Below are 56,242 nucleotides of genomic sequence, written 5' to 3' on the forward strand. Positions count from 1 at the left end.
GGTCCGCCCGTCGGCAGCCGGGAGGCCGGTGGGGCGGGCCACCCCGGCGGGTACGCCACCCGGCCGACCCGCCTGGTCGTCGCCCGGCTCCGGATCCGACCGGGTGCTCAGGTACGAGATCAACACCACCAGGCAGGCGACTCCCGCGACTCCCTGCACCGCCCACCGTCGGCGCTGCCGGACACGGGCGACGCGGTCCAGCAGACCCCGGGTCGGCCCGCCGGTGCTGGCGCGCGGGCGATGCTTCGGCGGCACGTCGCCAGCCCTCGAACCAGCCCGCGTGCGGTCTTCGTCCGCCACCGACCCCTCCAAGTCCACCGCCCGGCCGTCACTGACCGCCGCGGACCGCAACGTCCACTGTGGGCCGTTTCACGCGTGCACGGGCGTGGACGACACGCTAGATCCGGACTGCCGGACGTGTCCAGCCCGCAGCCGGACCCGGTGGCCCGAAGCGGGCCGCCCGAACCGGCGCTTCGGCAGGCCACGAGCGCCGCTCGGATCAGCCGATCCGGAAGCCGAGCAGCTGAGCGATGACCACGGCCTGCTCGACGTCGATGATGGCGCCGGCCCGCTCGACGACCGTCGGGTCGAGCGCGGTGAGATCACTGCCGCGCAGGTCGGCGCCGCCGAGCCGGACGTTGCTCAACTGCGCGCCGGAGAGGTCCACGTTGGTGACGGTGGCACCGGTCAGGTTGGCTCTGGTCAGCTCCACCTCGCGCATCCGCACCCCGGTCAGCCGGGCACCCCGCAGGTCGGCGCCGGGCAGTGCGACGAAGGACCAGTCGCCGCCGTCCACCGTCAACGGGCGCAGCTCGCACTCGGTGAAGGTGCTGCCGACCAGTTTGCAGCCGGTGAACTCGGCCTCGAAGAAGTTGCACCGCCGAAAGACACAGCGGGTGAAGGCGGAGTCGACGTGCCGGGAGGCGTTGAACGCCACGTTGCCGAACGTGCACCCGGTGAAGACCGCGCCTCGGCTCACCGCCTCGGTCAGATCGACGTCGAAGAACTCGCAACCCACGAAGTGCCGGTCGGTCAGCTCCTCGCCGTACCAGTCCTCGTTGCGGAAGGTCACGTCCTCGGTCAGCTCCGGCATCCGGTCAGGCTAGCCAGTCGGCACGGCCAAGCGAGCAGCGCCGGTCCGGGCCCCCTTCCGGGGTCGGCGTACCGGCGAGTAGTTTCGGCGAGGTGAGTGTGGCGCGGAGCAAGGACCCGGACCAGATCGGTTTCGACAGGGCACGGCTGGCACGGATCGACGAGCACTTCGGCCGCTACGTCGACGACGGTCGGTTGGCCGGCTGGCAGGTGGTGGTCACCCGGCGCGGCGAGGTGGCGCACTCGGCGACGTACGGGCTGCGGGACCGGGAGTCGGGCGCACCGGTCGAGGCCGACACCCTCTGGCGGATCTACTCGATGACCAAGCCGGTCACCTCGGTCGCGGCGATGATGCTGTGGGAGGAGGGCCGGTTCGAGCTGACCGACGAGATCAGTCGCTGGCTGCCGGACTTCGCCGACCTGCGGGTCTACTCCAAGGGATCGACGCTCAAGCCGTACACCGTGCCCGCTACCGAGCCGATCCGGGTCTGGCACCTGCTCACCCACACCGCCGGCCTGACGTACGGCTTCATGCAGACCTCGGTGGTCGACGGGCTCTACCGGGCCGCCGGCTACGACCTGTACCCGCCGGCGGGCGTCGACCTGGCCGGCGCCTGCGCGGCCTTCGCCGAGTTGCCGCTGCTGTTCCAGCCCGGCTCCGCCTGGGGCTACTCGGTCGCCACCGACGTGCTCGGCCGACTCGTCGAGGTGGTCTCCGGGCAGAGCCTCGACGCGTTCTTCGCCGACCGGATCTTCGGCCCGTTGGGCATGACCGACACCCGCTGGTGGGTGGAGGGCGACGAGGCCGACCGGTTGGCCGCGCTCTACGTGCCGGAACCACGCAGCGGCCGGGCCGTCCGCCACGACAGCCTCGGCGCGCTCGCGTACCGCAGGCCCAGCCTGCTCTCCGGCGGCGGTGGCCTGATCTCCAGCGCCGCCGACTACCACCGCTTCACCCAGCTGCTGTTGCGCGGTGGCGAGGTGGACGGGGTGCGTCTGCTCGGGCCGCGCACGGTGCGCTTCATGACCCGCAACCACCTGCCCGGCGGGCAGGACCTGGGCACCCTGTCGACAGGCGGTTTCGCCGAGACCACCCTGGACGGGGTCGGTTTCGGCCTCGGGTTCGCGGTGATCGACGACCCGGTCCCCAGCCGGGTGCCGAGCAGCGTCGGGGAGTTCTACTGGGGCGGGGTGGCCAGCACCGCGTTCTGGGTGGACCCGGCCGAGGAGATCACCGCGCTGCTGTTCACCCAGCTGATGCCGTCGAGCAGCTACCCGCTCCGGTCCCAGCTGCGCCAACTCGTCTACGCCGCGCTTACCGACTGACGGGTGCGCGCCCCCGTGCTTCCGTCGCCGACGGTCAGTCGGCGAGGCGGGCGGGGAAGCCGCCGGTGGCGATCGGGCCCCAGGCGTCGATGGTGACCCGGATCAGGGACTTGCCCTGGCGCACCATCGCCGCCCGGTAGTCGTCCCAGTCCGGGTGCTCGCCGGAGATGCTGCGGAAGTACTCGACAAGCGGCTCCAGCGCGTCGGGCAGGTCCAGCACCTCGGCGGTCCCGTCGAGCTGCACCCAGGGGCCGTTCCAGTCGTCGCTCAGCACGCACGCCGACACCCGGGGGTCGCGGCGGATGTTTGTCACCTTGGCGCGCTCGGGGTAGGTGGAGACGACCAGCCGCCCCTGCCCGTCGATCCCGGCCGAGACCGGGGACGACTGCGGGCGCCCGTCGGCGCGGGTGGTCAGCAACACCACCCGGTGTCGCGGCCGGAGGAAGTCGAGCAGGTCATCCCGGTCGACCCGGGTGTTCCGTGCGATGCTGCGCGCCATTGTTCGTTCCTACCAGGGCGGCCGGGCGGCGAGGGCGGCGGGTCAGTGCGGCGGCCGGGCCGCGGCGCGGTGCGTCGCCTGGGTGGGCACCCGGGGGCGGCCGGACGGACGCCAGGCCCGACCGTTGGCGTAGATCACCCGGAAACCGAGGTACGACGCCAGTGGCGCCCAGTGAGCGGAGCCCATCCGCAGCTCGGCGGCATTGTGCCGCTGGCCGTTGGTCAGCACGTCGAGCAGGACGGTTTCGAAGGCGGCTGACTCGACCCAGTCCACGTCCCGGGTGAAACCGCAGATCAGCGCAGCGCCGGTGACCTCCAGGAACTCGCGCAGCACCGCGTCCGAGGCCCGCAGCACCGAGCAGCTGCCGAAATAGAGTCGCCGGCCCTCGGCGCGGCCGGCCATCAGGTCGGCCACCTCGGTCAACTCCACCGACTGCCAGTCGGTCAGGCAGAGCCGGCTCGGCTCGCCGTGCATGGCGAAGAAGCCGACCCGATGGTCGGCGTACTGCTTGAGCAGCCAGCGGTCCAGAAAGTAGAACAGCTCGTCGCGGGTGGCCGCGTCCTTGTGGATGAAGCGGATCTTGCCCAGCCGTTCCAGCAATTCCAGCGTTGGTAACACCGACCCCCGCTCGTTGAGGTCGCGGTGCCACTGACCCTCGACGCAGAAGACGCCACCCCGTGCCACGCGCACCTCCGCCAGTCCGCCGCCAGGGCTGACGTTACCGCCTGTCAACGGCCAGGGAACATCACCCTTGGTGTGGTTGATTGCGTCGTTCGGTGTGGTTGCCCGCAGGAGGGCGGATCGGTGACAAATGGCTGTTTCGCAAATCAGCCTAATTCCCAGCCAATACCCAGAGACCGCAGATTGTGAGGACGATTCTCGTTAATCCCCTCCGACAGCGCCGACGAGTGCGAGGGTGGAAATCACGGGACTTCTCGGTCGATGTCCCGGAGCCACCCCATTCGCTCTCGTATCGGGAGGACTTCTGTGCGCGTAAACACCTTGAAGCGGGTCGCCGTCGCATTCGCCCTGGCACTGCCCGGGGCGGCGATCGCGGCGGTGGTCGCCGCACCGGCGGCGCACGCGGACGGCTGTTACACCTGGAACCGCACCCTGACCCAGGGACGTTCCGGCGACGACGTCCGCCAGTTGCAGATCCGCATCGCCGGCTGGGCCGGTCACCGCGACATCGTGAAGAACGACGGCCGCTACGGGCCGAAGACCGCCGCCGCGGTCAAGCGGTTCCAGCAGGCGTACGGGCTGCGCGCCGACGGCATCGCCGGTCCGCAGACCTACACGAAGCTGTACCAGCTCCAGGACAACGACTGCACGCCCGCGCACTTCAGCTACAGCGAACTGGACAACGGGTGCGGCGGCAGCGGGTGGAGCGGTGGCCCGCTGTCGGCGTCCCAGACCAAGCAGAACGCGCTGCGCACCATGTGGAAGCTGGAGGCGCTGCGCAAGAGCCTCGGCGACAAGCCGCTCTACGTGTCCAGCGGCTTCCGCAGCCGGGCCTGCAACAACCAGGTCGGCGGCGCCTCCGACAGCCAACACCTGTACGGCAACGCGGCCGACGTCACCTCGCGGACGTCCTCGCTGTGCCAGGTCGCCCGGGACGCCCGCGACAACGGCTTCAGCGGGATCTACGGACCGGGCTACCCCGACCACGACGACCACGTGCACGTCGACTCGCGTCGGGAGAACAACAGCGACAGCAGCTCGAACACGACGAGCTGGTCCGCGCCGGACTGCGGGATCGGGGCCGGCAACGACTGATCGGACCGGAGCGACGTCGACCCGACGCGGAGGGGGAACTTCGCGTCGGGCCGACGTCGTGTCGCCCCGGATCGGGCTGGCGGAGGGGTGCTGCGCTCAGCTCGCCCGGGGCCAGCGCGGCGCGGTGACGGGGCGAGTCACCGGCCGGCCAGCAGCGGTGGGTCGGGCCCCCGGGGGGACGGCCCGCGCGGCCTGCTGCCGCGACGGCCCGGTGGCGGTGAAGGGGAAGGGGACGTGCACGAACGGGTTGCCATGCCTGATCAACGCCTCGATCTGGCGCTCGTTGAGCCCGTGTGTCTCCAGGACGCGTCGTCCCCACCGGTGCAGTCGACACGGGTAGGTGGCGCCGTCGTTGCGGCACAGCGGCCCCGAGGGCCACTCCTCGGCGGTGTGCACGACCACCGCCCGGACCGCGAGTCGGACATCCTCCGGGGTCAGTGGTGCCGGCAGTGGCACCTCACCCAGCACCTGGTCGATGGGATCCGTCGACTGCTCACCAACTCGCACGGCAGGCCTCCCGCAGTTCGGCAGCGGTACGGCGGACTCACCGTACCGACATCCTCGGCCATTGGTACGGCGCACACCTGACGAAAGTTCAATCCCGATAGCCGTTAAGCAGATCCTCCGGCGACAGCACGCGCACCCCCTCGACCGCGGTCCCGCTAGGCGAGACGGCACCGGCCGGCACCGACTCGCCGGCGACCGGCAGCCGGGACCGGCAAAGCACCAGTCAGACCAGGCCGGCGTCGTGCACGAGCAGCGCGACCTGGACCCGGTTGTTCAGCTCCAGCCGGGTCAGCAACCGGGAGACGTACGCCTTCACCGTCGCCACACTCATGAACAACTCCCCCGCGATCTCGGCGTTGGTGTGCCCCCGCCCCAACGCCACCGCCACCTGCCGCTCCCGCTCACTGAGCCCGGTGAGCTGCCGCAGGGCCCGCTCCTGGCGCGGGTCGGGGCCGACCGGGCCGGGGGCGGCACCGGTCACGTGGGCGATCAGCGTCCGGGTCACCGTCGGGGAGAGCGTCGCCTCACCCGCCGCGACCCGGCGCACCGCGTGCACGATCTCCGCCGGCGGGGTGTCCTTCAACAGAAAGCCAGCCGCCCCGGCGCGGAGCGCCCGCAACACCTGCTCGTCCGCGTCGAAGGTGGTCAGCACCAGCACCTCCGGCGGTTGCGGCTGAGCACGCAGCGCCTCGGTGGCGGTCAGCCCGTCGACCCGGGGCATCCGGATGTCCATCAGCACCACGTCCGGGGCGTACGCGGCGACGGCGGCCGGCACCTCACCGCCATCGGCGGCCTCGCCGACCACGACCAGGTCCGGTAGGCCGCCGAGGATCATCGACAGCCCGGCCCGGACCAGTGCGTCGTCGTCCACGATCAGCACGCGTACCGGCGGCGCGACCGGCTCCGGCCCCGTCGTGCCGGACCGGCCGATCACGTCGGCCACGGCAACCAGGCCGCCAGCCGGAAGTCGCCGGTGTCGTCCCGACCGTAGGCGAGTCGCCCACCGGCCAGGGTGACCCGTTCGCTGATGCCGACCAGGCCGGTGCCCGCGCCCGGCAGGGTGCCACCGGCCGGCGCACCGACCGGCCACCGGTTGCCGATCGCCACGGTCAGCCCGGTGCCGGGCCCACCCCCGACGTCCACCGTGACCGCCGCGCCGGCCGCGTGCTTCCGGGCGTTGGTCAGCCCCTCCTGCACGATCCGGTACGCGGCCCGGCCCAGCGCCGCCGGCACCTCCTCCGGCCGGGCGACGCTGTCGGTGACGTTCACCCGCACCCCGGCGGTCCGCGACTCGTCGATCAGGGCCGGCAGGTCGGCGAGGGTCGGCTGGGGCGGCTCCGGGGCGTCGCCGGCACCCTCCTCGGCCCGGAGCACCCCGATCACCTCGCGCAGGTCCTGGAGAGCGGCGTGCGCGCTGCCCCGGATCACCCCGGCGGCGCGGGCCACCTCCTCGGCCGGCGCGTCCGGGCGGAACTCCAGCGCACCCGCGTGCAGGCTGAGCAGCGAGATCCGGTGGGCCAGCACGTCGTGCATCTCCCGGGCGATCCGGGTGCGTTCGAGGTGGCGGGCCTGGGCGACGCGCAGCTGCTGCTCCGCCTCGGCCCGCTCGGCCCGCTCCCGCAGCGACACGATCAACTGTCGCCGGGCCCGGACGAACATCCCCCAGGCCAGCACGGCGAGGCTGAACACCACGCCCCAGGTGACGGTGGCCCAGTACGGCATCACCGGATCCGGGCGGGCCCAACTGAAGACCAGGTTGGTGAGCAGGCCGACACCGGTGACCGCGATCGCGACGGCGGTGCGCCGGTGCACCACCACTGTGAAGTACAGGATCAGCAGCGGGACGGCGGCGGCCATCGAGAACATCGTCAGCGGCAGGGTCGCCACCACCAGCCCGAGTGGCCACCGACGGCGCAGCCAGAGCAGCCCGCAGCAGGCCAGCCCGAGCACCGTGTCGACGCCGACCATCCAGTCGTGCGGCAGCGGTGTGGCCGCCTCGGGCGTCGGTGACAGGCCGTCGACGGTGGCGAACAGCACCCACAGCAGCCCGATCAGGAAGGCGAGGCTGTCCACCACCCAGTCGCGGGTGGTGCGGCGCGGACGAGTCCGCCCCCGGTCAGCCGGCACGACCAGCTCCCCGGGCAACAGCCAGGGGTGTTCCGGGACGGCGAGGCTGGTCACGCGCCCATGCTAGGCAGCCGACCGGGGCCACGACCAGCTACCAAAGTCGAGACCCGCGCACCGACCAAGGTCGACGCGGCGCCGACCGCTGGCCGCAGCGGATGGCCGGGCGGCGCGGGCAGGCTCGACGGCATGATCACCGTGGAGAACCTCACCAAGCGGTACGGGCCGCACCCAGCCGTGGACGACGTGTCGTTCCAGTGCGATCCGGGCACCGTCACCGGCTTCCTCGGCCCCAACGGCGCCGGCAAGTCGACCACCATGCGCATGATCTGCGGGCTCACCGCACCGACCGCCGGCCGCGCCACCGTCTCCGGACGCCCCTACCGGGAGCTGCCCAACCCGGGACGGGAGGTCGGGGTCCTGCTGGACGCCTCCGCCCAGCACGCCGGGCGCACCGGCCGCGAGGCGTTGACGCTCTCCGCGTACACCATGGGGTTGGACCGGCGCGAGGTCGCCGCGAAGCTCGACCTGGTCGGGTTGAACGCGGTGGCGGCGAAGCGTCGGGTACGGGCGTACTCGTTGGGCATGCGCCAGCGGCTCGGCCTGGCGCAGGCGATGCTCGGTGACCCCCGGGTGTTGATCCTCGACGAGCCGGCCAACGGCCTGGACCCGGAGGGCATCTTCTGGATGCGCGGCCTGCTGCGCGACTTCGCCGACCGGGGCGGCACCGTGCTGCTCTCCTCCCACCTGCTGCGCGAGGTGGAGGCGGTCGCGGACCGGCTGGTGGTGATCGGGGGCGGCCGGATCGTGGCCCAGGGCGACAAGAACGAGCTGCTGGCCGGCGGTGGGACGGTGGTCCGGGCCCGCGACGACGCGGCGCTGCGCCAGGCGCTCAAGGTGGCGGGTCTGACCGCCGCCGACAGCGCCGACGCCTGCTGGTGCAGGCCGACGCCGAGGCAGTCGGCCAGGCGGCGGCCGATGCCGGCGTCGCGCTCGCCGAGCTGCGTCCGGCTGGCGGCGGCGGCCTCGAACAGCTCTTCCTCACCCTGACCGCCGGCGAATCCACCAAGGAGGCCGTCCGATGACCACCACCGCGCCCGCCGCCAGCGCCGTCGCGCCCCGGCACCAGTCCCCGGTACGCCGACCGTCGCTGCTCCGACTCACCGCCGTAGAACTGCGCAAGCTCGTCGACACCCGGGCCGGCCGCTGGCTGCTGATCACCATCGGCCTGGTCGTCGTCGCGGTCGTCACCCTCCTGCTGATCTACGCCGAGGACGCCGAACAGACCTTCTTCACCTTCTTCGTCACCTCGCTGCTGCCGGTGAACGTGCTGCTGCCGGTGCTGGGCATCCTGTCGATCACCAGCGAGTGGTCCCAGCGCACCGCCCTCAGCACGTACGCGCTGGTGCCCCGGCGGGAGCGGGTGGTGACCGCGAAGCTGCTCGCCGTGGTGCTGGCCGCGCTCGCCTCCGTGCTGGTCACGCTGGCCGTCGCCGCCGTCGGGACGCTCGTGGCGTCCGCCACGGGTGGCGCGGGCACCTGGCAGGTCGACGCGACGCTGATCGTCAACGGGGCGATCGTCCAGGTGGCCGGCGTGCTGATGGGCGCCGCCTTCGGTCTGCTGCTGCTCAACCCGCCGTTGGCCATCGTCGGCTACCTGCTGCTGCCGACCCTCTGGTCGGTGCTCGGCGAACTGGTCCGGCCGCTGCGCGGCCCGGCCGCTTGGCTGGACACCAGCCGGACCATGGAGCCGTTGTTCACCAGCCACGTCACCGCCGGGCAGTGGGGGCGGCTGGCGGTGTCCCTGCTGGTCTGGATGGTCCTCCCGCTGGCCGCCGGCCTGGTCCGGACGCTGCGCCGCGAGGTGTCCTGAGATGGAGATGGCCGGCTACCGCCCGCGCACAGTGGTCAGCGGCGGCCCGCTGGAGCTGGCGGTCATGTGGGTGGGCTTCCCGCTGCTCGGCGCGGGCGCCGGATGGCTCCTCGCGGCGACGACGGGGTGGCTGGCCCGGTTGCCCTGGGTGCCGTTCAGCGACCTGATCGAGTGGCTGGACCGGTTGCCCGAGCCACCGGCCACCGTCGGCGCGATCGCCGTGGGTGTTCTGGCCGGCCTGGTCATCGCCGGGATCGGCACCGCCGAACGGCTGATCGTCACCGTCGACGGGGCGCAGGCCCAGCTGCGCCGCGCCGAGGAGAACCGAACCGTGGCGCGGGTCGACACCCGGGTGGTCTTCCTCGCCGACAAGCACCTGGTGCTGCTCGACGGCGACGGCGCGGAGCTGGTCCGGGAGTCGACGGACCTGCCGGCGACCCGACTGGCGGCGGCGTTCCGCTCGCACGGTTGGGGGTGGGCGGACGACGACCCGCACCGGTCGGCGTACCGGCTCTGGGTGCCCGACCTGCCCGGCCTGCCGACCGGCGCGGACGCACTGCTGCGCGCCCGCGAACGGGCGGTCCAACGGGACCGCAATGACGACGCCCGGGAGTTGCGCCGGGAGTTGGGTCTGCTCGGGGTGGTGCTGCGCGACGAGGGCAAGCGGCAGTACTGGCGGTTGACCACCCGGGCCGTCGCCCACGGACCGGAGCGGCCGACTTCGGCCGAGCGGGAGCCGGACGGGCGGTAGCGTCGATCCCAGCAGACAGTGGGAGCGCACGATGACAGAACAGCAGCCGTACCGGGTGGTGTCTCGACACCCCGGCTTCGAGCTGCGTCGGTACCCGGCCCACCTGGTGGCCGAGATGCGGGTCCAGGCGTCGTTCACCCGGGCCCCGATCGAGGCGTTCCGGCCGCTGGCGGGTTACCTCGCGGGTGCCAACCGGGCCCGCCACCCGGTCGGCTCGGCCGCGTCGGCGACGACGACGGCCAGCGGCTCGACGAAGATCGCCATGACCGCACCGGTGGTGCAGATCGAGGGCGAGCGGCCGGGCGCGTACCTGATCCAGTTCGTCCTGCCGGCCGCCGTCACCACCGACACCGCACCGGAGCCGGTGGACGCCCGGGTGCGGATCCGCGAGGTGGCGGCGCAACTGGCGGCGGCGATGCGGTTCTCCGGGCGGTGGACGGAGCCGGCGTTCAGCCAGCGGGCCACCATGCTCGGTCGGTCGGTGACCGCCGCCGGGCTGCAACCCACCGGCGCCATCAGGTACGCCCGCTTCGACCCGCCGTGGAAGCCGTGGTTCCTCCGCCGCAACGAGGTGGTGCTGCCGGTCGTCGAGTGAGCTGACGGCGGTCCGGCCCGGTGGGCCACGCCAGCAGCACTGCCATCCCGAGCCCGGCGACCAACCCGGCCAGCGAGACCAGCAGGTCGGAATCGGCCGCGTTGATCGGGCTGTTTCCGGCCAGCGCGGTGAACTGCGCGCCGATCGGCACCATCACCATCATGCTCACGGCCGTGACCAGCAGGAAGGCGAACGGGCCCAGCGACGCGGCGAGGGCGGCCAGCGCGTGGTGCCGCCAGACCGGCCGACCGCCGGGCCAGTCCCAGGCCAGCACTGTGACCCCGGTGAGCAGCACCGCCCCGAGGACGACCTCCGCCAGGACGCGTTCGCCGGGCGGCAGGGCCCGCACCAGCCCGACGCCGAGCAGGCACACCACGGCGAGGCCGGCCGCCAACCCGACGCGGGCCCGGGTGCGTGCCGGAGCCGCCGCCAGCGCGGCGCCGACGGTCAGCACCACCAGCAGCGCTCCGGTGGCCAGCGCGCCCTGGTTCAGCTCCGGCTCCCGATCGGTCGGCGACTCGATGCCGGCCGCCACCAGCGTCAGCACCCCGGCCACGCACGCCGCGCCGGTCAGCACCGTCCGCTCGACGGCCGGCGGCGCGCCGTGCTCCCGCCAGCACAGCACCGCCGCGAGCACGCCGAGCACCGCGCAACCGCCGACGGCGAGCAGCACCGTCGCCGGCACGCCGATCGGGTCGGCCCGGTCGATCGCCACGTCGGCGGCGACCCAGCCACCACCGAGCAGCACCGCCGGGACGCTCCACCGCCGCTGCCCCCGGCCGGCCAGCACCAGCCCGACCACCACCGCCATGATCGCCAAGAACCGCAGGTCCCGCGCCCAGTAGGCGTTGTTGCCCGGCAGGCGCTCCGACCACGGGCCGAGCGGCTCGGTCAGCGGTTGGAGCACTGTCACACCGAACGCCCAGAGGACGACAGCGGCGGTGCAGAGGAGCAGCCCGACCGGGCGCGCGGATCGCATCCATCGACGGTAAGCGGTCCGAGCGCCGGTCGGGGGGCGCGGTCATCCGACGATGCCGATCGGGGACCGGGCGGGACGGTGCCGCAGTGCCCGCCACGTCGGCAGCACGCTGGCGAGCACGGCCAGCAGCAGGCACAGCCCCACCACCCCGCCGACCACCGGCCACGGCACCACCAGGTCGACCGGGGCGCCGACCTGCTCGGCGAGGCCGGCCCGGATGCTGAGCAGGCCGACGAGCGCGACAGTCCCACCGAGCAGCGCACCGATCAGCACCACCACTGCGGATTCCGCCGTGACCAGCCAGACGACCTGCCGCCGGGTCGCCCCGGCCAGCCGGATCAGCCGCAGGTCCGCGGCCCGCCCGGCGGCGGCCAGCAGCAACGTGTTGGCCACCGCGATGGCCCCGTAGCCGGCGGACACCCCGATCAGCAGCAACGTGAACAGCCAGACCAGGCGGTCCTCGGCGGCGTCCGCCTCGGCCGCCCAGGTGGCGACGTCGACGACCCGCGCGCCGACGGGCGGTTCGATCCGGTCCCGGACGTACACAGTGGAGGTCAGGGCCGACGGGTCGTGCGCCCGCACCACCGCCCGGGGCACCAGCAGGTCACCGGGGAGCGAGTCGTCGGTGACCACGGCGACGACGCGCAGCGACACCATCGTCCCGTCGGCGAAGACCAGCTCGTACGGCGCGGACGGCCGCAGGTTCGTCCCGGCGGTGACCACCACCGTGTCGTCGCCCCGCAGGTCGGTCAGCGCACCGGCGACGACGGTGAGCACCCGGTTCGCGGCGGCGAAGCCCACCGGGTCCACACCGAGCGCGGTCAGTGGCCGGTTCGCCGGCAGCTCTCCGGGGTCGGTGCGGAAGACCGTCGTCGGCAGCAGGGCGGTGCCGCCGGTCGCGGCGACGGCCTGGTCGGACAGACCGGGTGCCCGGTCGGGCACCACGATCCAGCCGGCGTTCACGTTGTCCGCCCGACCTGCCGCGTACGCGGCGGTGGTGGTGCGCACCATGCCGGAGACCAGCACCGCGAACGCGACAGTGAGCAGCACCGGCGCGGCGATGGCGGCGGTCCGACGGGTGGCGGTCAGCGCCGCACCCCGGACCAGCATCCCGATCGCGCCGCCCCCGGGCCGGCGCACCGGGGACCGCAGCAACCGTACGACCGGACCGACCACCGCCGGGGCGAGCACTGTCGCACCGGCCACCAGGGCCATCACCGCGTAGAGGGCGTACTGCCCGGCGATCCGGGCCTCGTCGGCGGTCGCGGTGCCGACGCTGAGCGCGACCCCCGCCGCGACGAGGAGCGCCCCGGTGGCGACGCGGACCCGACCCATCGGCCGCTGCTCCACGGTGGCCTCCCGCAACGCCTCCAGCGGGCGGACCCGGGCCGCCCGACGGGACGCCGAGAAGACGGCCAGCAGCGCGATCACCGGTCCGGCGACGAGCGAGGTCGCGACCGGCCAGAGGCGGTAGCGGACCACGAAGGTCGCCGGCTCCAGACCGGCGTCGACAAGCAGCCGACCCAACATCGGAGCGAGCGCCGCGCCGACCAGCAGGCCGACCAGTCCGGCGCCGGCACCGACGACGAGCGCCTCGGCGTACACCATCCGGCGGACCTGGCGTCCGGTCGCGCCCACCGCGCGCAGCAGACCCAACTCGCGGCGGCGCTGGGCGATGGTGAACGCGAAGGTGGAGGCGACCACGAACACCGTGACGAAGCCGGCGAGAGCCGCCGTGGCGGTGAGCACCTGCATGCCGATCCAGCGGGTGCGGGCGTCCCCGCGAGGCTCCAACCCGCCGCGCGCGTCGCCGGTCAACACCCGCCCGTCGCCGCCGACCACGGCACCGGCGGCCAGCGCGACCCGCTCCGGGTCGCGTCGGGCGCGAGCAGCAGACCGATGGCCCGGACGCCGGGGGCGAGCGCGGCGGCGACCTGGTCCGCGACGTGCACGCCGGGCGCGTCGGCCAGACCGCTCACGGTGTACGGCTCCGGACCCGCCGCGGTGAGCAGGGTCACCGCCGCGCCGGTCCGCAGCCCCAGCGCACTGTCGACGACCACCTCGCCGGCCTGCCGGGGCGGCTGGCCGGCGGTGAGACGCACTCCGCCGAGCTGGGCGCTGGACCAGCCATGCCCCTGGTGGGCGTCCTCGCGCCGGGTGTCGGCGGCCGAGGGGCGGCCGTCGACGAGCGGCTGGGCGTAGAAGGTCCGGTCCGGTACCGCCGTCGCGACACCCGGCAGGTCGGCCAGCCGGGCGACGAGTGCCGCCGCCGCGGTGGCGGACCAGGGGCGGGTCGGCACGAACGAGTCGGCCGACGTACCCGCCTCCGGGCTCTGCACCACCACCGCCGCCCGCGCCAGCCGGTCCGGCACCTGCGGACGCCCGGAGGCGAGCAGCAGGGTGGCCGCCGCGACCAGCGCGACCCCGATGGCGACTGCCACGAACGCGCTGGCCGAACGCCTGACGCTCAGCACGACGGCTCCCCGACGGTCTCCCGTTCGGCGATCCGGGCGGCGACGGCAGCGGCGGTGATCCCGCCGGTCAGCTCGTCGACGACCCGCCCGTCGGCGAGCAGCAGAACCCGATCGGCGTACCCGGCGGCGGTGGGATCGTGGGTCACCATCACCACTGTCTGCCGGTGCTCGTCGACCAGGGCGCGCAGCAGCCGCAGCACCTGCCGGGACGCCGCGCTGTCCAGCGCCCCGGTCGGTTCGTCGGCGAAGAGCACCGCCGGACGGGTGATCAACGCGCGGGCCACGGCGACGCGCTGCTGCTCGCCGCCGGACAGCTCACTCGGCCGGTGCCCGGCCCGGTCGGCCAGTCCGACGGCGTCGAGCGCGGCGACGACGTCCCGGGCCGGTGGCCGGCGGCCGGCCAGCCGTGACGGCAACTCGACGTTCTGCGCGGCGGTCAGCGTGGACACCAGGTTGAACGCCTGGAACACGAAGCCGATCCGGTCCCGCCGCAGCCGGGTCAGCTCGTCCTCGCCGAGGTCGTTGAGGCGTACGCCGTCGATCGTGACGATCCCCTCGGTCGGGCGGTCCAGCCCCGCCGCGCAGTGCAGCAGGGTGGACTTCCCCGAGCCGGAGGGGCCCATCACCGCCGTGAACGTGCCGCTCGCGAAGCTGGTGGTCACGCCGTCGAGCGCCGTCACCGGCCGGCTCCGGGTGTCGTACACCGCGCGTAACCCGGTCAGGGTCACCGTGTCTGTGGTCATGGCCGTCACGCTGCCGGACCGGCGGGTGCCGCGCGTCGGGCCAGCGCCGACACTTTCCGACCCGCCCCTGGGTTGACCCCGGACGCGACCGGCGGCCAGACGTCGTACCCGAGGATGACGGCCCACGGGTGGACGCGTCCGCCGCCACTGGCCGATAGCGTTCGCGGGGTGATCGCTCACCTGCTGTCCCGGCGACTGCGGCCGGCGGATCTGTACATTCTGGACACCCTCCTGGCCGTGGCGGTCGGCGGGTTGCTCTGCCCGTACGCGGCCCTGGAGTCGCCGCTGCACGGCGGCGTACGCGAACCGCTCTGGGTGTCAGTGCTCGTCGGGATGGCTCTCGGGCTGCCGTTGGCCGTCCGGCGACGCTGGCCGGTCCCCGTCGCCGTGGTGATCAGCTCGGTCGCCACCGTTGCCCTGATCACCGGAACGATCCCCAACTTCGCCGCTGCCGCGCCGGCGCTCGCCATCGGCCTCTCCTTCTACACGGTGGCGGCGTCGACGGCCACCCGCCGGTCACTGCTCAGCGCCGCCGGTTGTCTCGCCCTGGTGAGCGTCGCGCTGGTGCTGACCGCGGGCGACCTCTGGTCGCGGACCGGGGCGGTCGGCTACGCCGTCGTCATGATCGCGCCGGCCTGGCTGATCGGCTGGCTGGTTCGGGAGCGACGCGCCCTGGCCGCCCGGCAGAGTGATCACCTGGTCCGTCAGGCGGCCACCGAGGAGCGCCTGCGGGTGGCGCGCGAGCTGCACGACGTGGTGGCGCACACGCTGAGCCTGATCGTGGTGAAGGCCTCCGTCGCCAACCACGTCGCCGAGGCCGACCCCCGCGAGGCAGGGGCCGCCCTGCGGGTGATCGAGGAGACCGGCCGCAGCGCGTTGACCGACGTGCGTCGGGTGCTCGGCGTGCTGCGCGAGGGCGCCCCGTACGCCCCAGCGCCCGGGCTGGAGGAGTTGCCGGTGCTCGCCGAGCAGGCGGCGATCGGCGGTGTCGACGTACGGCTCGACGTACGGCGGGAGGAGCCGGCCGGCGCGGTGCCGGAGTCGGTGGGCCTCGCGGTCTACCGGATCGTGCAGGAGGCCGTGACGAACGTGGTGAAGCACGCGGCGCCGGCCGCCTGCCGGGCTACGGTTACCGTCCTGCCCACCGAGGTGCGGGTGGAGGTGACCGACGACGGCCGGCGACCGGTGTCGACGGTCGGGGAGGGACACGGGTTGATCGGCATGCGGGAACGGGTGGCGTTGCACGGCGGGGAGTTCCGCGCCGGCCCACGCTCCGACGGCGGCTTCGCGGTGACGGCCAGCCTGCCCTACCGGGTGGCCGCGTGATCCGCGTGCTCATCGCCGACGACCAGGCGCTGCTGCGCGGCAGCTTCCGGCTGCTGGTGGACCTGAGCACGGACTGCACCACCGTCGGCGAGGCGGGCAACGGCGTGGAGGCCGTGGCGTTGAGCGCGCGACACCGGCCGGACGTGGTGCTGATGGACGTCCGGATGCCGGAGATGGACGGCATCGAGGCGACCCGTCGGATCTGCGCCGACCCGGCGACGGCCGGCACCAAGGTCATCATCCTGACCACGTTCGACCTGGACGAGTACGTCTACGGGGCGCTGCGCGCCGGGGCCAGTGGCTTCCTGCTCAAGGACACCCCGCCAGCGGACCTGATGACCGGGATCCGGGTGGTCGCCGCCGGTGAGGCGCTGCTCGCGCCGACGGTGACCCGCCGGCTGGTCGACGAGTTCGCCCGGCGGCCCGAGCCGAGCCGGCCGCTGCCCCGCCAGCTCGACGGGGTGACCGAACGGGAACGGGAGGTGCTCACGCTGATCGCCCGGGGCCTGTCCAACGCGGAGTTGGCCACCCACCTCAACCTCAGCCTCGCCACGGTCAAGACGCACATCGGGCGGTTGTTGACGAAGCTGGCGGTCCGCGACCGTGCGCAACTGGTCATCGTCGCGTACGAGACGGGTTTGGTCGGTCCCGGCGCGTCGAGGCCGGCCGGCCTAGGCTGACCGGGTCGTCCGCGCACCCGATGGAGGAGCCATGACCCGGTACGTCGCTCTGCTGCGCGGGGTCAACGTCGGCACGACCCGGCTGGCGATGGCCGACCTGCGCCGGATCGTCAGCGACCTCGGGCACGAGGACGTCAAGACGTACCTGCAGAGCGGCAACGTGGCCTTCGGCAGCACGGTGCGCGACGCGGAGAAGCTGGCCGCGGGGATCGAGCGGGCGCTCGCCGACGAACTGGGGTTGACCGTGCCGGTGTTGGTGCGCAGTGGCCGGGAGTTGGCGGCGGTGGCCGGCGGCAACCCGTACGCCGACCGGGAGGACGACCCGACGAGGCTGCTGGTGGCCTTCCTCGCGACCCCGCCGAAACCAGCAGCGGCGGACGCGCTGGCCGTGCCCGGCGGCGAGAACGTGTCGTTCACGGTGACCGGCCGGCAGGTCTTCCTGCACTACGTCGACGGCGGGTACGGGCGGTCGAAGTTCACGAACGCGTACCTGGAGAAGAAGCTCGGCGTGGTGGCCACCACCCGGAACTGGAAGTCGGTGCGGGCGCTGGCGGAGATGGCCGGGGTCTGACCCCGGTGGGGTCGCCGCGCCGCGACCCCACCGGCGCTGGTCAGAAGTGGTAAGCCTGCTCGTACTCGGGCACCAGCACCCGGCTGCGCGGCGAGATCCGCCGGATCGCCGCGACCATCTCGTTCAGCCGGGTGCGATCGGTCTCGGCGACCGACGGCGGGTTCTCCAGCGCCGTCTCGAAGTTGTCGTAGTGCACCGGCACCACCACCTTCGGGTAGTCCAGGCCGGCCAACAGCCGGGGCAGGTAGTCGCCGGTGGTGGTGGCGCTCTGCATCGCCACCATCGCCACGTCGGGCGACAGCCCGGTGAGGTTCCGCTCGGCGACGTCGCTGGCCCCGGTGAAGTAGACCGACGGCCCGCCGTCGACCCGCAGCAGGTAGCCCAGCGTGTCGCCTTCCGGCAGGTCCGCGATGGTCGCCGGGCGCGGCGGCTGGTTCACCCGCACCCCGGGAAAGGCCACCGAGTACGACGCGTTGCGGCTGTGCAGCGAGCCGACCACCTCGATGCTGTGGTCGCCGAAGTCCAGCACCTCCCCGCCCTTCACGGCGCTGAGCTGCGTCGGCGGCAACCCGTAGGCCAACCCCAGGTGGTACGCGGTGAGCGTGCCGAACACCCGCGCGCCGGTGCGCTCGGCGATGTACGGCACGTCCATGAAGTGGTCCCAGTGGGTGTGCGTGACCAGCACCGTGGTGGCCCGGTCGACGCGCCCGTCGATCACGTCGGTGCGCACGGTCAACGGGGTCGCCGTCTGGAACGCCCCGGTGAACAGCCCGGTGTCGATCCGGCTGAGGTACGGGTCGACGAGGACGGCGCGGTCTCCGATGTCGACACGCCAGCCGGCCGTACCCCACCAGCGGAAACTGACCGCGCCCTTGCGGCGAGCGGTGGGCCCGGGCGCGGCGGCCGTCGGCGCGGCCTGGGCCGGGGTGGCGGAGGTGGCGGCGAGTCCGCCGGCGGAGACCACTGCGGTGGTGGCGGCGGCGTCGCGCAGGAAACGACGGCGGTCGATACTGGGCATGCGGATCTACTCCCCGTGGTCGGGTGACTGGGCACCTTGAGCCAACCAGCGGCACCCGGCGCAGGTCCAAGATCAGAGACCGTCGACTCCGATACGCCGCCGCATATCGGGCCTGCTCAGCGGAGCCGCGTCAGCGCTCAGGCCGGCGCGAAATCAGTAGCCGCGCAGCGCCTCGACAACCGTCCGGGCGGCCTCCCCCATGGCCAGGTCCACGTCGATGCGGCGCGAGGCCAACCCGTCGGCTCGGGCGAAGACGGCGATCGCGTACCGGCCCCCGTCGGGGTATTCGGCGACCCCGGCCTCCAGGTGCAGTCCGGGCAGCGTGCCGGTCTTCCCGGAGACCCGCACCCCGGGTGGGAAACCGGCGGCCAGCCGGGTCCAGAAGAGCTGCCGGGCCATCCAGGTGCGGACCATCGCGCAGGCGTCCGCCGGCCCGGCCTCGTCCCGCCAGATCAGGGTGAGCAGCCGGGTGATCTCCCGGGCGGTGCTGCTGGTCGTCTGCTCCGGGTCGAAGACCCGCATCGCCCGGACCCGCTCCACCGACAGGGTGGGGAAGATCCGGGCGAACTCCGCCTCGGTCCGCGCGCCCACGTCGGCGAGCATCACCTCGACCAGCTCCCGAGGACCGCCGACGACGCGGGTCCGGACCAGCCCCAGCTCCGCCGCGAGCATCGGCAGCAGGTCCGGGCCGACCCGGCGCAGCAGCAGGTCGGCGGCCGTGTTGTCGCTTACCGACATGGCGAAGTACGCGAGGTCGCGCAGCGACACCTCGGCGTCGTCGGTGCAGCCGGCCAGGCCCCACCCGCCGAGCCGGTCACCGGCGGTGACCACCACCCGCTCGGTCGGGTCCAGCTGACCGGCCCCGACCTGCCGGGCGAACTCCAACACCAGCAGGATCTTGAAGATCGAGGCGATCACCACCTGCTCGTCGGCCCGGATGCCGACCTCCGCGACGCCGCCGGCCGGGACGCCGAGGCTCAGGTCCACGGCGTCCAGGTCGACGGCGTGCAGGCTCGCCGTCACCCCGGCGGCGGCGAAGATGGCCTCGATGCGTTCCTCCACGTCCACCTCAGCACGGTAGCCAGCGGCACCGTGGCGGTGCTGGCGTAGGGTCCCGGCCGTGGACCTGCTCCGACACCTGCGGCACTTCGTGGTGGTCGCCCACGAGCTGCACTTCGGGCGGGCCGCGGAGCTGCTCGGGATGGCCCAGCCGCCGCTGAGCCAGTCGATCCAGCGGCTGGAACGGGAGCTGACCGTCGAGCTGTTCGACAGGTCCCGCCGCCAGGTACGCCTCACCACCGCCGGTGAGCTGCTGCTCGGCGAGGCCGAGGAGTTGCTCGCCGGCGAGGGCCGGCTGCGTAACCTGATGCGCCAGGTGCGCGCCGGTGAGCTGGGCGTACTCCGGGCGGGAGTGCCGCCGGAGACGGCTGCGGTGACGCTGCGCGCGCTACTGGATGGGCTCACCAGCCGGGCACCCGGCCTGGACGTGGAGTTGCACGAGCTGACCACCGCCGAGCAGGTGCGGATGCTGGCGGAGCGAACCCTGGACGTCGGGCTCGTCCACCACCCGGTGGCGGCGGACGGGCTGCGCTTCGGCGCCCCGGTGGACGTACCCCTGGGGGTGCTGCTGCCGCGCACCTCGCCGCTGGCGCGCGGCCGTGCGGTGACGCTCGCGTCGCTGGCCGGCCTGGATCTGGTGGCCGCGCCGCGGGCCACCGCGCCCGGCTGGCACGACCACCTGCTGGCGGTGTGTCGACAGCACGGTTGGCGTCCGGCCCGGGTCCGCCCGGCCCGCAACCCGGAGTTCCTCTTCGGGCTGGTGCTGACCGGGGGTGGGGTGGCAGTGGAACCGGCGGCGGTGGCCCGCCGGGAACCCCGGATGGCCTGGCGGCCGATCGTCGGAGCGCCGTTGGCGAAGCGCACCTCGGCGGCCTGGCCGGACCGGTCGGCACACCCGGCGGCGGCGATGTTCGGCCAGCTCGCCGCCGAGGTGGTGGCCGACGTCGACCCCAGCGCGCCGACCACCCCCACGCCGCCGCGCCGTCGGCGCCGGCGGCGCGGCCCTGGCCGGTGCTGTTCGACTCGACCGGGTGAACCGCTCCGGCGTTGCCCTCGTCACGCCGCGTTGTGCGGTGATTCGACGGGCCGGCCGGGTATGGATGACAGGCAACGAAGACGACGTGAAGGAGCCGCAGTGGCCAACACGATTCCCGACATCAGCCTGAACGACGGCACCACCATTCCGCAGCTCGGCTTCGGGGTGTTCCAGATCGAGCCGAAGGACACCGTCGCCGCGGTGACCACCGCGCTCGAGGTGGGCTACCGGCACATCGACACCGCCGAGATGTACGGCAACGAGGCCGAGGTCGGCGAGGCGGTACGCGGGTCCGGCCTCGACCGCAGCTCGGTCTACCTGACCAGCAAGCTGAGCAACGCCTTCCACCGCCCCGACGACGCCCGCCGGGCGTTCGATTCGACGCTGTCGGCGTTGAAGATGGACTACATCGACCTGTTCCTCATCCACTGGCCGCTGCCGACCCTGTACGACGGCGACTACGTCTCCACCTGGAAGGTGCTGGAGGAGTTCCAGCGCGACGGTCGGGCCCGCTCGATCGGCGTGTCGAACTTCCAGGTGGCGCACCTGGAGCGGCTGGCCGACGAGGCGAGCGTCGTGCCGGCGGTCAACCAGATCGAGGCGCACCCGTACTTCACCAACGACGAGGTCCGCGCGTACGGCCGTGAGCACAACATCCTCACCGAGGCGTGGTCACCCATCGCGCAGGGCAAGGTGCTGGACGACCCGACGGTGGTCGACCTCGCCGAGCAGCTCGGCCGGACGCCGGCCCAGGTGGTGCTCCGCTGGCACCTGCAGCGCGGCGACATCATCTTCCCGAAGTCGACCACTCCGAAGCGGATCGAGGAGAACATCCGCATCTTCGACTTCGAGCTGGACGACGCGGCGATGGAGCGGATCACCGAGCTGGACAAGGGCGAGGTCGGGCGGCAGGGCCCGAACCCGGACACCTTCGCCTACCTGCCGGCGTAACGCGACGACCGGCGGTGGCGCTCACGGCAAGGGGGCTCGATCGGGCCCCCTTGCCGTGTGAAAGGACCACCCCGGGCGATGCCGCTCCGCCGTACCACAACTGCTCTGCTGCCGCTGCTACTGCTCGCGTCGCGGCCTGCGCGCCGAGTCAGGCCGCCGAGGCCCCCCGCTGGTCGGCCCCGGCGGTGTCAGCCCCGGCGGTGTCAACCCCGGCGAGCCCGGCGAAGCCACGCCCGGCGCCGACCAGCACGGCCGAGGTCCGCACCCGGGTCACCGGGGCCATGCTGGACCTGGACGCCCGGTTCCACCCGGAGACGGCGCAGTACACCGACGAGAACACCGATGCGTGGAAGTTGATTTCGCTGTGCCGGGCGAGCCTGCCGTCGGACATCAAGCGCACCGCCTACCGCGAGCGGAGCTGGGACGGGGACACCGTGTGGCTCCGACAGTACGTGGTCGGCTACCTGAAGGTGCCCGGCCGCAAGCTCGCCGACGAGCTGCGCTCCGTCCTCGCCACGTGCAAGCAGTACAAGGTGCCCAGCGACGGGCGCACCTCGACGATCGTGCGGCCCTCGCCCCCGCCGGTGCCGAACGGCCCGGACGTGATCACCTTCTGCGAGCGGCTGAGCGGCAAGGCGATCAGGCACCAGTGCACGCTCGTCCTGGTACGCGGCAACTTCGTGCTGGAGGTGGACGCCTCGGGTGGCAACGGTGACCTGGCGGCCAGCACCGCGCTGATCGCGAAAATCGCGCCGCTCGCGGTGGCCGCCCTGGAGAAGGTCGCCTGAACGCCGCCACGGCGCTCCGACCACGGCGAGAGTCGGTCGGCCGGGTCAGGACCCGACTTGCTCGGCGATCCGGCGGAACGCCGCCTGGGTCGGCGAGCCGGGCTCGGGAACATAGACGATCATCCGCTGCCCGGTCTCCGGCACCAGCAACACCCGGCACTCGAACTCCAACGGCCCCAGGTCCGGGTGCGGCACCCGCTTGACCACGGGACGACGTTCCACGACGTCGTGCTCGGCCCAGAGCTGGGCGAACTGGGGCGAGGTGCCGAGCAGCTCGGTGACCAGCTCACGGATCGCCGGGTCGGCCGGATAGCGGCCGTAGGCGGCCCGCAGGTCCGCGACAGTGCTGCGGACGAACCGGAGCGCTTCGGCGTCGGTCCAGTAGCCGCTGGTCGGCGGCTGCCGAAACGTCCAACGGATCATGTTGCGGTCCGCGTCCGGCACGGCCGCGAGGTCACCCACGAAGTACGTGGCCAGGCGGTTCCAGGCCAGCATGTGGTACGCGGCGTCGACGAGGTACGCCGGGGTTTCGGTCATCGCGTCGAGCAGGTGCCGCAGGCCGGGCGGCACCTGCCGGCTCGGCCCGCGGGCCGGCGGCGGGTTCTCCCCGGCGAGTCGGAACAGGTACTCGCGCTCGTCCCGGCTCAGCAGCAGCGCCCGGGCCATCGCGGCGAGCACCTGCCGGGACGGGTGCGGCCCCCGGCCCTGCTCCAGCCGGATGTAGTAGTCGATCGACATCCCGGCGAGCTGGGCCACCTCCTGCCGGCGCAGCCCGGGAGTGCGTCGGCGTTCGCCCTCGGGGAGCCCGACCTCGGCGGGGCGCAGCCGGGCCCGCCGGGTGCGCAGGAACGCCGCCAGTTCGCCCCGGCGCAGGCCGCTGCTCGTCATGCCTCCAGCATGCCCCGGGCGGGGCCGGCGAGGGTGGTACCGCCGGTCCCAGCCTCCGCACGTCTCTCCCGCCGTCGCCAGCCGGCGGACATCGTCGAGGGCATGACGACGAACATGACCGCCCTGATCACCGGGGCCAACAAGGGGATCGGCTTCGCCACCGCCCGACAGCTCGGCAGCCTCGGCATGACCGTCCTGGTGGGGGCGCGGGACGCCGAGCGCGGTCGGGCCGCCGAGCGGAAGCTGCGCGACGGCGGCGCGGACGCCCGGTTCGTGCCGCTGGACGTCACCGACGCCGAGTCGGTGGCGGCCGCGGCGAAACTGGTGGAGGCGGAGTACGACCGGCTGGACGTGCTGGTCAACAACGCCGGCATCCTCCTCGCCGACGGCGCGCAGGGGCTGCCCAGCGAGACGACGGTGGCGACCCTGCGCCGACTGTACGAGACGAACGTCTTCGCGGTGGCGGCGGTGACCAACGCGCTGCTGCCGTCGCTGCGTCGGGCCCCGGCCGCGCGGATCGTCAACGTCTCCAGCGAGGTCGGCTCGATCGCCGTGATGACCGACCCGAACGGCGCGCTGTTCGGGCTGACGTCGGTGCCCTACCCGTCGTCGAAGGCGGCGCTGAACATGCTCACCGCCATGTACGCCAAGGAGCTGCGGGACACCCCGATCAAGGTGAACGCGGCGAACCCGGGTTACTGCGCCACCGACCTGAACGGCAACAGCGGCTTCCGCACCGCCGAGCAGGGCGCCGAGGTGAGCGTGCAGCTGGCGACGCTGCCCGCCGACGGGCCGAGCGGGCTGCTCTGGGGCTTCCAGATGGACGCCGGCGGCGGGTACGGCGTGCTGCCCTGGTGACGGTGAACGCTTGACCTGGAGCGCGCTCCAGCTTGCAGGGTGATCCGTGCGCCCACCGGTCGGGCGCACGAGAGGAGAACCCCATGCGGTACCGCACGATCGGCACCGACCCGGCGACCCGGCGCGAGGTCAGCGTGCTCAGCCTCGGCGCGATGCTCTTCGGCAGCGCCACCGACGAGGCCACCTCGTACGCGATCCTCGACCGGTACGTCGAGGCCGGCGGCACGTTCATCGACACGTCCGACAACTACGCGTTCTGGGTGGACGGCGGGCAGGGCGGGCAGAGTGAGGAGCTGCTCGGCCGGTGGCGGCGCAGCCGGGGCGTCGGCACCGAGATCGTCATCGCCACCAAGCTGGGCGCCCGGCCGTTGGCCCCGGGGACCAGCTACCTGGACAACGCCGAGGGCCTGTCCGCCAAGGTGATCCGCGAGTCGGCGGAGCGCAGCCGGGACCGGCTCGGGATGGACCGGCTGGACCTGCTCTACGCGCACATCGAGGACCGCACCGTGCCGCTCCAGGAGACCGTGGAGGGCTTCGCCGAGCTGGTCACCGAGGGCACTGTGGGGCTGCTGGGCGCGAGCAACCACCGGGCCTGGCGGGTGGAGCGGGCCCGCGCGCTGGCCGCCGCCGCCGGCCTGCCCGGGTACGAGGTGCTCCAGTACCACCGCAGCTACCTGCCCAACCGCACCGACCTGGTCAGTGAACTGGACCCGGACGGCGAGCCGGGCGGGGTCGGCGGTGACCTGCTCAGCTACCTGCGGGCCGAGCCCGAGCTGACCCTGGTGGCGTACTCGCCGCTGCTCAAGGGGGCGTTCACCAGGGCGGACAAGCCACTAAGCGCGGCGTACGACCTGCCGAGCGCGCCCCGACGGCTGGCGGCGCTGCGGGACGTGGCCGGGCAGTGCGGCGCGACAGTCAACCAGGTGGTGCTCGCCTGGTTGCTGGGTGGTGAGCTGCCGTCCATTCCGCTGGTGGGCGCCTCCTCCGTGGCACAACTGGAGGAGAGCCTGGCAGCGGTGGACCTGGAGTTGACCGCCGAGCAGCGGCACCGCCTCGACACCACCTGGTGAGCTGTCACCAGCCGCCCCGTCGACCTCAGCTACCGGTCGGCGGGGCGGTCAGGTCGAGCTGCCAGTCGTTGGCGCGCATCAGCCGCCCCGGCGGGTACTCCAAACCGGTCTCGCCGAGCAGCGTGAACCCCGCCTTGCGGCAGACCGCGTTCGAGGCGGGATTGTCCACCGACGGGTAGGCGTGCGCGTAGCGGCGGTCCCGCCGGGCGCGGGCCACGTCGAGGGCCGCGAGCACCGCGGCGGAGGCCAGCCCCTGCCCCCGGTACGTGGGCAGCACCGCCCAGCCCAGCTCGTACACCTGTTGCTCGCGCCACTCACGGGCCCAGTAGCCGACGCTGCCGACCCGCGCGCCGTCCGGCAGCACCACTGTGAACATGCACCCCTGCCCGGTGTCGGCGAAGTGCACGTACCGGTCGTGTCGGGCGAGCACCTGCTCGTCGGTCTCCGAACCACCGGTGTGCCTGCGCGTCTCCGGGGAGTTGAGCTGCCGCAGCAGGTCAAGGTCGCCCTCCTGCCACGGCTCGATGCGTACCCGTGTCATCCCGCCCCCTGTTTCGTCGGCACCAGTCAAGCCGACCCCACCGACATTTCCCGCCCGAAACGCCGCCCGCTAGATCCGATCTAGCGGGCGGCTGGCCGTCACCTCGCGCCCTGACCGTGGAAGGGGGTGGCGATGACACCGTTGCGGATCGCCGTGATCGTCGGCAGCACCCGGCAGGGGCGGGCCGGCGACCGGGTCGCCCACTGGTTCGTCGAGCAGACCAAGCGGCACGACGACCTGACGGTGACTGTCGTTGACCTCAGCGACTACGACTTCCCGGCCAGCTATCCCGCGGAGCCGACCGCGTCCATCCGCGCGTTCGTCGGCGAGGTCGGTCGGGCGGACGCGTTCGTCGTGGTCACCCCCGAGTACAACCACAGTTTCCCGGCACCCTTGAAACAGGCGATCGACTACGCGTATGACGAGTGGCAGGCCAAAGCGGTCGGCTTCGTGTCGTACGGAAGTCGGTCCACCGGCCGGCACGCGGTCGACCAGCTCCGCACCGTCTTCACCGCACTGCACGCGATGACGGTTCGCGACGTCGTCGGGATCGACCTGCTCACCGGCGAGCCGACAGCGCGGTGTGCCGACGAGCTGCGCCGGGACGCCGACGCCCTGCTCGACCAGCTCCGCTGGTGGGGTCTGGCCCTGCGGGACGGCCGGACGGCCCGCCCCTACGTCTCCTGAGCACGTCCAAACGAAAGGTAAGGGTCATGAGTAGACGCACCACCGGCCTGGCCATCGAGGCCGAGGGGCTCACCCGCTCGTTCGGGGACACCCGGGCGCTGGCCGGCATCGACCTGCGGGTGCCCGCCGGCACCGTCTACGGGCTGCTCGGCCCGAACGGCGCGGGCAAGACCACAGCGGTCCGGGTGCTCGCGACATTGCTGCGGCCCGACGGTGGCTCGGCCCGGGTCTTCGGACACGACGTGGTCACCGAGGCCGACCGGGTCCGATCCCGGGTGAGCCTCACCGGCCAGTACGCCTCGGTCGACGAGGACCTGACCGGTACGGAGAACCTGGTGCTCCTGGGCCGCCTGCTCGGCCTGCGTAAGCCGGCGGCCCGCGAGCGCGCGGCGGCCCTGCTCGCCGCGTTCGGTCTGACCGAGGCGAGCGACCGCCAGGTGAAGAAGTACTCGGGTGGGATGCGGCGACGTATCGACATCGCCGCCAGCATCCTCAACACCCCGGATCTGCTCTTCCTCGACGAGCCGACGACCGGTCTCGACCCGCGCAGCCGCAACCAGGTGTGGGAGATCGTCCGGGCGGTGGTGTCGCACGGCACGACGGTCCTGCTGACCACCCAGTACCTCGACGAGGCCGACCAGCTCGCCGGGCGGATCGCGGTCGTCGACCACGGCCGGGTGATCGCGGAGGGCACCCCGGGCGAGTTGAAGTCGTCGGTCGGCTCCGGCACCGTTCACCTGCGGCTGCGCGACCCCGCGCAGCGCCCCGAGGCGGAGCGGGTGCTCCGGGAGGCGCTCGACGTGCCGGTGCAGCTCGCCGCGGATCCGGCGGCGTTGACCGCCCGCGTGGGTGAGGCCGGCACCGATCTCGACGCCAGCGCCCAGGCCGCTCGGGTGCTCAGCGACCTGGCCCGCGCCGGGATCGTCGTGGACAACTTCTCGCTCGGCCAGCCGAGCCTGGACGAGGTCTTCCTGGCTCTGACCGACCACCCCGCCGTGCCGGCCGACGAGCGCGACGACCAGCTGGAGGCAGCCCGATGAGCGACACCACGACCAGCACGACCGAACGGGCGCCGTCCGTCTACGTCCCGTCCGCCGAGGCGCTGGCAACGGTGCTCGCGCCAGGTGCCCGACCGGCGCGACCGAGCGCGCTCGGCGCGTCGCTCACCTTCGGCTGGCGAGCCATGCTGAAGATCAAGCACGTGCCGGAGCAGCTCTTCGACGTGACCGCGTTCCCGATCATCATGGTGCTGATGTTCACGTACCTGTTCGGTGGCGCCCTCGCCGGAAGCCCGCGCGAATACCTGCAGTTCTTCCTGCCCGGCATCATGGTGACAAGCGTCGTGATGATCACCATGTACACCGGCGTCGGCCTCAACACCGACATCGAGAAGGGCATCTTCGACCGGTTCCGGACGCTGCCGGTCTGGCGGCCGTCCGCCCTGGTCGGGATGATCTTCGGCGACGTGCTTCGCTACATCCTCGCGGCCCTGGTGATCCTGGGTCTGGGGCTGGTGCTCGGGTTCCGGCCCGCGGGCGGGGTGGTCGGTGTCGCCGCCGGCATCGGGCTGCTGGTGGTCTTCTCGTTCGCGTTCTCCTGGGTGTGGACCTTCTTCGGGCTGATCCTGCGCAGCGAGAAGTCGGTGATGGGGGTCAGCATGATGGTGCTGTTCCCGCTGACGTTCCTGAGCAACGTCTTCGTCGAGCCGAGCACCATGCCGGGCTGGCTTCAGGCGTTCGTGAAGGTCAACCCGGTGACCCAGTTGGTGGCGGCGATCCGCGGCGCGATGGGCGGCGAGTCGGACCCGTCGGCCACGATGTGGCTGCTGGTGTGGAGCGCGGGTTTCGTGCTCGTCTTCGGCACCCTGACCATGTACAGGTACAACCGCCGCTGAGCCCGCGATGCGTTCGACCGGCGGGTGCTGCCACGACTGTGGTGACGCCCGCCGGTCGGCCCTACAGGCGCCACGGCAGTGTGGTGGCTGGCAGATAGCGGCAGGTGCTTCCGGTGGAGACGGAGTCGCGCAGGTGCGCCGCCAGGTCGGGGTGTCGGTCGTCGAGCTTGCGCAGCGTGTCCCGGATGCGCGCGGTCACCGTCTTGCGGGCCCGCTCGGCCTCGTCGCCCAGGCGGCGACTCCGGCCGGCCAGCCCCGCCGCGGCCCGCAGCTCGTCGAGCAACGCGCTCCGCTCGGCGTCCAACGCGGACACCTTCCGGTCGTCGTCGCGCGCGGCGGCCCGGTCGATCTCCTCGTCGAGGCGGGCCAGGTGCCGCCGGTAGCGGGCCTTCGCCTCGTCGTCGAGGACCGGGTCGGCGCCCATCCGCCGGGCGGCGACCAACTCCGGCCCGGCGGCCGGGTCGAGCAACTCCGCCGAGGGCACGTCGCTGCCCGGCCGACTCAGCAGCAGGTGCAGGTCGTGCAGGCCCTTGGCGTCCGGCAGGTGCACCAGCACACCGTCGTAGCCGAGTTGCCACACCGGCCCGACGCGCCGGAACTCGTACCTCTCGATGGCAGGCGTGACCGACTCGACGTGGCCGGTCGCCGCGGCCTCGACCGGCCCGGCGGTGTGCGTCGCGGCGTCGGTGGAGACTGCGGTGGCGAGCCGGTCGAGTAGCTGCGTCATGCCGAGGGTGGTCGCCTCCTGGGCGATGGTGGCGCGCAGGGCGGCCAGCGTCGCGGCGTCGCCCGGGTGACCTCGGCCGGCGAGGGCGTGCACCAGGCCGGTGCGGGCGATGAGTGACCAGGGTCGGGAGCCCATCCGGTCGGCGGAGTCACGGGCGGCGGTGAAGCCGGCGATGGCGTCGTCCCAGCGTTGCTGGGCGGCGTCGAGCACCGCCAGCCAGTGGTCGACCGGGCCGCTGATGTCGCAGCCGAACAGCCCCACCGTCCACTCGCCACGGTGTGCGGCGAGCGCGGCCCGCGCGGCGTCGCAGCGCCGCGGGTCGCCGGACGCGGCGGCGGCCTGCGCGCGCAACCGGAGCCAGAGCGGCGACACCGGGCGCGGGTACCGGATGGTGGCGGCCTCGATGCTGCTGGTCAGCCGGAGCGCCGTCTCGTCGTCGCCGCGTTCCGCAGCGGTGATCGCGCGCAGCAGCTCCCGGTAGGGGTAGTCGTTCGGGGCCAACCCGTCCAGCAGGGATTCGGCCTCGGTGAACCGGCCCTGGAGCAGTAGCCGGGACCAGCGCAGGTGGTGACCCATGAAGCCGAATTCGGCGGCGCTCGGCTCCGCGTGGTCGGTGAGAACAGTGAACCGCTCGTCGGCCTCGGTGAAGTCGCCCCGGAACGCCGCGATGATCCCGCTGTCGACGGCGGCGGCCATCCGGTGCCGGGCGAAGTCGCCCTGCCGTCCGCCGGCGACGAACGTGCTGAACTCCTCGACGAAGCTCGGGTCGCCCAACTCCAGCAGCGCCACCCAGCGCAGCGAGGTGGCCCACAGCTCGGTTTCGCGGTCGCCGGTCCGGCGGGCCACATCCCGGATCTCGGCGGTGAGCGCGGCGCGGATCGCGGCGGTGCCCAACCCCCAGGTTGTGTCGTGGCGGGCCCAGAGGCTGAAGCTGAGCGCCTCGTCGTCCCGCCCTCGGCGGGCGATCGTCTCGCTGGCGGTGATCAGGTCGGTGATCAGCGTGCCGACCGCGGCGGTGGCGTCCGGTTCGCCGATCAACCGCCGGTACGCCTCGCGCACCAGCTCCGCGGCCTCGACGGAGTGGTCGGTCTGCACCTGGCGGGAGCGGTTGACGGTGAGCGCGACCCGGGCCAGCAGCACCGGGTCGTCGAGCGAACGGGCCAGCCGGGCGGCCTCGGCGAGCAGTCGCACGACCTCTTCCCGACCGGCGTGGTGATAGTGCCCCTCGGCGAACTCGATCAGAATCCGTACCCGTTGCGCCGGGGCCTCGACAACCTCGAGGGCCCGGCGGAAGTGCACCGTCGCCTCGTCGCCGGCCAGCCGGGCGAACGCGTCCCGCCCGGCGGCGACGAGCAGCGTGGCCGCCCGGGCCGCGTCGAGCGTGCGGCCGGCGAGATAGGCGTGCCGGGCGAGGTCGGCCGGGATCAACCGGTCGGTGAGCTCCCGCAGGTCGTCGACCGCCTGGACGACCGCGCCGTGCCGGGCCTGCCGGTCGTCGTCGGTCAGCCCATCGTAGAGGGTCTCGCGGACCAGGTCGTGAGCGAAGGCGAACCGGCCACCGCCCCGGGCGACCACCAGTCGGGCGGTCACCGCGCGTTCGAGCAGCCGGTCGACCTGCGCCGCCGGGGCGGTCACGCAGGCGGCGAGGACCTGACGGTGGAACTCGCGGCCCAGCACGGCGGCGACGGTGAGCGCCTCGACCACGGCGGCGGGCAGTTGGGCCAGGCGGCGGCGCACCGCTTCCCGTACGCCGGGTGCGATCGTTTCGGCCGCGCCGTCGGCGTGCCAGAGCCGAGCTGTCTGCTCGACGAAGAACGGGTTGCCCCCGGTACGCCGGTGCACCTCGTCGACGAGGTCGGCGTCGGGCTGCCGCCCGGCGGTCCGCGCCATCAGCGTGGCCACCTCGTCGCGGGCGAGACCGGTGAGGGTGATCGTGGTGGCCTTGGCGACCAGCGGCATCAGCAGGGGACGCAGCGGGTGCTCACCCGACTCGACCTCGGCGTCGCGATAGGTGCCGATCAGCAGTAGCCGCTCGAACCAGGTGTGCTGGGCGGCGAAGCCCAGCAGCCGTAGCGAGGCCGGGTCGGCCCAGTGCAGGTCGTCGAGGACGACCACCACCGGCCGGTGCTGGGAGACCGCGACCAGGGCGGCGGTCACCGCGTCGTACAGCGCGAACGCCTCCTGGTCGGCGATGTCCCCGCCCTCGTCGACGGGCCCCCAGCCGTCGGTGAGTCGGCGCAGGTCGTCGTTGCTGGTTTCGCCGCCCAGGGCCGCGAGGGCCGGCTCCCCGGACTGCCGCGCCACCGGCCAGTCGTCGGCGGAGCGCCGCAGACCGCGCAGCACCTGCACCCACGGCCAGTAGCCGGGGGCGGTGTCGGAGTCCCAGCAGGCGGCACCGAGCACCAGCGCGCCCCGCTGCCGGGCCTCCCGGGCCGCCGACGTGACGAGGGTCGTCTTGCCGATGCCCGGCTCACCGGTGACCAGGACGAGACCGCCGTGGCTGGTGCTGGCGCGGTCCAACTCGGCGCGCAGCAGGGCCACCGGATGATCCCGCCCGATGATGGCGTCGCCGCGCCGTGCGTCCATGGTTTCCAGACGGTACTGGAACCGTCCGACAACCCGGGACGGACGGCGCTGACCGGTCGGCGAGTCGTACCCGGCACGCCGCGCCGGGACCGGCAAGCTGTTCGCCATGGGGCCAGAAATCATCATCGCCGTGGTGTCCGCAACTGTGGCGCTGATCAGCGTGGCGGTGACGTATCGGACCGCGCTCGTCACCCACCGCCTGCAGGACGAGGCACGCAGCCGCGCGAAGGTGGAACTCGCGGAAGATCTGTTCCGGCGTTACCGGGTGCCGCTGCTGGCGTCGGCCGAGTCACTGCAGTCTCGGTTGCACAACGTGCTCAGCCGAGGTTTCCTCCGCGGCTACCTGCACTCAGGCGACAGCGAGAACCAGCACTACGTCCGGCACAACACCGTTTATGTCCTCGCCGAACACCTGGCCTGGCTGGAGGTCCTCCGCCGGGAGCAGCGCTTCCTCGACCTCGAGTCGGTGAAGAGCACCAAGGAGCTTTTCGCGGCGATCCAACGGATTCACCACCCCCTGGCGTCCGACGGACTGCCGGGCCCGTTTCGGGTGTTCAGGGGGCACCAGCGCGCCATCGGCGAAGTCATGCTGCACCGGGTGGAGTCGTCCGAGGGCACGGTGACGGACGTGCTCGGTTACGCCGCCTTCTGTGACCGCCTGGAAACCGATCCGGGCTTCGCGTCGTGGTTCAGCCGGCTGCTGGCCGAGGTGGACGACGTGGATGCGGGGGGCCTTCGCGGCAATGAACGGCTGGTGATTCTGCAGAACGAACTCGTCGGACTCATCGAACTGCTCGACCCCAGGGGTGATTGGCTCCCGTTGAAGCACCGCGAGCGGCTGCGGAGGGCGGACGTCGTCCTGCCCACCTCCCGGACACCCAACGGCTGACGCCGGACCGTCCTGAGCCGACGCGGTGGCCGCCCCGCCTGCTGGTGGGGCGGCCACCTGACGACCTCTGGCTAGGCCGTGGCGCAGATGGCGTACGACGTGTCGGACCAGTTGCCGGCGAAGGCGTCCTCCTCGTAGGCGCCGGAGGTGGCGGACGTGGGAGCCGTGGCCGGGCCGCCGTTGGGGCGGAAGTCGTCGACGACGCCCTCGCCGGTGACGCCGTTCAGCTCGTAGCCGGCGCCGGTCAGCACCTTCCCGACCGGGCAGGTGGCGATGACGCTGCGGAAGTCGGTGGAGGTGCTGGTGCCGACCGTCGACGCGCGCACCAGACCGGGCAGCGGGTTGGCGCAGATCGCGTACGCGGTGGTGGACCAGTTCAGGGCCGTGGCGTCCGACTCGTACGCGCCGACGAAGACGGCGGTGGGCGCGGCGGCGACGCCACCGTTGGGGCGGAAGTCGTCGACGACGCCCTCGCCGGTGACCCCGTTCAGCTCGTACCCGGTGCCGGTCAGCACCTTCCCGACCGGGCAGGTGGCCGTGACGCTGTGGTAGTCGACCGAGTTGCTGGTGCCCGTCGCGGTGACCCGCACCAGGCCGGGCAGCGGGTTGGCGCAGATCGCGTACGCCGTCACCGACCAGTTTCCGGCGAACGCCTCGGTCTCGTAGGCACCGACGGTGACGGCTGTCGGGGCGGTGGCCGGGCCGCCGTTGGGGCGTAGGTCGTCGACGACGCCTTCGCCGGTGACGCCGTTCAGCTCGTACCCGGTGCCGGTCAGCACCTTTCCGACCGGGCAGGTCGCCGTGGCGCTGTGGAAGTCGGCGGAGTCGCTGACGCTGGTCGCGGCGATCCGCACCAGGCCGGGGACCGCGGCGGACGCCGGGCTCGCCGGGGCGACCACCGCTCCGGCCGCGACGAGACCGAGCACGAGTACTGACGCGCGGCCGCCGATCCGTCGGGTTGCTGTCTGAACACGCATATGTTTCTCCCGTCTGAGGCCCGGCCAGTCGGCAGGTGAGGCACCGACGTCCGGGCCGCTCGTGATGACGGATTGACGTTAGGTAACCGCCTGACCAGGCATTATCTCCAAACCGACTACGTCGCGTAACGGACGATTCGGCCAACCGGCGGATACGCGGTGCCGGCCGGTGCCACACCTGGACTGACGGACGATGCACAAACATCGAAGCCTGTCATTATCATTCGGCCATGCGTGCCCGCCGCGTCACCGTCACCGCCGCTCTCGCCGCGCTGGCGAGCCTGCTCGCCGTCGCCGCGGTCACCACGGCCCATGCCGACGGCCCGGCCATCAGCACCCCCGGCAGCCCGACGGTGCTGGCCAACGAACCACGTCGGCTGACCCTGAGTTGGACGCCCTCCAGCTGGGTCGACGATCCGACCAACGAGCAGCCGATCAACTACGAGGTGCAGCTGCCACTGGGCCCCAACACGTACCGCTTCCTGGGCGCCACGACCGACACCACGATCACGCTCACCGACCTCGCGCCCGGCACGACGTACCGGATCGCGATCGCCGCCCGCGCGCTCGGCGGCTACTCCGACAGTTCGCCGGCCACCACCGTGCGCACCGCCAACGGCCGCGCGACGGTCAGCTACCTCAACCTCGACTGGTCGCCAACGAACAACCAGATCCAGCACCTGCTCCGGGTCACCAACACCGGCGCCGGCCCGCTCGACCTGAGCACCGTGCGGGTGCGCTACCACCTGCGCTTCGAGGGCGGCAACACCTCGCTGGTGCCGAACTGCGACTGGGCGGCGCTGGGCTGTGACCGGATCCAGCAGACCGTGCAGTTCTTCCCTCCGCCGGGCGGACCGTCCGGGCGGTCGACGCCGGCACCACCGAATCCCCCGCCGGGCACGGCCGTCCCGGGCTGGGTGGAGCTGACCTTCACCGACGGCACGCTCGCGCCCGGCCAGTCGACCGGGCCGATCCAGCTACGGCATCACCGGCACAGTTGGCGCACCATCGACGAACGCGACGATCCGAGCTGGCTCGCCGCCACCGGGCAGTGGACCGAGAACGGCCGGATCACGCTGGACGTCGACGAGGTGCGCGAATTCGGCGACACGAACACCTGACCTCGCCCGGGCGCGGCCCGGGCGAGCCGCATCCGGTCGGCCATGTCCTGACGAGCGGTATACCTGTGAGTCATATCTATGCCCCACAGGTATACCGCTCCGGGGAACTACTCCCCGACCGGTTCGTCGGCCACCTGCTCCACTGCTCCCAGCGGACCGGGCCGAAGGCGTGGCCGGTGTCCAACTCGGGCAGACTGCGAGCATGACGGAACGCCCGGTGCTCTATCTGGTCGTCTGCGCCGCGGGCCCGGCGGAACACATCCACGAACTGGTCGACCTGTTGATCGCGGACGGGTGGCAGGTCTGCATGATCGTCAGTCCGACCGTCGCGCGGTGGCTCGACCGGGCAGCGTTGGAAGACAAGACCGGCTATCTGGTACGGGTGCAATGGCGGATGCCCGGCGACCCCGAGCCGCACCCGCCAGCCGACGCGGTGCTGGCCGCGCCGATCACGTTCAACACGGTGACGAAGTGGGCGTTGGGCATCAACGACACCCTGGCGCTCGGCGTCCTCAACGAGTCGCTGGGGGCAGGGCTACCGATATTCGCCTTTCCGCACGTCAAGGCGGAGCTGGCCGGTCATCCGGCGTATCTGGGTCACCTGGCGGTGCTGCGCGGCGCGGGCGTTGTCCTGGAGAACGGGAGGGCGCTGAACCAGTTCCCCGGCCCGGATCGCTGGAACGTGGTAATCCAGGCGCTGCGGTTGGTTCGCCCAAAATGACCCTCGGTCAGCTCACCGCTCCGACAGGAAGGTGCTGACAACGGCGGCGAACTCAGCTTCAGCATCGTGGTGCACGACGTGACCTGCTGGCAGCTCGACAAGCCGGGCCCGTCCGGGGCGACGGGCGATCATCTCCCGGGCGTGGGCGGCCGTCAGTTCACCGCTGCGTGTCCCACGGATCAGCAGGGTAGGGCAGGCCACCGATTCCCAGTCCGTCCAGTGGTCGCCGTCGAGCGCCTTCTGCGACACGACGGTGTCATCGATGTCGAACGAGAAACCCCAACCATCCTCCGACTGGCGGAAGGCGCACTCCAGATAGGGAGCCGTCGCGTCCAGGGCCGAGGCCAGCGCGTCGCGGGATGGCGCGTGGCGAGGAAGGCTGGTGGTGAACGACGAGTCGCAGTCCACGACCGCACCGATGTCCTCGACGATCAGCGCGGTGAGCCGACCCGGGTGCCGGCTGGCGTACTGGTAGGCGTTCACCCCGCCGAGTGAATGACCCAGCATCGGCACCGAACCGAATCCCAGATGCCGGTGGAAGGCTGCGACGTCGGCAACGTAGTCGTCCCGCTCATAGCTCTCGGGACGGTCGGAGGCTCCATGCCCCCGCTGGTCGAGCGCGATCACCCGCCATCGCGGTGCCAAAGCCGCTGCCAGCGGTGCGAATGCCGACGCCTCGTTGTAGTGCCCGTGCAGAGCCAGGAGCGGAGCACCCGAACCACCAAAGTCCAGGTACGAAAGTCTCCGGCCGGCAACCGTGAAGAACCCACGCATGACCGGGAATCCTAGATAACCAGCTGCCGGCGTGCGTGCCGTGAACATGTCCGCGGGACGTCAGGGCGTTAGCTTGAGGGCATGGAGCAGAGGATCAGCCTCGTCACCCTCGGCGTTGCGGACGTGACGCGCGCAAAAGCCTTCTACGAGCACCTTGGCTGGCCCGGCCAGGAGATCGAGGAAACGGTCTTCTTCCAGGCTGGCGGCCTGGCTCTCGTCTTATGGAGCCGGGACAAGCTCGCCGCCGACGCCGGCATCGACGATCGGGGCACCGACGGTTTCGGCGGGGTGACCCTGGCTCAGAACGTCCGCTCCCGGGCCGAGGTCGACGAGCTGATCGCCACCGCGCTCCAGGCCGGTGCCGAGGTGACCCAGCCGGCCCGGGAGACGTTCTACGGCGGCTACGCGGGCTGCTTTGCCGACCCGGACGGTCACGTCTGGGAGATCGCCTGGAACCCCGGCTTCGCCCTCGGCCCAGACGGCACCCTCACCCTCCCGGATTTCGGGGCGAACGACTAACCGCGCCGACCAGGACGGCAACGCCCGAGCCAGCCCGAGGAGAACCTGAGCAGGCCGACCGCCCCCGGACAGGCGCACCACAGGCAGCCGCGCAGGCCCCGATCAGGGCGCGGAAGACGGACAGAGCAGCGGATCCAGCACCGGAAGCTGCAACGGATCCAGGCAGACCGTCAACAGCCCCGCGCCCGACGAGGGCGTCACCGTCGGAGCCGGCGCGGTCGGCGCGGCCGAGGTGGTTGGCGGGTTCGGGGAAGCGCTGGGGACCGGGCCCGGCGTCGGCACCGAGCTGGCGGGCGGGCCCGTCACGTCGGACGGCGTAACGGCCGGCGACGCGTCCACCAGGATTGTCGGGTCGACAGTGAGGGGCACCCCCGGACGGGGTGCCGGCACGGCCGGCCGACCCACCGACGCGACGAACGGCCGACTCTGGGCCGCACGCCCGACCGCTCCGGTCCGCGACCTGGGCGCCACCGGCCCCACGGGAAGCACCGGGACGAGGACAACCTTCGGCACGTCCAGGGCGACGATCTCGGCCCGCTGCACCGGCCCGGCCCACTCCGGCCTCCACACGCCGAGACCCAGTGCGCCCGGGCTCACCGTCGCGAACACCACCGCCGCGACAGCGGCGGCACCGAGCGCCCGACGATCGGGGCGTACGGCTGTCAGCGGGGCCTCGTCCGGCCCGACCAGCGGCATCGGGGTGGGTCGGTCGCCCCGGTGACCGGCCAGCAGCGCGCCGACCTGCGCGACGACCGCACTGCGATCACCAGCCGACACCGCAGCCGCGAGGGTGAGGTAGAAGCGGAAGTTCACCACGCCACCGGCCGGCACGAGTAGCCCGGCAAGTCGGCTGTGGTCGGGCAGCAGGGTGACCGGGACGTCGGGGTGGTGGGCGAGGCCGACCAGGTCGGCGTACCGCCACTCGCGCCGGTGCTCGCGTCCGGCGAAGGCGACCCGGTGGCTGGTCACCACCGCCATGCCGGTGTCGACGACCCGCAGGCCCGCCGGCAGGGCCTCGGAAGAAGCCTCGGTGAAGGAACAGAAGCCGCCCGGGGTGGGCAGGCCGGGGACGTGCCGCGCCTCGGCCTCGACGAGCGTCGCGACCGGGAGGACGCGGAAGACGAGTTCGTCGGCGGCGAGGTCCACCGGCAGGCCGGCGCGGGGCTGCGTACACCCGAGGAAGCTGGCGGCTTCGATGCGGAGCCGGGCCAGGTGCTCGTCGCGGCGCCGCCAGGCGGCGGTGGCGTCGCGGTACGCGCGCCGCCGGCGCTCGTTCTCGCGCTCGGCCCAGGCGATCCGCCAGGGGGCGCAGGACACGGAGGTCACTGTCACACGCGTTACAACCGCTCACGTACGTGACAGGCAACGCGAGCCAGATCGATGTCTCCCGTTACGCCCGGAAGGAGAGAATTGCAGGTGGTCAGCCGGCGCGGCGGCGGTGCGGCAGCGGGCCCCGGGGCGGGAATCGCGACTGGATCCTCGGCGGGTACGCCTCGCAGTGCTCGGCCCAGTGTTCGGCGGCGGTGGCCAGGGCGTCCGCGGAGACGGTGAGGATCAGCGGGTAGATCGCGCTGGACGGGCGGCGCAGCCACGGTGGCAACGACTCGGCGGAGAACTCCACGATCAACTCCAGCCGGCGACGGCGCAGCACCCGGCTGCGCAGGGCCAGGTTGGGTTCGGTGAAGCGGACCATCGCCGGTGGCGCGCTCAGTCCGAGGGCGGCGGTGGCCTGCCCGTGCAGCCAGCCGCCGAGCGCGCGGGCCTCCTCGACCATCAGGCTCGGGTAGTGGTGCGACCAGGTCTGACCGTCGGCGGTGCGGGCGTCCACCTCGATGAGCAGCCAGTCGTGCCAGCCGGGGGTCGCCTGGTCGGGGTCGTCGGGCGGGTCGATGCCGGGCTGGTAGCCGACCGGGCGTATCCGCACCCGAGCGCCATCGTCAGACCGGATCTCCACTCGATCATTCTGGCCGACCGAAGCGGACTCTAACTCCTAAATCGGTCACTTGCTGATGGTTCGCCGCACGCCTCGGTGGTGGGCGCAGGCGGTGGACCGGCCGCCGGCCAGGCTGACCGAGCCGTCGCGGCACTGCACGAGGTAGCCGCGACCAGCCCAGAAGTCGGGCACGCAGTCGAACCAGTCGCACACTTCGGCGGCCGGCCGGCGAATGCGCGTGCCGCCGCAGAAGTCGTACCCCAGTGGGTTCTCCGGTGCCCCGCAGCGCGGGTCCCGGGTGGTGCTGGGTGACGGGCGTGGTGACCTCGTCGGTTCGCGCGGCGGGGTGCCGAGCGCGTCTCTGGGGACCGCCGGGCGGATCAGCGCGGGCGCCACGGTGGGAGTCGGTGCCGGGGTCGCGGCGGCGGCCAGCTCCGCGCCACCCGTCGGGTCGGACGGGTCCGACTCGATCAGCGCCGCCGGCACCAGCAGCGCGATGGCCGCCGCCACCGCGATGGTACGCCGGCCGCCGGGCACGAACGACGACAGCCGGGCCTGCCCGGGGGTGACCGCGGCCGTCCGGAACGGCTTGAGCTGGGCGTGCTCGGCGATCAGCTCGTCGAGCTGGTCGAGCACCGCGGCGCGCTGCTCGATCGCGTCGGCAAAGGCCAGGGTCAGCTTGAACCGAAAGTCCGGCGCGGCGTCGGTGGGCAGCCACAAGCCGGAGGTACGCCGCCGGTCCAGCACCTGGATCAGGGTGACCGGGGCCGCCGGGTCGTGGGCCAGGCCGGTGATCCGGCCGTACGCCCAGTCACGCCGGCCCCGCCCACCGAGGAGCACCAGTCGACGGCTGGTGATCACGGCCATCCCGGCGTCGGTGACGCGTACGCCATCCGGGCGGCGCGGGCGCAACGGCTCGGTCCGGGCGGCCACCGTGAGGTCCGGTGCGGGCAGCACGGCGGTGTGCCGCACCTCTACCAGTTGCGCGGCGGGAAGCGCCCAGAGCACCACCTCGTCGGCGGCCAACTCCAGCGGGAGACCGGCACCGGCCGCCGCGGAACCCTGGAAGTCGGTGGCCAGGGCCCGCAGCCGCCGTAACTCGTCGTCGCGTCGCCGCCACGCCGCCACGGCGCCGCGGTACGTGCTGACCCGCCGCACGTTCTGCCGGTGCGCCCACCGGTACCGCCAGGTGGAACCCGTCGAATCAGTCTTTGCCACGCCGACTCCTTCGCCGCGCAGGCCACCAATCTGGGTGTCACGCTGTTCAACAGGGGCGGCGCGGCGTCCGGACACGCCGAAACCGACAAAATGCCCGATCGGCGGAGCAACCCGCACGATAGGCCGATACTGCGACGTCGCCTCCACCTTCGCGCGTGCCGTGCGGGGCCGGCCGCCGCCTCGGTAACGTCAGCCGCAGCCGGGTGGAGTTGCCGCCGCATCGCCCGTCAGGAAGGGGGGTGAGCGTCGTGCCGCAGGTCACCCGGGCGGGCGTGGTGATCGGTGTCGACATCGGCACCACCAGCACGAAGGCCGTCGCGTACGACACCGACGGGCGGCAGCTCGGCAGCCACTCGGTTGGCTACCCGCTGAACGACCCGCAGCCCGGCTACGCCGAGCAGGATCCGCAACTCATCCTCGGAGCGGTGCTGAGGTCGGTGAGCATGGTCGTGGCCGAACTGGTCCAGCCGGTGGCCGGGCTGTCGTTCAGCTCCGCCATGCACAGTCTGATCGGCCTGGACCCGGACGGCAATCCGCTCACCGCGTCGGTGACCTGGGCCGACTCCCGATCCACCCGGCAGGCCGAGCGACTGCGGGCGGTGCCGTCCGGGCTGGCCCTGCACCGGCGCACCGGCACCCCGATCCACCCGATGTCGCCGCTGCCCAAGCTGCTCTGGTTCGCCGAGCAGGAACCGCAGCTCTTCCAGCGCGTCGCGCACTGGGTGGGCATCAAGGACTGGGTGCTGCTGCGGCTCTGCGGCGCGCTGGTCACCGACCACTCGATCGCCTCGGCCACCGGTCTGCTGGACATCCACCGGTTGGAATGGGACAGCGAGGCGCTGGGCATCGCCGGCATCACCGAGGAGAAGCTTCCCCAACTGGTCGCCACCACCGCCGTGCTGCCCGGCCTCACCCCGCAGGCGGCAGCCGAGACCGGGCTGCCAGAGCGCACCCCGGTGGTCGTCGGCGCCGGTGACGGACCCCTGTCGAACCTCGGCCTGGGGGCGGTGCATCCCGGCATGGTGGCCTGCTCGATCGGTACCAGCGGCGCGATGCGGGTGATGGTGGAGCGACCCGGCGTGGACCCGCTCGGGGGGGTGTTCTGCTATGCGCTGACCGAGCACCGGTGGACGGTCGGCGGAGCGATCAACAACGGCGGCATCGTCCTCAAGTGGGCCGGCGCGGCCCTCGCCCCGGATCTGGGCGAGCACTCCGAGGAGGATCTGGTCGCCCTCGCCGCCCGCGCACCGGTCGGCTCGGGCGGGCTCATCATGCTGCCGTACCTGCACAGCGAGCGGGCACCACACTGGAGTGCGCTGCCGCGCGGCGCGTACGTGGGGTTGACCCACGGGCACCGCCGCGAACACCTGGTCCGCGCCGCCCTGGAGGGGGTCTGCCAACAGCTCGCGCTGGTGCTCAGCTCGGTGCGGGCGGCCGGCAACGAGGTCCGTGAGATCCGTGCCGGCGGCGGGTTCGCCCGCAGTGGCCTGTGGCGGCAGATGCTCGCCGACGCGCTCGGCATGCCGGTGAGTTTCCCGACCGCGCACGAGGGGTCGAGCTTCGGCGCGGCGATGCTCGGCATGCAGGCGCTCGGCCTGATCTCCAGCATCGACGTCGCCGCCGACCTGGTGCGGATCGAGGAGACGGTCCGTCCCGACCCGGCCGCCGCCGCGACGTACGCGGCGCTGTTGCCGCTCTTCGCCGAGCTGTACGACGCGCTGACGCCCACCTTCACCTCGATCCGCCGGATGGCGCCCGGCCTGCCTGCGGAGCCCGAGCCCGCCACCGGCCCTCCGATGTGACAGCTGCCGACGCGCTCCGGGTCAGGGCGCCTCGAGCCGGCGATCACGTAGCGGTGCAGATACCCCTGAGATATGTCGCGCTCGGGGCATTGCCCACCCGGACGGGTGACCACTGCCCCGGCGGCCCCATCCACCCCGCCCGCTTCTTATGGTGCAAACGTGAGGAAAACCGACAACAAGGGCTCATCTTTCCTACCGCGGGCGTCTGTCCGCGTACCCGTGAAGTGGCTGGCGGCGGCGGTCGTGCTCGCGGTGGTCGCGACGACCGGTCCGGCGGTCGCGGACGGTCCGGGCCGCGAGCCCGTGGCGGACCCGGCGCCGCAGACCGAGCAGGGGTACCCGGTTGAGCCCGACGGGCAGAGTCACGAGCCCGGTGTGGAGCCGATGCCGGAGCGGGCGCCGACCAGCGAGGTGTCCTGGTTGTCGTTCCCCGGCGGGGTGTTCGCGGTGGACCCGCTCGGGCACACCGTGCGCTACCGCGCCTGCGACGGCGACACCGGTCGGGTCGCCGACCCGGGCATGCGGGTGGCCGCCGGGGTGGCCAGCGGGGACGTCGTCGTCGCGGGCACCGCCTACCGCTACCGGGTGCCGCTGGTCGGGCGGAGCACGGGCACCCTGGAGGTGGTCCGACGGCACCGCCCGCCGACGACGCTGACCGGTGTGGTGGTGACCAGCCCGCAGCCACCCACCGACCCGGTCGCGGGGGCCCGGCTGTTCCCGCTCAGCGGGCAGCTCGCCCGGGTGGTCGCCGACGCGAGCCTCAACCCTGCCGGGGTGACCGTCCGCGACCTGTCCGGTCGGTACGGCGACCAGCAGATCGCCGTCAACGGCGCGCTCCGCCCCAAGGCGGCCAGTGTGATCAAGCTGTGGATCCTCGTCGAACTGCTCCGCCGGGTCGACTGTGCACAGGTCACCCTCGACGACGGTGTGCTGGTCACCCCGGACGACGTGGTCGGCGGCACCGGCCAGCTCCAGTTCGAGACGTTCCCGCAGGTGGTCACCCTGCACCGGCTCGCCCAATATCTGATCAAGTACAGCGACAACGTCGCCGCGAACGTGCTGATCACCTACCTGGGCGGGTTCGCGCCGGTGAACGCGCTGATCGACTCGATGAACCAGCGGTCCACAATCCTGGCCCGCCGGATGCTCGACAGCGCGGCCGCGCAGCGCGGCGAGGAGAACTACACCAGCCCGGACGACGTGGTCTCCCTGCTCGGCGCGGTCTGGGACGGCCAGATCCTCACCCCCGCCTCCCGCGACCTGATGATCGGTTTCATGCGGGAACAGACCCTGAACACGAAGATCCCGGCAGCCTTGCCGCCCGGGGTGCCGGTGGCCCACAAGACCGGTGACCTGCCGGACGCCTCGCACGACGTCGGCTACTACCTGATTCCCGGCACCGAGACCGCCGTCGCGTTCCTCACCGCCGGACCGATGGCCACCGGGGACGAGACGGTGCGGCGGATGGCCCGCACCGTCTACGACTTCCTGGTCACCCCGACCGACGGGGCGGTGGAGGAGTGAGCCGCTGTCAGGCCCGGCTGATCGCGTTGGCGTGGATCGCCTCGTTCAGGTACCCGGCCAACCCGGGCGCGATGTTCTCGTAGTGCGCGGTGAACCGCTCGTCGGCCAGGTACATGTCGGCCAACCCGGTGTGGATCTCGTACGAGCACTCGTAGAACCAGCGGCTGATGATCTGCCGGTGCTCCTCGGCCAACTCCATCGCCTCCGGACCGTCCGCCGGGGCGCCCGAGGCCAGCAGCGCGACGATCCGCCGACCCCAGTCCTCGTTCTCCGCCTTGATCCGCAGCCAGTCGTCCTTGCCGTAGCGGGAGGCCCGCCGGTTCGACTCCCGGTACGCGTCGGTGTCACCCCACCGCTGCTCCGCCTCGGCCTCGTGCGCCTCCGGGTCGAAGTCCCCGAAGGCCTCGAACCGCTCCTGCGGCGTGAGTTGGATGTTCATCTTGCTCGCCTCCATCGCAAACTCGATCGCCGTGACCATCTCCTGCAACCGCTTGATCCGTACCGTCAGCAGCTCGTGCTGCCGGCGCAGGTGCGCGGCCGGGTCGGCCGCCGGGTCGTCGATGATCGCGGCGATCTCCTCAAGCGGGAAACCCAGCTCCCGGTAGTACAGGACGAGCTGCAACCGCTGTAGGTCCGCGTCGTCGTAGCGGCGGTAACCGGCCGCGGTCCGCCCGCTCGGCGAGAGCAGCCCGATCTCGTCGTAGTGGTGCAACGTCCGGACCGTCACGCCGGCCACCCTGGCCACCTGACCCACCGTGTACGCCATGGTTCCCCTCCCTTCCGGGAACCAGGCTGCCGCCTGCCGCTACGTCAGGGTCAAGCCCGATCCTGCCCCACCATTGCCGCGCCGTCCGGACGCCCGTACAGATAGCCCTGACCCCGTGGGCAGCCGATCGCGGCGACCGCGTCGTGCTGCCGCTCGGTCTCCACCCCCTCCGCGACCACCGCGAGGTCGAACGCGCCAGCCAGCCGGGTGACCATCTCCACGGTGGCGTACGCCCGGTCGTCGGCGCCCAACCGGGAGACGAACGACCTGTCGATCTTCAGCTCGGTGGCCGGGATGCGGTGCAGGTAGCTCAGCGACGAGTAGCCGGTGCCGAAGTCGTCGATGGCGATCCTGATGCCCAGTTCGCGGAGCTGGTGCAGCCGTTCCAGCACCGCGTCGGTCCCCTCGATCAGCGCCGACTCGGTCAGCTCCAGCGTCAACGCCCGCGGCGCCAGCCCGGCCGCGCTGGTGGCGGCGGTGACCGTGGCGATCAGGTCCGGCCGGCGCAGGTGCGCCGCCGCGATGTTCACCGCGACGGTCGCCTCCGGCACCCGGCCCCGCCAGGTCGCGGCGGCCCGGCACGCCTGGTGGATCACCCACCGGTCGATCGGCAGGATCAGCCCGGTCTCCTCGGCCAGCGGCAGGAACTTCGCCGGCGGCAACATCCCCAACCGGGGGTGCCGCCAGCGCACCAACGCCTCGGCACTGCGGACCGCGCCGGTGCCCAGGTCGACGATGGGTTGAAACTCCAGGTGCAGTTGCTCCTCGTCGACCGCTCGGCGCAGGTCGGCGATCAACTCCGCGCGGGAGACCGCCGACTCGCGCAGCGCCGGGGTGCACGTCCGGTACGCGGACTTGCCGGCCGCCTTCGCCGCGTACATGGCGATGTCCGCGTCGCGCAGCAGATCGGAGTGCGAGGCGTGCTGCGGACCGTACTCGGCGATGCCGATGCTGGCCGACGGGTGCACCCCGACGTCCTCCTCGCCCTCGGAGGGCCGCAACGCGTCCAGCAGCCGCTCGGCGAGCCGCTCGGGTGACACCGGCCGGTCACCGTCGACAAGCACCGCGAACTCGTCCCCGCCGAGCCGGGCGATGGTGCCGTCGCCGTCCACCGCGGCTCGCATCCGGGCCGCCAGCCCGGTCAGCAACGTGTCGCCGGTGGCGTGCCCGAACCGGTCGTTGACCTGCTTGAACCCGTCCAGGTCGAGGAGCAGGACGGCCACCGGTGGCCCCTCGCGCAGGGCCAGGCGCAGGCGCCGGCTGAACAGCAGCCGGTTGGGCAGCCCGGTGAGCTGGTCGCCGTACGCGAGCCGACGCAGCCGGACCACCAGGCGCAGGTTCTCGTTCGCGGCCAGCCCCTGCCGCAGGGCGAGCGCCGCCAGCAACACCATCATGGTCACGAAGACCAGTTGTGGGGTCTGCCCGGTGGGCCGACGGGCCAGCACCACCGCGATGATCGCGCCGCCCACCGGCAGGTACGGCAGCGCCACCCGCCACCAGGGCGGCAGCGGCGACTCGGCGGTGTCGTCGGTGCCGTCGCAGTCCGGCGGCGGCGGTCGCCGGGTGGCCAGACCGATCAGCAGGTAACTCAGCGGCCAGCACAGGTCGATCGGGTGACCGGCGGTGTAGTCGGCACGGGCGACCAGCGACACGTAGACGACGTCGGCGACGACCCGCAGGGTGAGGCTCGCCGCGAGGATGCTCATCGGCCGCCATATCGGTCGCGCCGGGCCGGACACCGCCACCAGGATGGTGAGCTGCATCAGGTCGAACATCGGGAAGAGCAGCCCCAGCGTGCGCGCCGGATCGGCCAGCTCGGCGGCGGCCACCCCGCGGAAGACCAGCACCCACCCCATCGGCACCAGGGCCAGGGCGACGATCACCCCGTCCAACAGGGTACGGGCCCGCCCGACCACGGTCCGTGGCGCGGACGGGGAGCTGAGCAGCGCCGCCGTACCGGTGAGGATGCCGGCGGTGAAGACCACCCCGACCGCCGGCGTGTGCGGTAGGCCGCCGCCGACGAGCCGCTGCACCGTCCAGATGGCCCGGCCGAGCGCGGCGAGCGCCATGGTGAGGGCGAGCAGCGTCCAGAACCGCCGCAGCGGGGCCGGATGCCGGCGGGCCACCCCGACGCAGGCGGTCGTCGCCCAACCGGCCACCAGCATCGCGCCGAGGTCACTGACCAGCGCGGCTCCGGGCAGCGCGGCGAACAGCCAGGTCACCTCCAGCAGGATGACCGCAGCCGCGACGAACGCACCGACGGGGTTCAGCGGCCCCGCAGCCCGCCTGCCGTCCTGTCGGGACACGGTCGCTCCGGCTCTTCGTCGTGCGTGCACCCTCGGAAGGACCGGTCCACGGCAAACCCCGAAAGCCTAACCACCGCTCAGAGGGCCCGCCAGGTCCGAACGTCCGGGTCGGCGTGACCAGCGGTCAACGGCCGGCGGAACGGTTCCAGGGTGAGCGGGGCAGGGTGGTGCCGGCCAGTGGGCGGCGGGCGCGGCGGCGTCTGCGCCGGCCGGGGGTGCAGGGCGGGCGGGCAACGGTGTGCACCACCGGGTCGACCGGTGCCGCCGTCGCCGATCAGCCAGCAGAGGAAGCGTTCCATCAGCCGATCAGCCGACCGGAAGGCGCTCTGCGTCGGACCTGGAGATCTCGTACTCCGCCCCGCAGAACGTGCACTGCTGCGCGTACCGGGTGCGGATCGGGATGAGGGGAATGAAGAAGAGCGTGAATTTCGTCGAGCGGCGGGTGATCACCTGCGCGGCCTGGTTGCCGCAGTGGCGGCACACCTGCTGCACGACTCCGGACCGGTCGACCTTGGTACGCAGACCAAAGATGAAGAACATCGTCCGCCAGTACCCACTCGACAGCGAAAAGTCACCGGTTCCCCGGTAGCGGATCAGTGCAACCCGGCCGGCCCGCGCAAGATCGTGCTCGATCCAGGATGTGGTGCCCTCGCGGAGCGTACGAGGCCACCGGATCCCTGATCGAGCACGATCAAGCCCTGTCGTCAGCTCGCCGGCGTCGCCTCCAGGCCGGGGACCTCGGCGGGGAGCCAGATCGGCTGCCAGTTCGGCACCTCGTGGAAGCGCCGCAGCTCGAACAGCCCGGCGACCGACCCGCTCCAGGCCCCGTACGGGGGGTTGGCCTCGTCGAAGCCGCTCTGCACGAAGGTCAGCGTGGTCCGACCGTTGGACTCGGCCAGCTCCCAGTTCGTGACACCGGTCGGGCCCCAGTCGACCGACATCCGCCGACCGGGCTCCAGGTCGACGATCTTGGCCGCGTAGCCGCTCTCGAAGCCGCCCATGGCGTACCGGCCGCCGACCCAGGGCTCGATCCCGATCGGGTAGCCGAACCAGGCGCTGGCCTGCTCGGAGTCGGTCAGCGACTCCCACACCTTGTCGATCGGGGCGGCGATGACCAGCTCGCCCCGCAGGTCGGCGGAGGTGAAGTCGGTGCGGGGCAGCAGCGGCTTGCCCTCCAGGTGCGCGGCCAGGTTGGCGATGGAGAGCGACCAGTACGTCTGGAGCACCCCCCGGATGCTGGAGCCGCTCATCGCCTCGGCGAAGTCGAAGTGGCTCTGGGTCAGCGTCAACACGGTGCTGTCCGCGCTCTCGGCGGTCAACTGGAGTTCGGTGGTGGTCTCCACCCCGTCGAGCAGCCAGGCGAAGCGCAGCGTGTCGTCGTCGGCGTGCAGCAGCCGCTGGTGCGGGGCATCACCCTCGGGCGTGTAGCGGCCCCAGAACTCGTACCGCTGGGGCAGCTCGACCTCGGCGTGCTCGGCCAGCCAGAGACGCAGCTCCGCCGGGTCGGTGAGGGCCTCGCGGACGCGCCCCACGGGCGCGGAGAGACGTGCCTGGAGCTTCATCGGCTCAGTCATTGTCGTTCCCTTTCGGATAACAGGCGACGGCCAGCTTGAAGGCATCTCCCTCGCTGCCGCCGTAGCGGGTGAACAGGTCCTGAAGTGCGGTTTGCAGGTCGTGCAGGAACTGCTGGCGCTGCTCTGCGGGCACCCGGATCTCGCCGGACACCCCGATCGAGGGCAGCTCGGGCGCGGCCCGGTCCAGAGCGGCGATGTCGGCCTGGACCTCCTCCATCAGGTCGAGCAGGTAGCCCAGGCTCAGCTCGTCGCGGGCCTTGCGCAGCCCGATCCGGCCGACGAGCCGTGGAGACAGCCAGTAGGAGCGGGCGGCGGCCTGGTAGATGCCCTCGGTGATGCCACGGACCTTGCGCTCGTTGACCAACTCGACCAGGCCGGCGGCGACGAGTTGCTTGACGTGGTAGTAGACGCGCTGGGGCGTCTGGTCGAGTCGGGCCGCGACCTCGGTGCAGGTGCGCGGCTCGGCCAGTTGCCGCAGCACCTCCACGCGCTGCGGCTTGAGCAGGACCTCGGCCTGCTCGATCTGCTCCAGGTACAGGATCTCTCTCATGACAAAATCAGTTTGTACGTACAAAACTTCTTTGTCAATGGCTTCGGCAAAAGCCGCGCCGACTTTCCCGGCGCGGCTTTCAGCCGACGGTCAGCGGATGGTCAGGGCAACCAGTCGGGCCGCAACGGATAGCCGTTGCCGCCGTCCGGGCCGTTGTGGGTGGCCAACACCTGGTGCAGCTGGATGCCGTTGCGCTCGAACGCCATCCGCGACCCGGCCATGTACAGCCCCCACACCCGGGCGGTGCCCGCGCCCACCTCCGAGACGCAGAAGTCCCAGTGTTCGACCAGATTGCGGCACCAGGCAGCCAGCGTCAGCGCGTAGTGCTGGCGCAGGTTCTCCTCGTGGTGCACCTCGAACCCGGCGTCGTGCACCTCGCTGACCAACCGGCCCGGACCGGCCAGCTCACCGTCCGGAAAGACGTACCGGTCAATGAACGCGCCGGAGCGGTGCGGCGCCCGATTGTCCGCCCGGGTGATGCAGTGGTTGAGCAGCCGCCCACCCCGCCGCAGCCGGCTACGCAACGCCCCGAAGTAGGTCGGGTAGTTGCGCACCCCGATGTGCTCGGTCAGCCCGATCGACGAGATGGCGTCGAACTGCTCGGCCGGCGCGTCCCGGTAGTCCATGTGCCGCACCTCGGCCAGCCCGGTCAACCCCTCCCGCTCGATTGCGGCCTGCGCCCACTGCGCCTGCGCCTTCGACAGGGTGACCCCGAGCGCCTTGACGCCGTACTCGCGGGCGGCGTGCCGCACCATGCCACCCCAGCCGCAGCCGACATCCAGCAGCCGCATCCCCTGCTTCAGCGCCAGCTTGCCGGCGACCAGGTCGTACTTCGCCGCCTGGGCCTGCTCCAGGGTGTCGTCCGGAGAACGGAAGACCGCGCAGGTGTACGTCATCGACGGGCCGAGCACCTTCTCGTAGAAGGCGTTGGAGACGTCGTAGTGGTGTGAGATCGCGGTGCTGTCCCGGACCCGCGAGTGCCGCAGCCCGTTCATCACCCGCTTCCACCGTGGCTGCGCCTCCTGCGGCGGCGCCGGCGGCGGCAGCAGCCGCTCCCAACCCAGCCCACGGACCAGCCCCAGCCCCTCGGCCAGCGACGGTGGGCGCAACCGCAGCTCGTCCTTGAGCACCCGCAACGCCTCGTACGGGTCGCCCGGGTGCACCCCCTGCAACGCCAGGTCGCCACTGACGTACGCCCGGGCCATGCCCAGGTCGCCGGGCGCGGTGAGCAGGTACGACAGCCCACGTTCGGAACGGATCGCCAGGGTGATGCCCGCGTCGGACGGGCCGACGGAGCTGCCGTCGTATCCGGTGATCCGCACCGGTAACGGCCCGGTGGTCACCGCGCGGACGACATCCGCGACGGTCGGACCCGTGTGCCGGCCCCCCGCCGGCGGGGTGGCGGGGACGCTCGCCGCCCCCTGATCTCTGTCGGTCAGGCTCATGCTCGTGCTACCGCCTTTTCGTACAGTCCCGTCAGCCGGTGGTCCGGGTCGTAGCGGTCTTTCACCGCCCGCCACGTGTCGCCGCCATACAGGCGATCGAAGGCGTCCCGGTCGTAGTACGCGTCGGAGTAGAGCGACTTGTGGCCGCCCAGCTCCGACACCCTGCGTTCGATCGTCCGGTTGACGTCGCCATCGGCGGCGCCCGGCGCGATCGGCACGCTCCCCCAGAACCCAATGTTGACGTAGTCCTGCCCCGGCCGTAGTGGATACAGCGGCCACGACCGCGCCGAACCGGGCCCCGCCGGCTCACGCAGTCGCAACGGGCACAGCCACACCGGGTTCATCCCCACCGCGCCGGCGAACCAGCGCAGGAAGTCGACAGTACGGTCCAGCGGGATCTCGACGTCCTGCACGACCCGCTCCCGGGCCGGCTGCCCGCGCAGCCGGTCGATCCGGGCCGCCACCTGGTGGCGGTGCTCCAACCGGACCAGTCGGTGGTAGAAGTCGCTGCGCCGGTAACGCGCCGGCCAGAACCGGCGCACCACCGGGTGCTGCGCGCCGAACGCCGCCGAGCACCAGAACCAGTCGGTGTCCCACCGCCACAGATAGTCGTACGCGGTGAGCACGTCGCGGGTGCGCTGACGCAACGACCGGTAGTAGATCGCCTGGCCGGTGTAGTCACTGGGCGGGTCCGCCGCGTCGGTGAACGTGGCGAACACCAGGTACGCCTCACCAGGGCTGAACATCACCCCGTCCATCGCGTCCACCGGTTGCCCGGCCCAGGACCGGGTCGCGGTGACCTCGGCGATCGCGTCGGCGAGCGCCTCCAGCCGGGTGAACCGGACGTTACGCAACGCCACGTAGCGGCCGACCGGTTGCAGCTCGATGCGCAGCCGGGTGGCGTAGCCCAGGCTGCCCAGCGAGTTGGGGAACGCGGTGAACAGGTCGGCGTGCTCGCCGTCGGGCCGGGCGGTGACGATCTCCCCGGTGCCGGTGAGCACGTCCAGCTCCCGTACCGACTCGTGCGGCAGGCCGTTGCGGAACGAGGTCGACTCGATCCCGAGGCCGGTCACCGCGCCGCCCAGGGTGATGGTGCGCAGCTGCGGCACCACCAGCGGCATCAGCCCGTGCGGCAGCGTCGCGTCGACCAGGTCCTCGTAGGTGCACATGCCCTGCACGTCGGCGGTACGGCCGGTCGGGTCGACCGACAGCACGCCGTTCAGCGCACTCACGTCGAGCCCCGGAGTCCGCGGGGCGGACCGGGGACGGAACAGGTTGGAGGTTCGTTTGGCGAGCCGGACAGGCTCGCCCGTGGGCACTGCGGCGTACGACCGCCGCAGCGTGTCCACCGCTTGATCATGGTCAATCGGGTGATTCACACGCTCAGCGCGCATGTGATCACCTTACGCTCGCCGTTCGGAAAGCGTGGGATGTCGGCCGGGCAGTTTCCCGTCCCGCCACGGACCCGCCGGCTAGCGTGGCGGGCATGCCATCGCCAGCGATCACCGCCCTGGACGCCGCCAAACTGCCGTATCGCCTGGTCAGCCACGGTGCGGTCGCAGTCTCGCGGAGGCCGCCGCCGTCCGTGGCGTGGCCGTCCCCGACGTGGTCAAAACGATCGTGGTACGCCGCAGTGAAGACGATCACCTGTTCGTGCTCACCCCCGGCGACCGGGTCATCTCCTGGCCCAAGCTGCGCGCCCTGCTCGGGGTGCACCGGCTCTCCATGCCGGACGCCGCGGGCGCGCTGGCCGCCACCGGCTACGAACGCGGCACCATCACCCCGTTCGGCGCGCGCACTGCCTGGCCGGTGGTCGCCGACGAGCGACTACGCGGCCGGGAGATCACCCTGGGTGCCGGCGAGCGGGGTCTCGCCATCGCGATCGACGCCGACACCGCGATCGCCGCCCTCGACGCGACAGTGGCCGACGTCACCGATCCCCAACCCACTCGCTGACGGGCGGGGTACCGACCAGCGGACCGCCGAACTGGCTCCGGCGCGGCGTCATGGGTGAGGATGGCGGGCATGTCCGCCCCCGAGGAACGCCCCGACAGTGTCGGCACCGTCTACGGCGGTCACCGGGCACGCCGCTCCGGCCCGCTGGCCGATCCGGTGCTCCGGGTCGCGGTGGCGGTCGGGGTCGTCGGCGCACTCCTCGGCGTGGTGTTCGCCACCGGGCTGTTCGGCGGTGACGACGAGCCCGCCGTGCCGGCGACGGTGGGCACCCGGTCCAGCGCACCGGAGCCTTCGACCCCGGCGGACGAGCCGAGCCCGTCGTCGTCGGCCGAGCAGTCCCCTACCCCGACCCCGTCAGCCACGACGCCGGCCGGGCCGCCCAGCGGGCCCCGGGTGCTGCGCGCCGCCTCGGGGCTCTGCCTCGGGCTCGACGGCGACGGCGAGCGGGCCGAGGCCGAGCTGGCCGTCTGCACCGGTGGACCGGAGCAGCAGTGGGTGGTCAACCCGGCCAGCGCGGACCTGGTGACGTTGACCAACGCCGCCTACGGGCAGTGCCTCGACGTGGAGGGCGGCAGCGGCGACGACGGCACCCGCCTGCTGCAGTTCCCCTGCCACGGCGGGGCCAACCAGCAGTGGCGGCTGGCCGCGACCGGCACCGGTCCGGTGCTGCTGGTCGCGGCGCACAGTGGCAAGTGCGGGCAGGCCGACGACGACGGTGACGAGGCCGACGACGACGTCCGGCAGCGCCAGTGCGACGGCCGGCCGCCCAGCAGTGGACCCTGGGCTGACCGGCCGCCGCGTCGTCGCTCAGCCCCGGAAGCTCCACGCCTTGGGCGCGGTCGCGGCCACCAGCACGGCTTGCGGCACCGGCACGCCGGGTCGCCGGCGCAGCAGCAGCGACAGCCCGGCCGCGCCGACCGAGAGCGCGCCCGCCACGTACCAGGCCAGCGCGTAGTCGCCGAGCTGATCCCGGACCAGCCCCGCGCCGGTCGCGGCGACCGCCGCCCCGAGTTGGTGGGCGGCGAACACCCAGCCGAACACCACCGCGCCGGCGCCGCCGAAGTACTCCCGGCACAGGGCCACCGTCGGCGGCACGGTGGCCACCCAGTCCAGACCGTAGAAGACGATGAACACCAGCATGCTCGGCTCGGGGGTGCCGGCGAACAGGCTCGGCAGCACCAGCAGGGACGCCCCGCGCAGCGCGTAGTACACGCCGAGCAGCAACCGGCTGTCCACCCGGTCGGTGAGCCAGCCGGAGGCGATGGTGCCGACGATGTCGAAGAGGCCCACCAGGGCGAGCAGCCCGGCCGCGGTGGTCTGCGGCATGCCGTGGTCGTGCGCGGCCGGCACGAAGTGCGTACCGACGAGGCCGTTGGTGGTCGCGCCGCAGATCGCGAACCCGCCGGCCAGCAGCCAGAACGGCCGGGTCCGGGCCGCGGTCGTCAGCGCGCCCAGCGCCCGGGTCGCCGCGCCGCCGGTCTCGGCGGCGCCGCGACGACTTCGGTCGCCCCGTAGGCGGGCAGGCCGAGGTCCGCCGGGTGCTCGCGCAACAACCACACCACCAGGGGTACGACCGCCAGCGCCGCTCCGGCCACGACGAGCGCGGCGGTACGCCAGCCGTGGTCGCGTACCAGGACGGCGATCAGTGGCAGGAACACCAGTTGTCCGGCCGCCCCGCCGGCGGTGAGCACACCGGTGACCAGGCCCCGGCGGCGGACGAACCAGCGACCGGTCACGGTGGCCACGAACGCCAGGGCCATCGACCCGGTGCCCAGCCCCACCAGCACGCCCCAGCAGAGCAGCAGCTGCCAGCTCGCGCTCATGAAGACCGTCAACCCGCTGCCCGCGGCGACCAGGAGCAGCGCCACCGACACCACCCGGCGGATGCCGAACCGGTCCATCAGCGCCGCCGCGAACGGCGCGGTGAGTCCGTAGAGCAGCAGGTTGACCGAGACGGCCGCGGAGATCGTGGCGAGTGGCCAGCCGAACTCCTCGTGCAGCGGGTGTAGCAGCACCGACGGGGTGGCGCGGAAACCGGCCGCGCCGACCAGCGCCACGAAGGCGACGGCGGCGACCAGCCAGGCGGGATGCAGACGGCGGTTCTTGGTCACGGGACAAGTCTGCGGTCGACCGCTCACCTCGACGAGTGGCCGGAAAGCCATCATGCGCAATAATCGGGCCATGCCCGTTCGCCCACACCGGATCGCCGTACTCGCCCTGCACCAGGTGGTCGGCCTGGATCTCGGCACCCCGTCCCAGGTCTTCAGCACCGCCCGGGCCGCCGACGGGACGCCCTACTACGACGTCCGGGTGTGCACGCCGGGTGGGCGACCGGTGCGCAGCACCGCCGGTTTCCAGGTGCTCCCCGACCACGGCCTCGAACTGCTCGACACCGCCGACACGGTGATCGTCCCCGGCATCCACGACGGCACCGTCCTGTCCTCGGGCACCGTGGCGCCGGAGGTGACCGGGGCGCTACGCGCGGCGTACCAGCGGGGTGCGCGGATCATGTCGATCTGCACCGGGGCGTTCGTGCTGGCCGCCGCCGGGCTGCTCGACGGACGCCGGGCGACCACCCACTGGGCGTACGCGGAGCGGTTCCGTCGCCTGCACGACCGGGTGGACCTCGACCCGGATGTGCTCTTCATCGCCGACGACCGAATGCTCACCTCGGCCGGTGTCGCCGCCGGCATCGATCTCTGCCTGCACGTCATCCGGCTCGACCACGGCAGCGAGGTGGCCAACCGGGCGGCCCGCCGCTGCGTGATGCCACCGTGGCGGGACGGCGGCCAGGCGCAGTACATCGAGCAGCCGGTGCCGAAGGCCGCTGACACCAGCACCGCGGGCACCCGGGAGTGGGCACGGCAGCGCCTGCACGAGCCGATCGCGCTCCGCGATCTGGCCGAGCACGCCCGGATGAGTGTGCGCACCTTCACCCGGCGCTTCCGGTCGGAGACCGGCCTGAGCCCGGCGCAGTGGCTGCTGCAACAGCGCACCGACCACGCGCGCCTACTGCTGGAGACCACCGACCTCACCGTCGACCAGATCGCCCACCGCTCTGGTTTCGGCACCACCGCCGCCCTGCGCCAGCGGCTGCACCAACGCATCGGGGTGGCACCCTCCACCTACCGACGCACCTTCCACCCCCGCCCGGAGCTCCTCGAAACCTGACCCGCGCACCTGAGCGCCCACGATCCACCGGCCGAGCTCAGCCGATGCCACTGCTCCAGAGCGGTATACCTGTGAGTCATATTCATGCCGCACAGGTATACCGCTCGACAGACCAGGTCCTCCCCGCCCTCGTAACGGTGGGTAGCGAAGGCAAACCACGCTGAGGGCCGGAGACTCAGGCGCGGAGCTGGTGCAGCTGGGCCTGGTGCTTGGGCAGGTGGACCCGGCTGTGCAGGTCCAGGGTGCGGGACCAGGGCAGCGACTCGTCGACGACGAGGTCGAACCCCTCCCGCAGGTGGGTTTCGACCGGGGTCTCCGCCGCCAGACCGAGCTGGTCGACGAGCCCACACAGGCGGTCGCTGGTGCCGTGCAGCAGAGCGGTCAGGCCGCGCAGGCCACCCTGCTCGGCGGCCAGCGCGTCGAGCTGCGGACGGTGGATGTCCTCCTCCAGCTCGTAGTAGGCGAACGGTGACCCGGCCAGCAGCGCCTCGGTCGCCTGGATCATCAGCTCGTCGTTGGCGACCAGGTGGGCGACGATCTGCTCGGCACTGAGCTGCCCCTGCGGAGCCGCCTGGAACTCCCCCGCGTCAAGCTCGGCGAACACGCCGCCATAGGCCTGTCGCAACGCCCCACTCTCCATCTCCCCAGTCAACCCGGCCCGGGCGGAGTTAGCGGCGGGATTGACGGGAGCGCAGATAGTCGGACACCACGTACTCGCCCAGGTCGTCGGTGTCCGGGGTGAACATGCGGCCTCGGCTGCGGCGGGCCACCGCGTCGACGAAACGCCGCAGGCCCGGGTCGTCGCCGAGCATGAACAGGTTGAGCGTGGCGCCGAAGCGGCTGAGCCGGTCCACCTCACGGACCGTCGCCTCGATCGTCTCCGGCAGCGGCGGCCAGTGGAACAGCGCCTCACCGTCGTCCGGGTCCAGGTGGGCGGTTGGTTCACCGTCGGTGACCACCAGCACCACCGGCTCGGCGTCCGGGTGCCGGCGCAGGTGCCGGCCCGCCAACCGCAGCGCGTGCTGGAGGTTGGTGCCCTGCTCCAGGTCCGGCTCCACGGCCGCCAACTCCCGCTGGGTGAGCGTCATCGCCTCCCGGCCGAACCCCACGATCTGCAGGGCGTCCTGGGGGAACCGCGTCTCCATCAGGTGCGCCAACGCCAGCGCGGTCTGCTTCATCGGCCCCCAACGACCCTGCGAGATCATCGAGTACGACAGGTCGACGCAGAGCACCACCGCGGCGGAGGCTCTCTTCTCGGTCTCCACCACCTCGAAGTCGTCCACCGCCAGTTGCACCGGAACCGTCGGCCCGGCCCGTCGGACCGCCCGGGTCAGGGTTCGGACCACGTCAAGCGGTTGCTCATCGCCGTACTGCCAGGGTCTGGAGGCACCGCTGACCTCGCCGGCGGCCCCCGCCGAGCGCAGGTCGTGCTGGCCGCGCGGCCCGGCGGTCAGCTCGGCGAAGACCCGGCGCAGCGCGGTCCCACCGAGCCGGCGCAGTGCCTTCGGGCTCAGCGTGAGCCCTTCCGCGTCCCGGCTCACCCAGCCCTGCCGACGGAGTTCCCGCTCCAGATCCCG

General features: G+C 72.5%; 52 protein-coding genes and 7 pseudogenes (1 of these 59 cut by a window edge). 26 read left to right on the forward strand and 33 right to left on the reverse strand.

The genetic code is table 11. From position 1 onward, the window contains the following. Nucleotides 1–255, reverse strand: a pseudogene (locus JM949_RS03865) (hypothetical protein); the annotation flags it as partial. A gap of 244 nt (nt 256–499) precedes the next feature. Next, on the reverse strand, nt 500–1,093 hold the full coding sequence (locus tag JM949_RS03870; RefSeq protein WP_203147072.1) for a pentapeptide repeat-containing protein: 594 nt from the start codon (nt 1,091–1,093) through the stop codon (nt 500–502). A gap of 92 nt (nt 1,094–1,185) precedes the next feature. On the opposite strand from JM949_RS03870, the gene JM949_RS03875 reads away from it, so the two are divergent. After that, complete coding sequence (locus tag JM949_RS03875) at nt 1,186–2,418, forward strand: serine hydrolase domain-containing protein (RefSeq protein WP_203147073.1); 1,233 nt, start codon at nt 1,186–1,188, stop codon at nt 2,416–2,418. A gap of 34 nt (nt 2,419–2,452) precedes the next feature. Here the strand turns inward: JM949_RS03875 and JM949_RS03880 are convergent, their stop codons facing one another. After that, nucleotides 2,453–2,917 carry a PPOX class F420-dependent oxidoreductase gene (locus JM949_RS03880; protein WP_203147074.1) on the reverse strand — a complete coding sequence of 155 codons (465 nt, stop codon included), beginning with the start codon at nt 2,915–2,917 and terminating at the stop codon, nt 2,453–2,455. A 42-nt stretch (nt 2,918–2,959) separates the two neighbouring features. Then, a complete protein-coding gene (locus tag JM949_RS03885) occupies nt 2,960–3,601 on the reverse strand; it encodes a DUF6642 family protein (RefSeq protein ID WP_203147075.1) in 642 nt (213 codons plus the stop codon). A 303-nt stretch (nt 3,602–3,904) separates the two neighbouring features. On the opposite strand from JM949_RS03885, the gene JM949_RS03890 reads away from it, so the two are divergent. Continuing rightward, nucleotides 3,905–4,693, forward strand: a complete 789-nt coding sequence (locus tag JM949_RS03890) for a D-Ala-D-Ala carboxypeptidase family metallohydrolase (RefSeq protein ID WP_203147076.1) — start codon at nt 3,905–3,907, stop codon at nt 4,691–4,693. Between the two features lie 96 nt (nt 4,694–4,789). Here JM949_RS03890 and JM949_RS03895 read toward each other — a convergent pair whose 3' ends face one another. The 3 genes from JM949_RS03895 to JM949_RS03905 form a co-directional block, all read right to left on the reverse strand. Further along, nucleotides 4,790–5,200 (reverse strand): hypothetical protein, encoded by a 411-nt coding sequence (locus tag JM949_RS03895; RefSeq protein WP_203147077.1) that lies wholly within the window; start codon nt 5,198–5,200, stop codon nt 4,790–4,792. A gap of 223 nt (nt 5,201–5,423) precedes the next feature. Beyond that, complete coding sequence (locus JM949_RS03900; protein ID WP_407664688.1) at nt 5,424–6,152, reverse strand: response regulator; 729 nt, start codon at nt 6,150–6,152, stop codon at nt 5,424–5,426. After that, complete coding sequence (locus JM949_RS03905; protein ID WP_203147078.1) at nt 6,131–7,381, reverse strand: sensor histidine kinase; 1,251 nt, start codon at nt 7,379–7,381, stop codon at nt 6,131–6,133. Before JM949_RS03905 ends, JM949_RS03900 begins: the two co-directional genes overlap by 22 nt. Before the next feature lie 132 nt (nt 7,382–7,513). On the opposite strand from JM949_RS03905, the pseudogene JM949_RS03910 reads away from it, so the two are divergent. The 4 genes and pseudogenes from JM949_RS03910 to JM949_RS03925 all read left to right on the forward strand — a co-directional run bounded on the left by JM949_RS03910 (nt 7,514) and on the right by JM949_RS03925 (nt 10,543). Continuing rightward, nucleotides 7,514–8,409 (forward strand): annotated as a pseudogene (locus tag JM949_RS03910) (ABC transporter ATP-binding protein). Beyond that, the gene (locus tag JM949_RS03915) at nt 8,406–9,197 is read left to right on the forward strand and encodes an ABC transporter permease (protein ID WP_203147079.1); all 792 of its coding nucleotides are present in this window, start codon (nt 8,406–8,408) and stop codon (nt 9,195–9,197) included. The pseudogene JM949_RS03910 and the gene JM949_RS03915 overlap by 4 nt, the downstream one beginning before the upstream one ends. Before the next feature lies 1 nt (nt 9,198). Further along, nucleotides 9,199–9,948: a YqeB family protein gene (locus JM949_RS03920; RefSeq protein ID WP_203147080.1), complete on the forward strand. Its 750-nt coding sequence runs from the start codon at nt 9,199–9,201 to the stop codon at nt 9,946–9,948. A 31-nt stretch (nt 9,949–9,979) separates the two neighbouring features. Then, nucleotides 9,980–10,543, forward strand: a complete 564-nt coding sequence (locus JM949_RS03925; RefSeq protein ID WP_203147081.1) for an SOUL family heme-binding protein — start codon at nt 9,980–9,982, stop codon at nt 10,541–10,543. Here the strand turns inward: JM949_RS03925 and JM949_RS03930 are convergent. The 4 genes from JM949_RS03930 to JM949_RS03940 are packed head-to-tail and all read right to left on the reverse strand — an operon-like array spanning nt 10,464 to nt 14,739. Beyond that, nucleotides 10,464–11,522 (reverse strand): hypothetical protein, encoded by a 1,059-nt coding sequence (locus tag JM949_RS03930; protein WP_203147082.1) that lies wholly within the window; start codon nt 11,520–11,522, stop codon nt 10,464–10,466. The two genes, JM949_RS03925 and JM949_RS03930, sit on opposite strands and share 80 nt — an antisense overlap. Nucleotides 11,523–11,564: 42 nt before the next feature. Then, on the reverse strand, nt 11,565–13,340 hold the full coding sequence (locus JM949_RS03935; RefSeq protein ID WP_238432550.1) for an ABC transporter permease: 1,776 nt from the start codon (nt 13,338–13,340) through the stop codon (nt 11,565–11,567). Continuing rightward, complete coding sequence (locus JM949_RS36440; RefSeq protein ID WP_309231996.1) at nt 13,337–13,996, reverse strand: ABC transporter permease; 660 nt, start codon at nt 13,994–13,996, stop codon at nt 13,337–13,339. Before JM949_RS36440 ends, JM949_RS03935 begins: the two co-directional genes overlap by 4 nt. Beyond that, entirely contained in the window at nt 13,990–14,739 is a 750-nt protein-coding gene (locus tag JM949_RS03940) for an ABC transporter ATP-binding protein (RefSeq protein ID WP_203147083.1), read from the reverse strand. Before JM949_RS03940 ends, JM949_RS36440 begins: the two co-directional genes overlap by 7 nt. A gap of 168 nt (nt 14,740–14,907) precedes the next feature. On the opposite strand from JM949_RS03940, the gene JM949_RS03945 reads away from it, so the two are divergent. The 3 genes from JM949_RS03945 to JM949_RS03955 are packed head-to-tail and all read left to right on the forward strand — an operon-like array spanning nt 14,908 to nt 17,316. After that, on the forward strand, nt 14,908–16,065 hold the full coding sequence (locus JM949_RS03945) for a sensor histidine kinase (protein WP_309231997.1): 1,158 nt from the start codon (nt 14,908–14,910) through the stop codon (nt 16,063–16,065). Continuing rightward, a complete protein-coding gene (locus JM949_RS03950; protein WP_203147085.1) occupies nt 16,062–16,745 on the forward strand; it encodes a response regulator in 684 nt (227 codons plus the stop codon). The genes JM949_RS03945 and JM949_RS03950 overlap by 4 nt, the downstream gene beginning before the upstream one ends. 31 nt (nt 16,746–16,776) lie before the next feature. After that, complete coding sequence (locus JM949_RS03955; protein WP_203147086.1) at nt 16,777–17,316, forward strand: DUF1697 domain-containing protein; 540 nt, start codon at nt 16,777–16,779, stop codon at nt 17,314–17,316. Nucleotides 17,317–17,356: 40 nt separating this feature from the next. On the opposite strand, the gene JM949_RS03960 is transcribed toward JM949_RS03955, so the two are convergent. Further along, the gene (locus JM949_RS03960) at nt 17,357–18,334 is read right to left on the reverse strand and encodes an MBL fold metallo-hydrolase (protein ID WP_203147087.1); all 978 of its coding nucleotides are present in this window, start codon (nt 18,332–18,334) and stop codon (nt 17,357–17,359) included. A gap of 153 nt (nt 18,335–18,487) precedes the next feature. Then, nucleotides 18,488–19,402 carry a serine hydrolase gene (locus JM949_RS03965; RefSeq protein WP_203147088.1) on the reverse strand — a complete coding sequence of 305 codons (915 nt, stop codon included), beginning with the start codon at nt 19,400–19,402 and terminating at the stop codon, nt 18,488–18,490. A gap of 85 nt (nt 19,403–19,487) precedes the next feature. On the opposite strand from JM949_RS03965, the pseudogene JM949_RS38775 reads away from it, so the two are divergent. The 3 genes and pseudogenes from JM949_RS38775 to JM949_RS03980 form a co-directional block, all read left to right on the forward strand. Further along, nucleotides 19,488–20,264 (forward strand): annotated as a pseudogene (locus JM949_RS38775) (LysR family transcriptional regulator); the annotation flags it as partial. A gap of 225 nt (nt 20,265–20,489) precedes the next feature. After that, the gene (locus JM949_RS38780; protein WP_203147089.1) at nt 20,490–21,380 is read left to right on the forward strand and encodes an aldo/keto reductase; all 891 of its coding nucleotides are present in this window, start codon (nt 20,490–20,492) and stop codon (nt 21,378–21,380) included. 200 nt (nt 21,381–21,580) lie between these two features. Further along, nucleotides 21,581–22,168 carry a hypothetical protein gene (locus JM949_RS03980; RefSeq protein ID WP_203147090.1) on the forward strand — a complete coding sequence of 196 codons (588 nt, stop codon included), beginning with the start codon at nt 21,581–21,583 and terminating at the stop codon, nt 22,166–22,168. Between the two features lie 45 nt (nt 22,169–22,213). On the opposite strand, the gene JM949_RS03985 is transcribed toward JM949_RS03980, so the two are convergent. Next, nucleotides 22,214–23,056 (reverse strand): helix-turn-helix transcriptional regulator, encoded by an 843-nt coding sequence (locus JM949_RS03985; RefSeq protein ID WP_203147091.1) that lies wholly within the window; start codon nt 23,054–23,056, stop codon nt 22,214–22,216. Between the two features lie 102 nt (nt 23,057–23,158). Here JM949_RS03985 and JM949_RS03990 point away from each other — a divergent pair, with 102 nt between their 5' ends. Beyond that, nucleotides 23,159–23,914, forward strand: coding sequence for an SDR family oxidoreductase (locus JM949_RS03990; RefSeq protein ID WP_203147092.1), 756 nt, complete (start codon nt 23,159–23,161; stop codon nt 23,912–23,914). Between the two features lie 83 nt (nt 23,915–23,997). After that, nucleotides 23,998–24,984 (forward strand): aldo/keto reductase, encoded by a 987-nt coding sequence (locus JM949_RS03995; RefSeq protein WP_203147093.1) that lies wholly within the window; start codon nt 23,998–24,000, stop codon nt 24,982–24,984. 25 nt (nt 24,985–25,009) lie between these two features. On the opposite strand, the gene JM949_RS04000 is transcribed toward JM949_RS03995, so the two are convergent. Beyond that, nucleotides 25,010–25,525: a GNAT family N-acetyltransferase gene (locus JM949_RS04000; RefSeq protein WP_203147094.1), complete on the reverse strand. Its 516-nt coding sequence runs from the start codon at nt 25,523–25,525 to the stop codon at nt 25,010–25,012. Between the two features lie 132 nt (nt 25,526–25,657). Between JM949_RS04000 and JM949_RS04005 the strand changes: the two genes are divergently transcribed. From JM949_RS04005 to JM949_RS04015, 3 genes are read left to right on the forward strand one after another with little or no spacing between them, the layout of a single operon-like run. Then, a complete protein-coding gene (locus JM949_RS04005; RefSeq protein WP_203147095.1) occupies nt 25,658–26,212 on the forward strand; it encodes an NADPH-dependent FMN reductase in 555 nt (184 codons plus the stop codon). A gap of 26 nt (nt 26,213–26,238) precedes the next feature. Next, the gene (locus JM949_RS04010) at nt 26,239–27,252 is read left to right on the forward strand and encodes an ATP-binding cassette domain-containing protein (protein ID WP_203147096.1); all 1,014 of its coding nucleotides are present in this window, start codon (nt 26,239–26,241) and stop codon (nt 27,250–27,252) included. Next, nucleotides 27,249–28,106 (forward strand): ABC transporter permease, encoded by an 858-nt coding sequence (locus JM949_RS04015; RefSeq protein WP_203147097.1) that lies wholly within the window; start codon nt 27,249–27,251, stop codon nt 28,104–28,106. Before JM949_RS04010 ends, JM949_RS04015 begins: the two co-directional genes overlap by 4 nt. Before the next feature lie 61 nt (nt 28,107–28,167). On the opposite strand, the gene JM949_RS04020 is transcribed toward JM949_RS04015, so the two are convergent. Then, on the reverse strand, nt 28,168–31,419 hold the full coding sequence (locus JM949_RS04020; RefSeq protein WP_203147098.1) for an ATP-binding protein: 3,252 nt from the start codon (nt 31,417–31,419) through the stop codon (nt 28,168–28,170). Between the two features lie 145 nt (nt 31,420–31,564). On the opposite strand from JM949_RS04020, the gene JM949_RS04025 reads away from it, so the two are divergent. After that, on the forward strand, nt 31,565–32,308 hold the full coding sequence (locus tag JM949_RS04025) for a hypothetical protein (RefSeq protein ID WP_203147099.1): 744 nt from the start codon (nt 31,565–31,567) through the stop codon (nt 32,306–32,308). 71 nt (nt 32,309–32,379) lie between these two features. On the opposite strand, the gene JM949_RS04030 is transcribed toward JM949_RS04025, so the two are convergent. Then, entirely contained in the window at nt 32,380–33,285 is a 906-nt protein-coding gene (locus tag JM949_RS04030) for a hypothetical protein (protein ID WP_203147100.1), read from the reverse strand. 230 nt (nt 33,286–33,515) lie between these two features. On the opposite strand from JM949_RS04030, the gene JM949_RS04035 reads away from it, so the two are divergent. Together JM949_RS04035 and JM949_RS04040 are read left to right on the forward strand one after the other, a co-directional pair. Then, a complete protein-coding gene (locus JM949_RS04035) occupies nt 33,516–34,406 on the forward strand; it encodes a fibronectin type III domain-containing protein (RefSeq protein WP_203147101.1) in 891 nt (296 codons plus the stop codon). 202 nt (nt 34,407–34,608) lie between these two features. Next, nucleotides 34,609–35,127, forward strand: coding sequence for a flavoprotein (locus JM949_RS04040; RefSeq protein WP_203147102.1), 519 nt, complete (start codon nt 34,609–34,611; stop codon nt 35,125–35,127). Nucleotides 35,128–35,139: 12 nt separating this feature from the next. On the opposite strand, the gene JM949_RS04045 is transcribed toward JM949_RS04040, so the two are convergent. Next, nucleotides 35,140–35,949: an alpha/beta fold hydrolase gene (locus JM949_RS04045; protein WP_203147103.1), complete on the reverse strand. Its 810-nt coding sequence runs from the start codon at nt 35,947–35,949 to the stop codon at nt 35,140–35,142. A gap of 33 nt (nt 35,950–35,982) precedes the next feature. Between JM949_RS04045 and JM949_RS04050 the strand changes: the two genes are divergently transcribed. Further along, nucleotides 35,983–36,420: a VOC family protein gene (locus tag JM949_RS04050; protein WP_203147104.1), complete on the forward strand. Its 438-nt coding sequence runs from the start codon at nt 35,983–35,985 to the stop codon at nt 36,418–36,420. Nucleotides 36,421–36,522: 102 nt separating this feature from the next. Here JM949_RS04050 and JM949_RS04055 read toward each other — a convergent pair whose 3' ends face one another. The 3 genes from JM949_RS04055 to JM949_RS04065 all read right to left on the reverse strand — a co-directional run bounded on the left by JM949_RS04055 (nt 36,523) and on the right by JM949_RS04065 (nt 39,571). After that, nucleotides 36,523–37,737 (reverse strand): hypothetical protein, encoded by a 1,215-nt coding sequence (locus JM949_RS04055; protein ID WP_203147105.1) that lies wholly within the window; start codon nt 37,735–37,737, stop codon nt 36,523–36,525. Nucleotides 37,738–37,840: 103 nt separating this feature from the next. Beyond that, nucleotides 37,841–38,374, reverse strand: coding sequence for a WapI family immunity protein (locus JM949_RS04060; RefSeq protein ID WP_456320230.1), 534 nt, complete (start codon nt 38,372–38,374; stop codon nt 37,841–37,843). Nucleotides 38,375–38,419: 45 nt separating this feature from the next. Beyond that, nucleotides 38,420–39,571, reverse strand: coding sequence for a hypothetical protein (locus JM949_RS04065; protein WP_203147107.1), 1,152 nt, complete (start codon nt 39,569–39,571; stop codon nt 38,420–38,422). Between the two features lie 239 nt (nt 39,572–39,810). Here JM949_RS04065 and JM949_RS04070 point away from each other — a divergent pair, with 239 nt between their 5' ends. Together JM949_RS04070 and JM949_RS04075 are read left to right on the forward strand one after the other, a co-directional pair. Then, a complete protein-coding gene (locus tag JM949_RS04070) occupies nt 39,811–41,373 on the forward strand; it encodes a gluconokinase (protein WP_309231998.1) in 1,563 nt (520 codons plus the stop codon). Between the two features lie 219 nt (nt 41,374–41,592). Then, on the forward strand, nt 41,593–42,897 hold the full coding sequence (locus tag JM949_RS04075; RefSeq protein ID WP_203147108.1) for a serine hydrolase: 1,305 nt from the start codon (nt 41,593–41,595) through the stop codon (nt 42,895–42,897). 7 nt (nt 42,898–42,904) lie between these two features. Here the strand turns inward: JM949_RS04075 and JM949_RS04080 are convergent, their stop codons facing one another. From JM949_RS04080 to JM949_RS04115, 8 genes are all read right to left on the reverse strand, one after another. Next, nucleotides 42,905–43,663, reverse strand: coding sequence for a MerR family transcriptional regulator (locus JM949_RS04080; protein WP_203147109.1), 759 nt, complete (start codon nt 43,661–43,663; stop codon nt 42,905–42,907). Between the two features lie 50 nt (nt 43,664–43,713). After that, nucleotides 43,714–45,969 (reverse strand): putative bifunctional diguanylate cyclase/phosphodiesterase, encoded by a 2,256-nt coding sequence (locus tag JM949_RS04085; RefSeq protein WP_309232000.1) that lies wholly within the window; start codon nt 45,967–45,969, stop codon nt 43,714–43,716. Nucleotides 45,970–46,046: 77 nt separating this feature from the next. Next, nucleotides 46,047–46,268: a hypothetical protein gene (locus JM949_RS04090; RefSeq protein ID WP_203147110.1), complete on the reverse strand. Its 222-nt coding sequence runs from the start codon at nt 46,266–46,268 to the stop codon at nt 46,047–46,049. Nucleotides 46,269–46,275: 7 nt separating this feature from the next. After that, on the reverse strand, nt 46,276–46,509 hold the full coding sequence (locus JM949_RS04095; protein ID WP_030331435.1) for a zinc-ribbon domain-containing protein: 234 nt from the start codon (nt 46,507–46,509) through the stop codon (nt 46,276–46,278). Nucleotides 46,510–46,673: 164 nt separating this feature from the next. Next, nucleotides 46,674–47,543: an SRPBCC family protein gene (locus JM949_RS04100; protein ID WP_203147111.1), complete on the reverse strand. Its 870-nt coding sequence runs from the start codon at nt 47,541–47,543 to the stop codon at nt 46,674–46,676. Continuing rightward, nucleotides 47,536–48,093, reverse strand: coding sequence for a winged helix-turn-helix domain-containing protein (locus tag JM949_RS04105; protein WP_203147112.1), 558 nt, complete (start codon nt 48,091–48,093; stop codon nt 47,536–47,538). Before JM949_RS04105 ends, JM949_RS04100 begins: the two co-directional genes overlap by 8 nt. Before the next feature lie 101 nt (nt 48,094–48,194). Then, nucleotides 48,195–49,538 carry a class I SAM-dependent methyltransferase gene (locus JM949_RS04110; RefSeq protein WP_203147113.1) on the reverse strand — a complete coding sequence of 448 codons (1,344 nt, stop codon included), beginning with the start codon at nt 49,536–49,538 and terminating at the stop codon, nt 48,195–48,197. Next, nucleotides 49,535–50,932, reverse strand: coding sequence for an FAD-binding oxidoreductase (locus tag JM949_RS04115; RefSeq protein ID WP_203147114.1), 1,398 nt, complete (start codon nt 50,930–50,932; stop codon nt 49,535–49,537). Before JM949_RS04115 ends, JM949_RS04110 begins: the two co-directional genes overlap by 4 nt. Nucleotides 50,933–51,024: 92 nt before the next feature. Between JM949_RS04115 and JM949_RS04120 the strand changes: the two are divergent. Beyond that, a pseudogene (locus JM949_RS04120) lies at nt 51,025–51,494 on the forward strand (aminoacyl-tRNA deacylase). A 119-nt stretch (nt 51,495–51,613) separates the two neighbouring features. Here the strand turns inward: JM949_RS04120 and JM949_RS36450 are convergent. Continuing rightward, nucleotides 51,614–52,030, reverse strand: coding sequence for a hypothetical protein (locus JM949_RS36450; protein ID WP_238432551.1), 417 nt, complete (start codon nt 52,028–52,030; stop codon nt 51,614–51,616). On the opposite strand from JM949_RS36450, the pseudogene JM949_RS36455 reads away from it, so the two are divergent. Then, nucleotides 51,954–52,193: pseudogene (locus JM949_RS36455) on the forward strand (RICIN domain-containing protein); the annotation flags it as partial. The gene JM949_RS36450 and the pseudogene JM949_RS36455 overlap by 77 nt on opposite strands. Nucleotides 52,194–52,301: 108 nt before the next feature. Here the strand turns inward: JM949_RS36455 and JM949_RS04130 are convergent. Next, nucleotides 52,302–53,656: pseudogene (locus tag JM949_RS04130) on the reverse strand (MFS transporter). A gap of 1 nt (nt 53,657) precedes the next feature. On the opposite strand from JM949_RS04130, the gene JM949_RS04135 reads away from it, so the two are divergent. After that, on the forward strand, nt 53,658–54,665 hold the full coding sequence (locus tag JM949_RS04135; RefSeq protein WP_203147115.1) for a GlxA family transcriptional regulator: 1,008 nt from the start codon (nt 53,658–53,660) through the stop codon (nt 54,663–54,665). A gap of 175 nt (nt 54,666–54,840) precedes the next feature. Here the strand turns inward: JM949_RS04135 and JM949_RS04140 are convergent, their stop codons facing one another. Together JM949_RS04140 and JM949_RS04145 are read right to left on the reverse strand one after the other, a co-directional pair. Beyond that, on the reverse strand, nt 54,841–55,305 hold the full coding sequence (locus JM949_RS04140; protein ID WP_203147116.1) for a hypothetical protein: 465 nt from the start codon (nt 55,303–55,305) through the stop codon (nt 54,841–54,843). 28 nt (nt 55,306–55,333) lie between these two features. Continuing rightward, nucleotides 55,334–56,242 (reverse strand): annotated as a pseudogene (locus JM949_RS04145) (VWA domain-containing protein); it runs 1,043 nt beyond the window's last position.

The organism is Micromonospora tarensis (genome assembly GCF_016803395.1).
Taxonomy (GTDB): Bacteria; Actinomycetota; Actinomycetes; order Mycobacteriales; family Micromonosporaceae; genus Micromonospora; species Micromonospora tarensis.

Coding starts and splice junctions, on each gene's coding strand:
- JM949_RS04140 (WP_203147116.1), bottom strand. CDS start 55,305: ATGGAGAGTGGGGCGTTGCGACAGGCCTATGGCGGCGTGTTCGCCGAG.
- JM949_RS03960 (WP_203147087.1), bottom strand. CDS start 18,334: ATGCCCAGTATCGACCGCCGTCGTTTCCTGCGCGACGCCGCCGCCACC.
- JM949_RS03990 (WP_203147092.1), top strand. CDS start 23,159: ATGACGACGAACATGACCGCCCTGATCACCGGGGCCAACAAGGGGATC.
- JM949_RS04105 (WP_203147112.1), bottom strand. CDS start 48,093: ATGAGAGAGATCCTGTACCTGGAGCAGATCGAGCAGGCCGAGGTCCTG.
- JM949_RS04045 (WP_203147103.1), bottom strand. CDS start 35,949: ATGTTCACGGCACGCACGCCGGCAGCTGGTTATCTAGGATTCCCGGTC.
- JM949_RS04100 (WP_203147111.1), bottom strand. CDS start 47,543: ATGACTGAGCCGATGAAGCTCCAGGCACGTCTCTCCGCGCCCGTGGGG.
- JM949_RS03915 (WP_203147079.1), top strand. CDS start 8,406: ATGACCACCACCGCGCCCGCCGCCAGCGCCGTCGCGCCCCGGCACCAG.
- JM949_RS03985 (WP_203147091.1), bottom strand. CDS start 23,056: ATGACGAGCAGCGGCCTGCGCCGGGGCGAACTGGCGGCGTTCCTGCGC.
- JM949_RS04115 (WP_203147114.1), bottom strand. CDS start 50,932: ATGCGCGCTGAGCGTGTGAATCACCCGATTGACCATGATCAAGCGGTG.
- JM949_RS03995 (WP_203147093.1), top strand. CDS start 23,998: ATGCGGTACCGCACGATCGGCACCGACCCGGCGACCCGGCGCGAGGTC.
- JM949_RS03880 (WP_203147074.1), bottom strand. CDS start 2,917: ATGGCGCGCAGCATCGCACGGAACACCCGGGTCGACCGGGATGACCTG.
- JM949_RS04030 (WP_203147100.1), bottom strand. CDS start 33,285: ATGCGTGTTCAGACAGCAACCCGACGGATCGGCGGCCGCGCGTCAGTA.
- JM949_RS03930 (WP_203147082.1), bottom strand. CDS start 11,522: ATGCGATCCGCGCGCCCGGTCGGGCTGCTCCTCTGCACCGCCGCTGTC.
- JM949_RS03870 (WP_203147072.1), bottom strand. CDS start 1,093: ATGCCGGAGCTGACCGAGGACGTGACCTTCCGCAACGAGGACTGGTAC.
- JM949_RS04095 (WP_030331435.1), bottom strand. CDS start 46,509: ATGTTCTTCATCTTTGGTCTGCGTACCAAGGTCGACCGGTCCGGAGTC.
- JM949_RS04005 (WP_203147095.1), top strand. CDS start 25,658: ATGACACCGTTGCGGATCGCCGTGATCGTCGGCAGCACCCGGCAGGGG.
- JM949_RS03955 (WP_203147086.1), top strand. CDS start 16,777: ATGACCCGGTACGTCGCTCTGCTGCGCGGGGTCAACGTCGGCACGACC.
- JM949_RS04135 (WP_203147115.1), top strand. CDS start 53,658: ATGCGCAATAATCGGGCCATGCCCGTTCGCCCACACCGGATCGCCGTA.
- JM949_RS04010 (WP_203147096.1), top strand. CDS start 26,239: ATGAGTAGACGCACCACCGGCCTGGCCATCGAGGCCGAGGGGCTCACC.
- JM949_RS04000 (WP_203147094.1), bottom strand. CDS start 25,525: ATGACACGGGTACGCATCGAGCCGTGGCAGGAGGGCGACCTTGACCTG.
- JM949_RS04035 (WP_203147101.1), top strand. CDS start 33,516: ATGCGTGCCCGCCGCGTCACCGTCACCGCCGCTCTCGCCGCGCTGGCG.
- JM949_RS38780 (WP_203147089.1), top strand. CDS start 20,490: ATGGATGACAGGCAACGAAGACGACGTGAAGGAGCCGCAGTGGCCAAC.
- JM949_RS04015 (WP_203147097.1), top strand. CDS start 27,249: ATGAGCGACACCACGACCAGCACGACCGAACGGGCGCCGTCCGTCTAC.
- JM949_RS03925 (WP_203147081.1), top strand. CDS start 9,980: ATGACAGAACAGCAGCCGTACCGGGTGGTGTCTCGACACCCCGGCTTC.
- JM949_RS04080 (WP_203147109.1), bottom strand. CDS start 43,663: ATGGCGTACACGGTGGGTCAGGTGGCCAGGGTGGCCGGCGTGACGGTC.
- JM949_RS04020 (WP_203147098.1), bottom strand. CDS start 31,419: ATGGACGCACGGCGCGGCGACGCCATCATCGGGCGGGATCATCCGGTG.
- JM949_RS04040 (WP_203147102.1), top strand. CDS start 34,609: ATGACGGAACGCCCGGTGCTCTATCTGGTCGTCTGCGCCGCGGGCCCG.
- JM949_RS04110 (WP_203147113.1), bottom strand. CDS start 49,538: ATGAGCCTGACCGACAGAGATCAGGGGGCGGCGAGCGTCCCCGCCACC.
- JM949_RS03920 (WP_203147080.1), top strand. CDS start 9,199: ATGGAGATGGCCGGCTACCGCCCGCGCACAGTGGTCAGCGGCGGCCCG.
- JM949_RS03940 (WP_203147083.1), bottom strand. CDS start 14,739: ATGACCACAGACACGGTGACCCTGACCGGGTTACGCGCGGTGTACGAC.
- JM949_RS04090 (WP_203147110.1), bottom strand. CDS start 46,268: ATGGAACGCTTCCTCTGCTGGCTGATCGGCGACGGCGGCACCGGTCGA.
- JM949_RS04050 (WP_203147104.1), top strand. CDS start 35,983: ATGGAGCAGAGGATCAGCCTCGTCACCCTCGGCGTTGCGGACGTGACG.